The 57,671-nt window shown below is 54.1% G+C and carries 51 protein-coding genes and 1 rRNA gene (1 of these 52 running past the window's edge); 29 read left to right on the top strand and 23 right to left on the bottom strand.

Annotation, left to right across the window (positions count from 1 at the left end):
• The 3 genes from HZU72_RS19895 to HZU72_RS19885 form a co-directional block, all read right to left on the bottom strand.
• A protein-coding gene (locus tag HZU72_RS19895; protein WP_180095189.1) for a MetQ/NlpA family ABC transporter substrate-binding protein crosses the window boundary here: on the bottom strand, positions 1–230 show its beginning. 562 nt of this gene lie to the left of the window's left edge; the window shows 230 of its 792 coding nt (coding positions 1–230); its start codon is at positions 228–230; the stop codon falls past the left edge of the window.
• Between the two features lie 103 nt (positions 231–333).
• On the bottom strand, positions 334–987 hold the full coding sequence (locus HZU72_RS19890) for a methionine ABC transporter permease (RefSeq protein WP_180095188.1): 654 nt from the start codon (positions 985–987) through the stop codon (positions 334–336).
• Positions 968–2,026, bottom strand: a complete 1,059-nt coding sequence (locus HZU72_RS19885) for a methionine ABC transporter ATP-binding protein (RefSeq protein WP_180095187.1) — start codon at positions 2,024–2,026, stop codon at positions 968–970. The genes HZU72_RS19890 and HZU72_RS19885 overlap by 20 nt, the downstream gene beginning before the upstream one ends.
• A 565-nt stretch (positions 2,027–2,591) precedes the next feature.
• Here HZU72_RS19885 and HZU72_RS19880 point away from each other — a divergent pair.
• The 10 genes from HZU72_RS19880 to moaE all read left to right on the top strand — a co-directional run bounded on the left by HZU72_RS19880 (position 2,592) and on the right by moaE (position 10,521).
• Positions 2,592–3,221, top strand: coding sequence for a riboflavin synthase subunit alpha (locus HZU72_RS19880; protein WP_180095186.1), 630 nt, complete (start codon positions 2,592–2,594; stop codon positions 3,219–3,221).
• 228 nt (positions 3,222–3,449) lie between these two features.
• Positions 3,450–4,748, top strand: a complete 1,299-nt coding sequence (locus HZU72_RS19875; protein WP_180095185.1) for an NCS2 family permease — start codon at positions 3,450–3,452, stop codon at positions 4,746–4,748.
• Between the two features lie 39 nt (positions 4,749–4,787).
• A complete protein-coding gene (locus HZU72_RS19870) occupies positions 4,788–5,333 on the top strand; it encodes an adenine phosphoribosyltransferase (protein ID WP_180095184.1) in 546 nt (181 codons plus the stop codon).
• A 6-nt stretch (positions 5,334–5,339) separates the two neighbouring features.
• Positions 5,340–5,819, top strand: coding sequence for a xanthine phosphoribosyltransferase (gene gpt / locus HZU72_RS19865; RefSeq protein WP_180095183.1), 480 nt, complete (start codon positions 5,340–5,342; stop codon positions 5,817–5,819).
• A gap of 2 nt (positions 5,820–5,821) precedes the next feature.
• The gene (gene ung / locus HZU72_RS19860; RefSeq protein ID WP_180095182.1) at positions 5,822–6,505 is read left to right on the top strand and encodes a uracil-DNA glycosylase; all 684 of its coding nucleotides are present in this window, start codon (positions 5,822–5,824) and stop codon (positions 6,503–6,505) included.
• Between the two features lie 95 nt (positions 6,506–6,600).
• Positions 6,601–7,230 carry a uracil phosphoribosyltransferase gene (upp, locus tag HZU72_RS19855; RefSeq protein ID WP_009286930.1) on the top strand — a complete coding sequence of 210 codons (630 nt, stop codon included), beginning with the start codon at positions 6,601–6,603 and terminating at the stop codon, positions 7,228–7,230.
• A 91-nt stretch (positions 7,231–7,321) separates the two neighbouring features.
• On the top strand, positions 7,322–8,554 hold the full coding sequence (locus HZU72_RS19850; RefSeq protein ID WP_180095181.1) for a uracil-xanthine permease family protein: 1,233 nt from the start codon (positions 7,322–7,324) through the stop codon (positions 8,552–8,554).
• Between the two features lie 71 nt (positions 8,555–8,625).
• Positions 8,626–9,249 (top strand): molybdopterin-guanine dinucleotide biosynthesis protein B, encoded by a 624-nt coding sequence (gene mobB, locus HZU72_RS19845; RefSeq protein WP_180095179.1) that lies wholly within the window; start codon positions 8,626–8,628, stop codon positions 9,247–9,249.
• A gap of 4 nt (positions 9,250–9,253) precedes the next feature.
• On the top strand, positions 9,254–10,051 hold the full coding sequence (gene moaC, locus HZU72_RS19840; protein WP_180095177.1) for a cyclic pyranopterin monophosphate synthase MoaC: 798 nt from the start codon (positions 9,254–9,256) through the stop codon (positions 10,049–10,051).
• A 2-nt stretch (positions 10,052–10,053) separates the two neighbouring features.
• Positions 10,054–10,521 carry a molybdopterin synthase catalytic subunit MoaE gene (gene moaE / locus HZU72_RS19835; protein ID WP_286902953.1) on the top strand — a complete coding sequence of 156 codons (468 nt, stop codon included), beginning with the start codon at positions 10,054–10,056 and terminating at the stop codon, positions 10,519–10,521.
• Between the two features lie 40 nt (positions 10,522–10,561).
• On the opposite strand, the gene HZU72_RS19830 is transcribed toward moaE, so the two are convergent.
• On the bottom strand, positions 10,562–12,172 hold the full coding sequence (locus tag HZU72_RS19830; protein ID WP_180095273.1) for a ribonuclease J: 1,611 nt from the start codon (positions 12,170–12,172) through the stop codon (positions 10,562–10,564).
• A 230-nt stretch (positions 12,173–12,402) separates the two neighbouring features.
• Here HZU72_RS19830 and purU point away from each other — a divergent pair, with 230 nt between their 5' ends.
• Both purU and HZU72_RS19820 read left to right on the top strand, forming a co-directional pair.
• Positions 12,403–13,257 (top strand): formyltetrahydrofolate deformylase, encoded by an 855-nt coding sequence (gene purU / locus HZU72_RS19825; RefSeq protein ID WP_180095175.1) that lies wholly within the window; start codon positions 12,403–12,405, stop codon positions 13,255–13,257.
• A gap of 35 nt (positions 13,258–13,292) precedes the next feature.
• Complete coding sequence (locus tag HZU72_RS19820) at positions 13,293–13,964, top strand: energy-coupling factor ABC transporter permease (protein WP_180095173.1); 672 nt, start codon at positions 13,293–13,295, stop codon at positions 13,962–13,964.
• Positions 13,965–13,972: 8 nt separating this feature from the next.
• Here HZU72_RS19820 and lexA read toward each other — a convergent pair whose 3' ends face one another.
• Positions 13,973–14,653, bottom strand: a complete 681-nt coding sequence (gene lexA, locus HZU72_RS19815) for a transcriptional repressor LexA (protein WP_180095171.1) — start codon at positions 14,651–14,653, stop codon at positions 13,973–13,975.
• A gap of 267 nt (positions 14,654–14,920) precedes the next feature.
• Here lexA and HZU72_RS19810 point away from each other — a divergent pair, with 267 nt between their 5' ends.
• From HZU72_RS19810 to HZU72_RS19795, 4 genes are all read left to right on the top strand, one after another.
• Positions 14,921–15,613 (top strand): TetR/AcrR family transcriptional regulator, encoded by a 693-nt coding sequence (locus HZU72_RS19810; RefSeq protein WP_022523252.1) that lies wholly within the window; start codon positions 14,921–14,923, stop codon positions 15,611–15,613.
• Complete coding sequence (locus tag HZU72_RS19805) at positions 15,591–16,127, top strand: L,D-transpeptidase (RefSeq protein WP_180095169.1); 537 nt, start codon at positions 15,591–15,593, stop codon at positions 16,125–16,127. Before HZU72_RS19810 ends, HZU72_RS19805 begins: the two co-directional genes overlap by 23 nt.
• 63 nt (positions 16,128–16,190) lie before the next feature.
• Entirely contained in the window at positions 16,191–17,222 is a 1,032-nt protein-coding gene (nagZ, locus tag HZU72_RS19800) for a beta-N-acetylhexosaminidase (RefSeq protein ID WP_180095167.1), read from the top strand.
• 49 nt (positions 17,223–17,271) lie between these two features.
• Entirely contained in the window at positions 17,272–17,850 is a 579-nt protein-coding gene (locus tag HZU72_RS19795; RefSeq protein ID WP_180095165.1) for a hypoxanthine-guanine phosphoribosyltransferase, read from the top strand.
• Between the two features lie 27 nt (positions 17,851–17,877).
• Here HZU72_RS19795 and ppsR read toward each other — a convergent pair whose 3' ends face one another.
• The gene (ppsR, locus tag HZU72_RS19790; protein ID WP_180095163.1) at positions 17,878–18,711 is read right to left on the bottom strand and encodes a posphoenolpyruvate synthetase regulatory kinase/phosphorylase PpsR; all 834 of its coding nucleotides are present in this window, start codon (positions 18,709–18,711) and stop codon (positions 17,878–17,880) included.
• Positions 18,712–18,967: 256 nt separating this feature from the next.
• On the opposite strand from ppsR, the gene ppsA reads away from it, so the two are divergent.
• Together ppsA and ggt are read left to right on the top strand one after the other, a co-directional pair.
• Positions 18,968–21,343, top strand: a complete 2,376-nt coding sequence (gene ppsA / locus HZU72_RS19785) for a phosphoenolpyruvate synthase (RefSeq protein WP_180095270.1) — start codon at positions 18,968–18,970, stop codon at positions 21,341–21,343.
• Positions 21,344–21,448: 105 nt separating this feature from the next.
• Positions 21,449–23,239 (top strand): gamma-glutamyltransferase, encoded by a 1,791-nt coding sequence (gene ggt / locus HZU72_RS19780; RefSeq protein ID WP_180095160.1) that lies wholly within the window; start codon positions 21,449–21,451, stop codon positions 23,237–23,239.
• 8 nt (positions 23,240–23,247) lie between these two features.
• Here the strand turns inward: ggt and HZU72_RS19775 are convergent, their stop codons facing one another.
• From HZU72_RS19775 to acnB, 3 genes are all read right to left on the bottom strand, one after another.
• Complete coding sequence (locus tag HZU72_RS19775; protein WP_180095158.1) at positions 23,248–25,191, bottom strand: glycerophosphodiester phosphodiesterase family protein; 1,944 nt, start codon at positions 25,189–25,191, stop codon at positions 23,248–23,250.
• Positions 25,192–25,233: 42 nt separating this feature from the next.
• The gene (rraA, locus tag HZU72_RS19770) at positions 25,234–25,728 is read right to left on the bottom strand and encodes a ribonuclease E activity regulator RraA (RefSeq protein WP_180095156.1); all 495 of its coding nucleotides are present in this window, start codon (positions 25,726–25,728) and stop codon (positions 25,234–25,236) included.
• A 192-nt stretch (positions 25,729–25,920) separates the two neighbouring features.
• A complete protein-coding gene (acnB, locus tag HZU72_RS19765; protein WP_180095154.1) occupies positions 25,921–28,524 on the bottom strand; it encodes a bifunctional aconitate hydratase 2/2-methylisocitrate dehydratase in 2,604 nt (867 codons plus the stop codon).
• 545 nt (positions 28,525–29,069) lie between these two features.
• On the opposite strand from acnB, the gene HZU72_RS19760 reads away from it, so the two are divergent.
• Both HZU72_RS19760 and HZU72_RS19755 read left to right on the top strand, forming a co-directional pair.
• Positions 29,070–29,753: a MiaE family protein gene (locus HZU72_RS19760; RefSeq protein WP_180095152.1), complete on the top strand. Its 684-nt coding sequence runs from the start codon at positions 29,070–29,072 to the stop codon at positions 29,751–29,753.
• A 27-nt stretch (positions 29,754–29,780) separates the two neighbouring features.
• Positions 29,781–33,680 carry an ATP-binding protein gene (locus HZU72_RS19755; RefSeq protein WP_180095150.1) on the top strand — a complete coding sequence of 1,300 codons (3,900 nt, stop codon included), beginning with the start codon at positions 29,781–29,783 and terminating at the stop codon, positions 33,678–33,680.
• A 23-nt stretch (positions 33,681–33,703) separates the two neighbouring features.
• Here the strand turns inward: HZU72_RS19755 and HZU72_RS19750 are convergent, their stop codons facing one another.
• Genes HZU72_RS19750 through queC form a run of 4 tightly spaced genes read right to left on the bottom strand, consistent with a single transcriptional unit; the run spans position 33,704 to position 36,177 of the window.
• Positions 33,704–33,961, bottom strand: a complete 258-nt coding sequence (locus tag HZU72_RS19750) for a YkgJ family cysteine cluster protein (RefSeq protein ID WP_180095148.1) — start codon at positions 33,959–33,961, stop codon at positions 33,704–33,706.
• Positions 33,954–34,808: a 6-carboxytetrahydropterin synthase gene (locus tag HZU72_RS19745; RefSeq protein WP_180095146.1), complete on the bottom strand. Its 855-nt coding sequence runs from the start codon at positions 34,806–34,808 to the stop codon at positions 33,954–33,956. Before HZU72_RS19745 ends, HZU72_RS19750 begins: the two co-directional genes overlap by 8 nt.
• Positions 34,808–35,464: a 7-carboxy-7-deazaguanine synthase gene (gene queE / locus HZU72_RS19740; protein ID WP_180095145.1), complete on the bottom strand. Its 657-nt coding sequence runs from the start codon at positions 35,462–35,464 to the stop codon at positions 34,808–34,810. Before queE ends, HZU72_RS19745 begins: the two co-directional genes overlap by 1 nt.
• Positions 35,464–36,177 carry a 7-cyano-7-deazaguanine synthase QueC gene (gene queC / locus HZU72_RS19735; protein ID WP_180095143.1) on the bottom strand — a complete coding sequence of 238 codons (714 nt, stop codon included), beginning with the start codon at positions 36,175–36,177 and terminating at the stop codon, positions 35,464–35,466. The genes queE and queC overlap by 1 nt, the downstream gene beginning before the upstream one ends.
• Positions 36,178–36,398: 221 nt before the next feature.
• Between queC and HZU72_RS19730 the strand changes: the two genes are divergently transcribed.
• On the top strand, positions 36,399–36,824 hold the full coding sequence (locus tag HZU72_RS19730; RefSeq protein WP_180095141.1) for an SRPBCC family protein: 426 nt from the start codon (positions 36,399–36,401) through the stop codon (positions 36,822–36,824).
• Positions 36,825–37,490 (top strand): TVP38/TMEM64 family protein, encoded by a 666-nt coding sequence (locus tag HZU72_RS19725; protein WP_180095139.1) that lies wholly within the window; start codon positions 36,825–36,827, stop codon positions 37,488–37,490.
• Positions 37,491–37,500: 10 nt separating this feature from the next.
• On the opposite strand, the gene HZU72_RS19720 is transcribed toward HZU72_RS19725, so the two are convergent.
• The 9 genes from HZU72_RS19720 to HZU72_RS19680 all read right to left on the bottom strand — a co-directional run bounded on the left by HZU72_RS19720 (position 37,501) and on the right by HZU72_RS19680 (position 46,484).
• Positions 37,501–37,740, bottom strand: a complete 240-nt coding sequence (locus HZU72_RS19720) for a DUF2789 domain-containing protein (RefSeq protein ID WP_180095137.1) — start codon at positions 37,738–37,740, stop codon at positions 37,501–37,503.
• A gap of 78 nt (positions 37,741–37,818) precedes the next feature.
• Positions 37,819–38,895 carry an asparaginase gene (locus HZU72_RS19715; protein ID WP_180095134.1) on the bottom strand — a complete coding sequence of 359 codons (1,077 nt, stop codon included), beginning with the start codon at positions 38,893–38,895 and terminating at the stop codon, positions 37,819–37,821.
• 25 nt (positions 38,896–38,920) lie between these two features.
• Positions 38,921–40,129: a CynX/NimT family MFS transporter gene (locus HZU72_RS19710; RefSeq protein ID WP_180095132.1), complete on the bottom strand. Its 1,209-nt coding sequence runs from the start codon at positions 40,127–40,129 to the stop codon at positions 38,921–38,923.
• 8 nt (positions 40,130–40,137) lie between these two features.
• Positions 40,138–40,641 carry a hypothetical protein gene (locus HZU72_RS19705; RefSeq protein WP_027957443.1) on the bottom strand — a complete coding sequence of 168 codons (504 nt, stop codon included), beginning with the start codon at positions 40,639–40,641 and terminating at the stop codon, positions 40,138–40,140.
• Between the two features lie 95 nt (positions 40,642–40,736).
• Positions 40,737–41,993 (bottom strand): DEAD/DEAH box helicase, encoded by a 1,257-nt coding sequence (locus HZU72_RS19700; RefSeq protein WP_009286911.1) that lies wholly within the window; start codon positions 41,991–41,993, stop codon positions 40,737–40,739.
• Positions 41,994–42,265: 272 nt separating this feature from the next.
• Positions 42,266–42,772 (bottom strand): helix-hairpin-helix domain-containing protein, encoded by a 507-nt coding sequence (locus tag HZU72_RS19695; protein WP_180095130.1) that lies wholly within the window; start codon positions 42,770–42,772, stop codon positions 42,266–42,268.
• Between the two features lie 65 nt (positions 42,773–42,837).
• Positions 42,838–43,422, bottom strand: coding sequence for a PqiC family protein (locus HZU72_RS19690; RefSeq protein WP_180095128.1), 585 nt, complete (start codon positions 43,420–43,422; stop codon positions 42,838–42,840).
• 10 nt (positions 43,423–43,432) lie between these two features.
• Positions 43,433–45,118 (bottom strand): intermembrane transport protein PqiB, encoded by a 1,686-nt coding sequence (gene pqiB / locus HZU72_RS19685; protein WP_180095126.1) that lies wholly within the window; start codon positions 45,116–45,118, stop codon positions 43,433–43,435.
• Complete coding sequence (locus HZU72_RS19680) at positions 45,111–46,484, bottom strand: paraquat-inducible protein A (RefSeq protein WP_208458165.1); 1,374 nt, start codon at positions 46,482–46,484, stop codon at positions 45,111–45,113. The genes pqiB and HZU72_RS19680 overlap by 8 nt, the downstream gene beginning before the upstream one ends.
• Before the next feature lie 344 nt (positions 46,485–46,828).
• Here HZU72_RS19680 and HZU72_RS19675 point away from each other — a divergent pair, with 344 nt between their 5' ends.
• The 6 genes from HZU72_RS19675 to HZU72_RS19650 all read left to right on the top strand — a co-directional run bounded on the left by HZU72_RS19675 (position 46,829) and on the right by HZU72_RS19650 (position 54,937).
• A complete protein-coding gene (locus HZU72_RS19675) occupies positions 46,829–47,806 on the top strand; it encodes a calcium/sodium antiporter (protein ID WP_180095124.1) in 978 nt (325 codons plus the stop codon).
• Positions 47,807–48,095: 289 nt separating this feature from the next.
• A complete protein-coding gene (locus tag HZU72_RS19670; RefSeq protein WP_180095121.1) occupies positions 48,096–49,511 on the top strand; it encodes a cytochrome ubiquinol oxidase subunit I in 1,416 nt (471 codons plus the stop codon).
• Positions 49,512–49,513: 2 nt separating this feature from the next.
• Entirely contained in the window at positions 49,514–50,515 is a 1,002-nt protein-coding gene (gene cydB, locus HZU72_RS19665) for a cytochrome d ubiquinol oxidase subunit II (RefSeq protein ID WP_180095119.1), read from the top strand.
• A 3-nt stretch (positions 50,516–50,518) separates the two neighbouring features.
• A complete protein-coding gene (gene cydD, locus HZU72_RS19660; RefSeq protein WP_180095117.1) occupies positions 50,519–52,192 on the top strand; it encodes a thiol reductant ABC exporter subunit CydD in 1,674 nt (557 codons plus the stop codon).
• A complete protein-coding gene (cydC, locus tag HZU72_RS19655) occupies positions 52,189–53,895 on the top strand; it encodes a thiol reductant ABC exporter subunit CydC (protein ID WP_180095115.1) in 1,707 nt (568 codons plus the stop codon). Before cydD ends, cydC begins: the two co-directional genes overlap by 4 nt.
• A gap of 49 nt (positions 53,896–53,944) precedes the next feature.
• Complete coding sequence (locus tag HZU72_RS19650; RefSeq protein WP_180095113.1) at positions 53,945–54,937, top strand: adenosine deaminase; 993 nt, start codon at positions 53,945–53,947, stop codon at positions 54,935–54,937.
• An 80-nt stretch (positions 54,938–55,017) separates the two neighbouring features.
• Here HZU72_RS19650 and HZU72_RS19645 read toward each other — a convergent pair whose 3' ends face one another.
• Positions 55,018–56,004: a cytochrome-c peroxidase gene (locus HZU72_RS19645; RefSeq protein WP_180095111.1), complete on the bottom strand. Its 987-nt coding sequence runs from the start codon at positions 56,002–56,004 to the stop codon at positions 55,018–55,020.
• Between the two features lie 460 nt (positions 56,005–56,464).
• Here HZU72_RS19645 and HZU72_RS19640 point away from each other — a divergent pair.
• Positions 56,465–57,671: ribosomal RNA gene (locus HZU72_RS19640) — 16S ribosomal RNA — on the top strand; the annotation flags it as partial.

Genomic DNA, 57,671 nt, shown 5'->3' with positions numbered 1-57,671 from the left:
TTGGCGTCTAGGCTGCCGTCTGCCAGGGCTGCATTCGGGGTAACGTAATCAGTGAACTCGATGATTTCTACATCAAGGTCGTACTCTTCTTTGGCAATGCGCGCCGCGACTTCCATCACTTCTGTTTCAGGACCCGCAACGGTGCCCATTTTGATGCTGCGCGTTTCAGCATTGGCGACGTTAACGGCAAGCGCCAGGGCGGTAAGGCTGCCAATAATCAGTTTTTGCATGAATCTCTCCAATGGCATTTTGATAGATGGTGCAATGATGCGGCAATAAAAAACCGTTGTCTAATGCATTTTAGTTATAAAGGGATGGCAAATAAACGCGTGGCTATTTGCGATCGCTTTTGCGTACCAAGTAGTCACCCAGGCTCTGAAACCCCTGCACCATGATGACCAAAATCACCACAGTAATCAGCATGATGGTTGGGTTGAAGCGGTTATAGCCGTAGCGGATACCTAAGTCGCCGAGACCGCCGCCGCCCACTGCGCCGGCCATGGCGGAGTAACTTATCAGCGTGACCACGGTAATGGTTAAGCCCGTCATGATCCCGCCGCGAGCTTCCGGAATCAGCACTTTGCGAATAATTTGCCAAGGCGTTGCGCCCATGGCTTGGGCGGCTTCAATTAATCCTGGCGAGATTTCATTAAGCGCCGCCTCGACAAGCCGAGCGACAAACGGAATAGCGGCAATCGTGAGCGGTACCGACGCGGCATTAATGCCAATCGAGGTGCCCACCAACATGCGCGTAAAAGGAATGATCGACACCATCAAAATAATAAACGGTATGGAGCGACCAACGTTGGTAATAATGCTCAGTACTTGATTAAGTACGGGCTTCGCCAATATTTGTCGTGGGCGTGTAACGTACAGCATTACCCCAAGGGGCAAGCCGACGAGGGTAGAGATAAGTCCTGATACGGCCACCATATAAAGGGTATCCAGCGTGGCCTGTAAAATAAGATCAATCATTGCGCTGGACATGGCCGAGTACCTCCACTTGCAGTTGATGAGATTCGAGATAGTGCATGGCTTGCTGGGTTTGCGTCGGAGAACCGAGCAGTTCCGCAATCATCAGGCCCAGGGTGCGCTCCTGAATCGACTCTACTTTTGCTTGTAAAATGCTGACATCGACTCCGCACTCCCGAGCAAGGCGGGAAATCAACGGCGTCGAGACCGCATCGCCTGAGAAAGTTAGGCGTACCACTGGGTGGGTGTTTTCGCCTGAGGCATCAAGGAGCCTCTCAATCAGTTCTTTGGGCGGTGTTAGCTGGAGGAAGTCGTTAAGAAACTCACGACCAAGCTGGGTGCGAGGGGCGGTAAAGAAGTCGCCGACTTCAGCGTCTTCCACCAGTTCGCCGTCCGAGATCAAGCTCACCCGGTGGCAAATCGATTTAACCACTTCCATCTCATGGGTGATCAGCAGGATGGTAATGCCCAGTTGATGGTTAATATCGCGCAGCAGTTCCAGTATTGAGCTGGTGGTTTGTGGGTCTAGCGCAGAGGTTGCCTCATCACAGAGCAGTACCTGTGGCTTGCTGGCTAGCGCCCGGGCAATCGCCACCCGCTGTTTTTGACCGCCGGAAAGCTGAGCAGGGTACTGGTTGGCTTTATCTGCTAGGCCTACCATCTCCAGGAGGGGAATAACGCGATCGCGGACGGTGTGGCGTTTTTGCCCCATTAGTTCTAGAGGCAGGGCAACGTTGTCGAACACCGTGCGTGTGGTCAATAGATTAAAGTGTTGAAAAATCATGCCAATACGGTGACGCGCACGGTTAAGCGCTGCGTTACTCAGTTGCGTCATTTCCTGACCATCGACCGTGACGCTGCCGCTCGTGGGGCGCTCTAAGAGATTAACGCAGCGAATTAGCGTTGATTTACCTGCCCCAGAGAGGCCGATGACACCGTGAATAGTGCCTTTGGGCACAGTGAGAGTGGCATTTTTGAGTGCATGGACGGCATTAGTGCCGCGGCCCTTGTTGTTACTGAAATAGGTTTTACTGATGTTGCTAAGTTCAATCATAGCGTCTGCCTTAACGGTAGGCCGGAGACGGAGTGCGGGATGCAAGCTGGGGGAGGGCCAGTATCGAATAGAAAATAAAAAAGGCCACCCCAATGGGTGGCCATCAACGCTGGACACACCCGTTTAGCTGCACTTCACTCAATCAATAGGCTAAATACTAAGCCATAGACTAGGTGGACGCCCGCAATCTGGGTACAAATCGGCGTCATTACATTTGCGAAAAATTTTAGAGATAGGTCGCTATCTTGTCAATTTTATCCATCTGATTTTATGATTTAAGTCGTCGAGTCAGCATTATTTTCTGTTTTTTATAAATAATTAAGTTTTTAATTCTGCGCGTGCGTTTTTTAAAGATGTGCAGCTAGATGAAGTTACCTTGAGTTGAAAGCAGCCATAGAAAAGTCAAAGGCGTAGAATGGTGGGATCAAAAAAAACCTCAAGGCAAAATGCACAACGGTGAGGGAGTAGTAGCAAGGTTGCGCCATTCATTGGGCGCTTTTGCTACTTGCTCTTTACGACTTATTTGAGTCAAACGGCTTTTTATTAGATGAGGAGAAAGCGCCTTATGTTTACTGGCATTGTGCAAGGGGTAGCCAGGGTTGTGGCGGTACGTGAGCTGGATGATTTTCGCGTGCATGTGTTGGAAATGCCCCCCGCGATGCGCGAAGGGCTTGAGGTCGGCGCGTCTGTTGCTCATAACGGCGTTTGCTTGACGGTAACGGCCATAGAGGGGGATAGCGTTAGTTTTGATTTGATGCGTGAAACGCTGCGATTGACTAATCTTGGTGCAATCACCCCTGGACAATGCGTCAATATAGAGCGCGCGGCGCGCTTTGGTGATGAGATAGGCGGGCACTCCATGTCAGGCCACATCATTTCCATGGCAGAAGTGGTGGCCATCGAAGAGGCGCCTAACAACCGTCGGCTATGGTTTTCGCTGCCGGAACGACTGGGCCGATTCGTGTTTGAAAAGGGCTATATCGGAGTGGATGGTATTAGCTTGACCATTGGCGATGTACGCCCTGCTGAAAGCGGGGATGTGGAGTTCAGCGTCAATTTAATTCCTGAGACACTGTCGCGTACCACGCTTCAGGATCGAGCCCCCGGGGATCAGGTCAATATTGAAATTGACCCGCAAACCCAGGTTATCGTTGAAACCGTTGAGCGCGTGCTTTCCCAAAAAAGCGGCGTTTAGTAAGTGACGCGGCAACGGCTATAATCAGCTTTTTTGGTTAATGGGCTGACCGATCGGTTAATTTATGGCCTAAAGATTGCTAGACATTAGGCGGCGGGCGATTTCCGCTAACATTGGTCGCTACGCTGAGGCGCTCGCATCACGGCGAGCGTTTCGGTAGTATGTGCGGCTTTTCTCAGCACCAGAACGCATACTCATGCGGCGTTAGCGCTAAGGATTAAAAGATTCATGAAACTTCTGGATAACTATTTCAAGCTCTCCGAGCACAAAACCAACGTGAAGACAGAAGTTATCGCCGGGATCACCACTTTCCTGACGATGGCCTATATCATCTTTGTAAACCCGAGCATTTTGTCTGAAGCGGGGATGGACTACGGCGCGGTGTTCGTCGCCACTTGCCTAGCGGCAGCGATTGGCTGTTTCGTCATGGGGATGTGGGCTAACTACCCGATAGCTCAGGCGCCAGGCATGGGTTTGAATGCCTTTTTCACCTACGGCGTGGTGCTGGGGATGGGCTATACCTGGGAAGCCGCGCTGGGGGCGGTGTTCTTCTCAGGTCTAACGTTCTTCTTGTTGAGTATTTTTAAAATTCGCGAGTGGATCATTAACTCCATTCCCATGACGTTACGGCTGGGGATCGCCGCTGGTATTGGCCTTTTCCTGGCAATGATAGCGCTTAAGAACGCCGGTATTGTGGTTGCCAACCCCGCGACCTTTGTTTCCTTAGGTGATCTTTCCCAACCCGCGGCTATTTATGCACTGCTAGGCTTCTTTGTGATTACCGCACTCTCTTACTTGCGAGTGACCGGTGCCGTCATGATCGGGATTTTGGGAATTACTATTGTTGCAATGGTACTCGGTCATAATGAGTACGGGGGGCTTATGTCGATGCCACCCTCTATTGCGCCTACCTTTATGGCGATGGATTTGATGGGCGCGCTGGATGTGGCGATGCTTAGCGTGATTTTTGCCTTCCTGTTTGTGGATCTATTTGATACCTCCGGCACCCTGGTAGGCGTTGCCCACCGTGGCAAGCTGCTGGACAAGGATGGCAAGTTACCGCGCATTGGCCGCGCCATGATGGCCGACAGCACCGCGTCAATGGCGGGGGCCGCCTTGGGTACTTCCACCACGACGAGCTACATTGAATCTACTGCGGGTATCGCGTCGGGTGGCCGTACTGGCTTAACGGCGGTAGTGGTTGGCGTTCTGTTCCTGATCAGTTTGTTCTTCGCACCGCTGGCGGGTTCTATTCCGGCCTACGCTACTGCAGGTGCGCTGCTGTATGTAGCAGTACTGATGGCAGGAAGTTTGGCCCACGCGAATTGGGAAGACCCCACCGACGCCGCGCCGGTACTGATTGCCGCTCTGGCGATGCCGCTGACGTTTTCGATTGCTGAAGGTATTGCGCTTGGTTTTATTAGCTATGTAGCGATCAAGACGTTGTCGGGCCGTTTTGCCGACCTGAATCCGGCGGTGATTATTTTGGCGTTGCTGTTTGCGACAAGATACCTTTTCTTGGTTTGATTGATCATTACCACTTTTTATCCCTCAATGAGAGACGCGATGAGCATCTACGGCGACTACATTAAGTCCGTCATTCGCACGGTTCCCGATTGGCCTGAACAGGGCGTGAATTTTCGCGACATCACCCCGTTGCTGCAAAATAGCGCAGCCTTTCGCAAGCTGATCGATAGCTTCGTTCACCGTTATCAGGAAATGAACCTGGATGCCATCGCGGCCATCGATGCGCGTGGCTTTATTATTGGTGCGCCGCTCGCTTATGAGTTGGGTTGCAGCTTTGTACCGGTGCGTAAGAAGGGCAAGCTGCCTTTCAAGACCATCAGCGAGACTTATAAGCTGGAGTACGGACATTCAGAAGTGGAGCTGCACTCCGATGCGTTCCAGAAAGATGACCGTATTCTACTGATGGATGACCTGATCGCCACTGGTGGCACCATGCTGGCCGCGGCCAACCTCATTCAGCGCAGCGGTGGTCAGGTGGTTGAGACTGCCACCATTATTGATCTGCCTGAGCTGGGCGGATCGCAGAAAATTCGCGATGCTGGTTACAGTGTATTCGCAGTTTGTTCTTTCAACGAAGACGAGTAATGCCCCATGAGCAGCGATCGCTACCACCAACACTTCTTTGTCTCCTGGGATCAGTTGCACCGTGATGTGCGCACCTTATGCCATCAAATGATCGAGCGTGATTTTAAAGGCATCGTAGCGATTACCCGCGGCGGTTTAATTCCCGCCGCGCTGATTGCTCGGGAGCTTAATATCCGGCTGATCGATACCGTGTGTATTAAAAGCTACGACCATATGGATCAGGGCGGCCTGGATATCATGAAGGGCGTCGATCATGACGGTGAGGGTTGGTTGCTGGTCGATGACTTGGTGGATACTGGCAAAACAGCGCGGGCAGTACGTAAAATGCTGCCTAACGCTCACTTTGTGACTATCTACGCCAAGCCGGATGGTCGCCCCATGGTGGATCAATATCTGACCGAAGTTGCCCAGCAGTGTTGGATTCAGTTCCCCTGGGATATGGGCGTTGCGTATGTTGAGCCGCTTGTTGATCAAATGAAGAGGTAATAATGGCCAATCCACTTCCCGACGATTGGAGTCAGTGGCTGGGTAATGAGTTTCAGGCTGACTATATGTTGGCGCTAAAAGATTTTTTGGCGCAGCAAAAAGCCGCGAAGAAGATCATATATCCCCATTCAACGCAGTGGTTTCGAGCCTTTGAACTGACTCCGTTGAACGAAGTGAAGGTGGTTATTTTAGGCCAGGATCCCTATCACGGGCCCAATCAGGCTCACGGTTTATGCTTTTCCGTGCAGCCCGGTGTACCCGTGCCGCCGTCGCTGGTCAATATCTATAAGGAGTTGGCCACCGATGTTGGTTTTACCCCCGTGCGCCACGGCCATCTGGAAGCATGGGCCAAGCAGGGCGTGTTGTTATTAAACACTTCGCTGACCGTGGAGCAGGGCAATGCGGCATCTCATCGCGGTAAGGGATGGGAGCCCTTCACTGACCGCGCGATTGCAACCGTCAGCCTGCACGCGCCGCCGTGTGTGTTTCTGCTTTGGGGCAGTCATGCGCGCCAGAAGAAGGCGTTAATCGACCAAGGGCGCCATTTAATACTGGAAGCCCCGCACCCATCACCTCTCTCTGCGCATCGGGGCTTTTTTGGTACCCGGCATTTTTCCCAAGCCAATCAATTTCTTCAGGCGCAAGGGCGAGCGCCTATCGAATGGCAATTGCCTGAAACCCCTTAACCTAGTAAGTGGTTGCGGGTAGAATACGCGCAATTTTGAGCCTAGCTAATGCAACCTTGGTTGCCATTCTGAACCCCCTGCAGTGAGGAAGTCCCATGAGTGTTTACGCCATTAACCATCCGCTTGTACAACATAAGCTGGGTCTGATGCGCGAAGTTGACCTGAGCACTAAGAGCTTTCGTGAACTGGCAGGTGAAGTCGCCAAGCTGTTGACCTATGAAGCAACTAAAGGTCTTGAGCTGGAAGATCATGAAATCCAGGGATGGAACGGTGAGCCGATTGCCACGCGCCGATTAAAAGGTAAAAAAGTCACCGTTGTACCTATTCTGCGTGCCGGGCTCGGCATGCTGGAAGGCGTGACGGATCTAATTCCGAGTGCGCGGGTAAGCGTTGTAGGTCTTTATCGCGATGAAGAGACGCTGCAACCGGTACCTTACTTTGCCAAGTTTGCCAACGATATCGAAGAGCGCATGGCGATCGTGATTGATCCCATGTTGGCCACCGGCGGCTCGATGGTGGCTACACTAGACATGCTGCGTGAGCGTGGCTGTGAACATATGAAGGTGATCGTTCTCGTCGCCGCCCCTGAAGGTATCAAACGGGTGCAGGACGCTTACCCCGATATCGAAATTTACACCGCCTCAATCGATGACCGCCTCGATGAAAATGGCTACATCGTCCCTGGGCTAGGTGACGCTGGCGATAAGATTTTCGGAACGCGCTAAGCATCGTTACTGACATTGCCCCTTACGCCCAGCGTCAGGGGCATTTTTTTGTATACCTGCTATCAAATCAATAATCACTAGGAATTCACTTATGCGTGAAGCTGCCAGTCAGGCTGAGTCGTGGCCAAAAGTCATTTTAACCGGCGCACAAATGCTGTTTGTGGCGTTTGGGGCCTTGGTGTTAGTACCGCTTTTGACAGGACTCGACCCAAGCGTTGCGCTGTTCACGGCTGGGGTGGGAACCTTGGTATTTCATGGGGTCACCAGGCAGAGCGTGCCAGTGTTTTTAGCCTCATCGTTTGCTTTTATAGCGCCTATTCAAGGCTCTGTGGCGAGCTTTGGCGTTTCGGCAACCATGGGCGGACTAATGGCAGCGGGGCTGGTCTATGTGGCGATCTCCCAGGCTGTACGCTTAAAAGGCACCGCTTGGCTACATCGCTTGCTGCCCGCTGTGGTGGTGGGGCCGGTGATTATGGTGATTGGCCTGGCGCTGGCGCCGGTGGCAGTAAGCATGGCGACCGGTGAAACCAGCGACAATATCGGCTATGGCGCGGCGATTTTCTTATCAATGACCAGCTTGCTAGTCACACTTGTGTTGGCCGTTTTTGGTCGCGGGCTACTTCGCTTAGTGCCGATCATGGGGGGCATTGTCACCGGTTATTTTTTAGCGTTGTTGATGGGTGTGGTCGACTTTACACCGGTGCATGAGGCGGCGTGGTTATCGATACCCAGTTTTACCGCACCCAGTTTTCACTGGGCTGCCATTCTGTTTATGATTCCGGTCGCGATTGCCCCAGCGGTAGAACACATTGGTGATATGGTGGCCATTGGTTCGGTGACCCGCAAAAACTACCTGGAAAAGCCTGGTCTGCATCGCACTCTGCTAGGCGATGGGCTGGCGACGAGCGTAGCAGCACTGTTCGGCGGGCCGCCGAATACTACTTATTCGGAAGTCACCGGGGCGGTAACGCTCACTCGGGCATTTAATCCCAAGTATATGATTGTTGCCGCGATTATTGCCATTGTGCTGGCGTTTTTGTCCAAGCTGGGTGCGTTGCTGCAGACCATTCCTGGCCCGGTAATGGGCGGTATAATGACGCTGTTGTTTGGCTCCATTGCGGTGGTCGGTATGAACACACTGGTACGTGCAGGGCAGTCGCTGACGGCGCCGCGCAACTTGGTCGTGGTTTCGCTGATACTGGTGTTTGGGATTGGCGGCATGCAGTTTGGCGGTGGCCAGTTTACGCTGCAGGGCGTTAGCCTGGCCGCTTTGGTGGGTATTGCGTTGAACTGGCTATTACCCCGCGAGCAAGAGGGCGAGTAGAGTCATTCTCTAAAACGCTGTGTGAATCGTTAGAATGATAGCGTTTAGTGATCATCAGGAGTTTCGGCGGCATGGAAAACGAACTAACTGCGCCCTTTCCCATACTGGGGATTGCTGCCTGGAGCGGTACCGGAAAAACGACGCTGCTAGAGAAGCTGTTGCCACGATTAGGGGAGCATGGCTTGAGCGTCGCTGTCATCAAGCATGCGCACCACTCGTTTGATGTCGACCAGCCGGGCAAGGATAGCTATAAGCTGCGTAGCGCAGGTGCCGCACCGATACTGGTGGCTTCCCGTCAGCGCTTTGCGCTGATGCAGGAAACTCCTGACCAGGAAGAGCCTGATTTAGCCCAGCTAATTGCCATGATGTTGCCGCACGATCCCGATTTGGTGATTGTCGAAGGCTTCAAAGCTTGGCCGATTCCCAAGCTGGTGCTATACCGCGATGGGATTGGCGATGCGGCTATTTTAACCGGTCGATGGGTTGAGGCAGTCGCGCTCAGTGCACCACCGCCTATCGACCTGGCGGCTTCGGTGGCTCAGTTAGATCTAGACGATAATGAAGCGATTGCACAGTGGGTAGTGACCTGGTTAAGCGCTAAAAACGATACTATGTCTTCAAAATGTATGTCTTCAAAATGTATGTCTTCAAAATGTATGTCTTCAAAACGTATGTCCTCAAAACAGCAATGGTGACAACATGCATCTGACCCACCTCAATACCCGTGGTGAAGCCAATATGGTGGACGTCGGCGATAAGCAGGAAACCCACCGCGAAGCAGTCGCCTCCGGGCGCATTATAATGCAGCCTGAAACGCTGAAATTACTTAGCGATGGTGAACTGCCCAAGGGCGATGTGTTGGCCACCGCGCGTATCGCTGGTATCCAGGCGGCCAAACGTACTCATGAGCTGATTCCTCTCTGTCACTCACTGGCGCTCTCCAAGGTTTCTGTTGAGTTCGATATTGATGTGGCCGAATCCTGCGTTCATGTAACCTCGCTGTGTCGCTTGAATGGACGCACTGGGGTCGAAATGGAAGCCCTTACCGCCGTCTCGGTAGCCTGTTTGACGCTTTACGATATGTGCAAAGCGGTCGATAAAGGTATGCGTATCGAAGCTATACAACTCGACAGCAAGCAAGGTGGTCAGCGTGGTGACTACCAGCGTATGAGCGCCCAGGCGCCGATTGTTACCGGTGACGGCGTAGCCGGAGAAGTCAGCTTGGGCGAGCGCTGCCCTTCACCCTGCGTGCGGGTTAAGTTTTTAGCCGAACTGCGCGAGCGGGTAGGCGAAAGTGAGACCGTCGTGAGTCTCGATCAACTGGCTAGCCGCGACATTGGCGGGTTAAAAGCCGCGTTGGCCGAGCAGGATAGTCGCTTTAAACAACTCACCGACCAGCGTACGCTGTGTGCTATTAATCAGGTCATGGCCAATGACGATGCGTTAGTGACTGATGATGACGAAGTGGCATTTTTCCCGCCAGTAACAGGGGGGTGAGGGTGAATAATAAGCTGGATATTAAAGTAGCGATTCAAGCCGCCCCGTTTTCAATGGACTATGGCTATGACGATGCCTTGGCGGGGCGTAGTGATATTGGCGCGGTGGTGAGTTTTACCGGCTTAGTGCGTGATTTTAATGAATCGCCTGACGTCACGGGGTTAACGCTGGAACACTATCCAGGAATGACCGAGCGTACGCTGACGGAGATTGGTGAACAGGCTTGGCAGCGTTGGTCGCTCCAAGCGGTACGGATTATTCATCGCGTCGGTTACCTGGAGCCAGGTGATCCGATTGTGCGCGTTCTCGTAGCCAGCGCACACCGGCGTGAGGCGTTCGAAGCCTGCGATTTTATTATGGATTACCTGAAAACCCAGGCGCCTTTCTGGAAGAAAGAGCACTCTAGCCAGGGCGAGTATTGGGTCAAAGAGCGTCACTCTGATCAACAAGATGCAGCGCGCTGGGAGTGAGACTGCTGCATTGCTGCGCTTTTCACAATAATGCACAGCTCTAACGATTGACGGCGTTCTCCAGGGGGATGACCTCTGGCATTTCGGCGGCCATAATCTGTAGATGCACATCGGGCAGATGCTGCATATGCTCCGCCAGCCACTGTACCATGCGAGGCTGTAATGCTTGGCGCAAGTCGGCAAGCGTCTCTGCTGCAATCTCCTCAAGCTGATCATCCAGCCAATCATTAAAACTATCTTCATCCAGCGGGCTGGCCCCCGTGGCATCCAGCATCAAACGGCCAATACGCGCCCATCCAGTGTCAGTAGCAGTCACCGGCAGCGCTAAGTATAAGCTGCCGCGACGGGCCTTGTTGGCGTCGTGCACCTCAAGACCAGGGTGGGGTACCACGCTGTTTTGACTGACTATGCAGGGCGGCTGCGGATAGCGCGATTCACAGCGCAGCCCGTGACTGTCAAAGCAGATTAGATCGCCGTTCACCGGCGCCAATGGAGCGCTAATGCCTAGCTGTTTGGCAATAGTCTGATGAGCCTGTTGGTGGCGGGCTTCGCCATGCACCGGTATGAGATGTTTTGGCCTGACCCACTGATACAGCTTGATCAGTTCATCCTGAGCGGGGTGCCCGGTAGCGTGCAGCTCAGGGTGGTTGAACTCGTCGTAGAGGTTGACGCCTAAGTGCGCCAAACGCTTTTTAAGTTGTTCAATGGGGCGTTCATTGCCAGGAATGGCTTTAGCCGAAAAAATAACGTTATCGCCCGGCTGAAGATCCACAAAAGGGTGGCGACCCTGGGCGAGGCGCTGTAGCGCAGCTCGGGGCTCACCCTGGCTGCCGGTGGCGATAATCACCACTTCATCCGGGGGAAGATAGCCTAAGTCATGATTGGGCACCAAAGGCGGTAAATCATCCATATAGCCGAGCCCCCGGGCAACGCTGACCATGCGCTCCATTGAACGGCCCATCAAGCTAATGCGGCGGCCACACTTCTGAGCGGCGCGTCCTATTGCTAACACTCGGGCAAGGTTACTGGCAAAGCAGGAGACCACCACCCGGCCCTGGCATTTGGCGAGGGTTTTTGTCAGGGCGCGGGCGACGTCCCCTTCGCTGCCTGAGTGCCCTGGCATGGGGGCGTTAGTGGAATCGCCCACTACCAAGTCAACCGGGGCAAGGGCCTTGAAGAGGGCTGCACTGATCGGCGTGCCGATAATCGGTTCAGGGTCGAGTTTCCAGTCGCCGGTATGTAAAACGCGATAGCCACCGGCCATCATTATTAGCGCACAGCTTTCGGGAATGGAGTGAGTTAAAAGTAAATAACGCAGCGTGAATGGCCCGCTCTCTAGGGCCTCGCCAGGTTCAATGACATGGATAGCCGCACTGCTAAGCTGATGCTCGGCAAATTTTAGCCGCAACAGGCCTGCCGCTAGCGGGGTGGCGTAAATGGGGCAGTTCCACATCGGCCATAGCCAGGCTACGGCACCAATGTGGTCTTCGTGGCCATGGGTGATAAATAGCGCTTTGGGCACGATCCCTAGTGCTTTCGGCGTATCAAGATTGGGTACCTGCAGCGGCGAGTTAGGAAGATCCTGGCGGATCATCATGCCGCAGTCCACGGCTATCCAGTGATCGTCATAGCCGTATAGCGTTAGATTCATTCCAATCTCACCGCATCCCCCCAGCGGCAACATGCGCAGCGGTGGACGACGACGGGGACGAATTTGAACGCGTGGTGAATGCATCTGTTATGAAAAACCTAAAAAGTAGTGACTTAACTATACGGGAAGGCAGGGGCAGCTAACAATCATCCATGGCCTTCCGATACACTATGCGACCTAAGCCGCTGGTTTGTCATAATTAACTTAGCAATAGGTCAAGAGTAGCTCACATGTCTCATTATTATCGTTTAGTGGTTTCCTGTCCTGACCGGGTGGGTATTGTTGCACGGGTATCGAGCTTTATTGCCCAGCAGGGCGGATCCATTACCGAAGCCAGCCAGCACTCCGATTTAGAAACCGGCTGCTTTTTTATGCGCTACGAAATTCTGGCGGATTCGGTAGGTATGTCGGCGGAAGCGCTGCGCGCGGCGTTTGAACCGGTGGCCAGCGAATTCAATATGCAGTGGTCACTGGTGGATACCCAGCAGCGTAGGCGAGTAGTGCTGATGGTGTCGCGGGAGTCACACTGCTTGGTAGATCTACTTTACCGCTGGCAGGCGGGGGAGCTGGATTGCGATATTGTCGGGGTTATCTCCAACCATGATGATATGCGTTCGCTGACGGAGTGGTACGGCATTCCTTATCACCATGTAGCGGTCGACCCCGACAATAAGCAAGCATCGTTTGCCAAAGTTCAGGCCGAAATCGACAGTGCCCGTGCCGACTGCGTGGTGCTGGCGCGCTATATGCAAATACTGCCCCCTGAGCTGTGCGCGCGCTATGCGGGGCGAGTGATTAACATTCACCACAGCTTTTTGCCCTCTTTTGCCGGGGCTAAGCCCTACCACCAGGCCTACCAGCGGGGCGTTAAGCTGATTGGCGCTACCTGCCACTATGTGACCGAGGAACTCGATGCAGGCCCCATCATCGAACAGGATATCCATCGCGTTAGCCACTGTCATACGCCCACTGACTTAGTACGTTTTGGTCGTGACGTTGAGAAAGCAGTGTTGGCGAGAGGTTTACGTTGGCACTTAGAGGATCGCGTGTTGGTGCACGGCAACAAGACAGTGGTATTTAGCTAAGTACTCTATAACGCCCATCAACCTGAGAGGCCGCCATGTCATTCGCGCAAAGTGTATTAGCGCCCTGGGCGCTGCTGCTCACCTGGCTACTCTCGTTAGCAGTGATCGCATGGGCGCTTTGGGGGCGGCCCTGGCGGGTGTTGATAAGGGATTCAGCGCTTCAGCACCGCTGGCTGGGTGCTACGCTGGCGGTGATGCTGATGTGGCAGCTTCGTGCCCAGACGGTTGATTGGCTAACGCTGCACCTTGTCTTTACGGTATTGATGACACTCGTTTTTAAAGCGCCATTAGCGCTGATTAGCAACGTGCTGATCAATATCGCCATGGTGATGATTGGCCATAATGAGTGGATGTTGCTGGGGGCAAATGTGCTGGTTACCGGGATAGTCCCGGCGGCCGTTATTGGCACGGTATGGCGGCTGGTAGATCGCTGCCTGCCGGATAACTTGATGGTCTTTCTGTTTGCCTGCGGTTTTTTTGGCGCGGCACTGGCAACGCTGGGAGGAGGGCTGGCGGCGGTAGTGCTGATTATCGTCGCAGGGACTGATCCTGAGGCGATCTATCTCGCCCAGGAGTATGCGCGTTTCTTACCTCTGCTAATGCCTTCAGAGGCATTTATTACTGGCATGCTGCTGAGCATCCTGTTGGTCTATCACCCAAATTGGGTGGCCACCTTCAATGACCACCGCTATATCGACCTGCAGTAGCGGATTTATTAGCCGAGTGCCTGGCCGTTGCCGCCACGAATTACGCCGACTCCAACGCCTTCGATATCGAGCGCTTGAGAGCGCAGGTCGATTTCAATGGGCGCAAAATCAGGGTTCTCTGCAAACAGCGTCACTTGGTGCCCCTGGCGTTTGAAGCGTTTTACCGTTACTTCATCGTCCAGGCGGGCAACCACGATCTGACCATCGCGAACCCGGTCGGTGCGATGAACCGCCAGTAAATCACCTTCCAAAATGCCAATATCCTTCATGGAAAGGCCGCGTACGCGCAGCAGATAGTCAGCTTTGGGAGTGAAGTACTCGGCTGGTAGCGGGCAGTAGCGATCAATATGTTCGGCGGCCAAAATGGGGCTGCCAGCGGCTACTTCCCCGATCACGGGCAGGCCAGTGGGTGGGGCTTCCACGTTGGCTGTGGGTAAGGCGGTGACTGCGCTATCCAGGATTTCTTGAGGTTCCTGGTTGGGCAGGCGGATGCCGCGAGAGGTGTTGCGGATAATGCGAATAACGCCTTTGCGTTCCAGCGCGCGCAGATGCTCTTCAGCCGCATTGGGTGAGCGGAAGCCAAGTGCTTTGGCAATCTCGGCGCGGGTAGGAGGGTAGCCAAATTCGCCCATGGTCTTAACGATAAAATCGAACACGTGCTGTTGGCGAGCGGTTAGCGGACGCGACATCCCAGACTCCATAAATAGTGGATAGATAGTAACAAGTTAAATGTCGACTTAATCAATAAGTGTTTAAGTATACAGTATGTTCCTCTGTCCAGTATATGGCTTGTTAGTGCCTATCGACTATGTCTATGCAATTTTCCTAATCGTTTGAAACTAAGTTTCTTCTTATTTAATACGTCACATTTTGTCAATAAATCAAGCGTTGAGCCCGCCTACGTTATGGCATAGTATTTTGCTATGTTTTAAACACCTGTTTCCCTGGAGAGCGACATGGCTCAATCTGATACGGTGACCCGTATACTCGACACCGCCGAGGTGCTGTTTGCAGAGCGGGGTTTTGCTGAAACTTCGCTGCGCAACATCACTAGCAAAGCGCGGGTTAACTTAGCCGCTGTTAATTACCATTTTGGTTCCAAAAAAGCCTTGATTCAGGCCGTTTTTGCCCGCTACCTGGATCCGTTTAGCCAGCGCTTTCATACTGCGCTAGATGAGCTCGAGGGCCAACACGCTGGGCGCGTTATCCCCTTGGAAACACTGCTCGAGACCATGGCAACTACCGTTCTTGCGGTGCCCGCCGAGCGCAATAGTTTGAAAGTGTTTATGCGCCTGCTGGGCCTTGCCTACAGTCAGGCACAGGGACATCTAAGACGTTATATCCAGGAAGAGTATGGCGATGTGTTTACACGCTTCACCGAGCTTGTGCGCAAAGCAACGCCGGATCTACCTGACGCCGAGCGTTTTTGGCGGCTACACTTTGTGCTCGGCACGGTAATATTTACCCTGTCTGGCCTCGATGCGCTTCGCGATATCGCGGAGAAGGATTACCACGAACAGGTCTCTGTGCGTGATTTGGTCAGGCGATTGCTCCCGGTAGTGGTGGCTGCTATGAATGCGCCGTTACCCATAGCCCTTGACGGTGCCAAGCCAGAAGAAGGAAAACATGCGAACTCCTACGCTAGCTGAGCTACCTCCAACGGAACATATTTGGCTGGAGATAGATACTACCGAACAGTTGCTGCGCTGTTGGCGAGGGCCAAAAGTGCTCCATGAGTGTTCTATTTCATCCGGTGCCGCCGGAAGCGGGGAACGCAATGGCAGTGGTAAAACCCCCCGCGGGTGGCACTATGTGCGCGCGGCCATTGGTGGTGATATGCCCGAAAATGCGGTGTTTCGAGGTCGCCGCTGGACGGGCGAGACATTTTCGCCCGAACTCGCCGAAGATCATCCAGAGCGTGACTGGATTCTGACCCGCATACTGTGGCTGTGTGGCTTGGAAAAGGGCGTAAACCGCGGTGGTCAGGTGGACTCGCAACGGCGCTATATTTACCTGCACGGGACGCCGCCTGACGAGCCCATAGGCGTTGCTGCGTCCCACGGCTGTATTCGTTTACGCAATAGTGATTTGCTCTATATCTTTTCGTTAGCGTTGCCGGGTACCCCTGTTTGGTTGCACGGTGGCCGCCAATCCTTTGATTGATCAGATTTTGACACCGCTAGACGATCGTCTAGAATCATCGCCCCTTTTCATGGACCTATCACGATGACTCAACCGTTAGGCCCGGTCATGCTTGACCTTGAAGGCCCAAAATTGACGGCTGCAGAAAAACGCTTGCTGCTAGAACCGACGGTAGGGGGCGTAATTTTGTTTGCCCGCAACGTTGAAAATGGCTATCAGGTTCGCAAGCTCTGCAGCGATATTCGCCGTGTGCGTGCTGATTTACTGCTTGCCGTGGATCAAGAAGGTGGCCGCGTTCAGCGCATAAAAGAGGGGTTAACACGCCTGCCTGCCATGGCGCGTATCGGCGATTGTTACCACGCTACCCTAGGAGAGGGGCTGGCGTTAGCCAAAGATGCCGGCTGGCTATTGGGGATGGAGATGGCTGCCTGCGGTCTGGATCTGAGCTTCGCCCCTGTATTAGATGTTGAGAGCGGCCTATCCAGCGTTATTGGCGATCGTAGTTTTAGCAGTGACCCACAGCACGTAGCCCAGCTAGGCAATGCATTTATTCAGGGGCTTCACGATGCAGGCATGGCCGCTGTGGGTAAGCACTTCCCAGGCCACGGTGGGGTCGCAGCGGACTCGCACGTTGCGTTACCGATAGACGATCGCCCACTAGAAGTGATTAAGCAGCACGATCTTGTGCCCTTTACCCAGTTAGCTTCACAGTTAGATGGGATTATGCCTGCACACGTTATTTATAGTGCTTTTGATACGCGCCCAGCAGGCTTTTCACCCAACTGGTTGGGCATGCTGCGGGAGTCGCTAGGCTTCAAAGGCTGCATTTTTTCAGATGACCTGAGTATGGCAGGCGCCCACGAGGCGGGTGACCCCAAAGCGCGTGCCCAGGCAGCGCTGGCAGCAGGCTGCGATATGCTGCTGGTATGTAATGACCGAGCTTCCGCGCTTGAAGTGATGGAGGCATGCCAAGGAATCAATTCTAAGCGCCCCGCTAAACTGCGCTATAGCCGTGCGCGACCTGATCTTGACGCGCTGAGCGCATTGGGTCGATGGCGTCGTACCCACGCTAAATTGGAAGCGCTAGCGGATAAGCCGAAACCCAGCGCTGAATAAATCTCTTATTTAAATAAATCAAGTCTTTAACCCGCCGTGGAGTTGGTAGATGTCAAAGTTGGATAAAGAAGCATTAGAGTCGTTGGACTCAATGCGCGAGTTGATGGATAACGCCGACTGCCTAATTTCTCAACCAGAGGTAGAGCGGGCGCTAGATCGTATGGCGGAAGAGATTACTCGGGATTTAGGCGATAAACTGCCAGTTTTTTACTGTGTGATGAATGGGGGGTTGATTACCACCGGGCATCTGCTTACCCGCTTGGGCTTTCCGTTGGAAGTGGATTATCTGCATGCCACTCGCTACCGCAACGAGCTGCGCGGCGGCGAACTGTTTTGGCGCGTTTCGCCCGAAGTGCCCATGGCGGGCCGTCACGTAGTGATTGTTGACGATATCCTGGATGAGGGTGCGACGCTGGCGGCCATTTTGGCATACTGCGAAGAGGCCCAGGCCGCCAGCGTTACCACAGCGGTGCTGGTCGATAAACAGCACAACCGCAAAGCAGTGCCTGGGTTGAAAGCCGACTATTGTAGCCTGGAAGTCGCCGACCGCTATGTGTTTGGCTTTGGTATGGATTACAAAGGCTACTGGCGCAACGCGCCGGGAATTTTTGCCCCCAAAGGCATGTAATTCACTGGGGGCTTGCGTAGTTTTGCATTAGCGGGGCGAGAAACGCCTCGCTAAGCCAGTTTCGGCAATCATCCGCGTCGAAATCTCCTCCACCGAGAAGCGCGTCGCATCGATGAAGGGAATGTGCATGGTGCGGTAGAGCGACTCGGCCTGTTCCACTTCTTGTAGGCACTGATCCATCGAGCTATAGCGGCTATTGGGGCGTCTCTCGTTGCGAATCGCCGACAAGCGTCGCGCATCGATGGTTAACCCAAACAGCTTTTGCCGATGGGGCGCGAGCGCTTTGGGTAGCTTCAGAATGCCATCTTCGTCTAAATCGTCTTCCGTCAGCGGATAGTTAGCCGCCCGAATGCCAAACTGCAGCGCCAGATAAAGCGAGGTAGGTGTTTTGCCGCAGCGCGAGACGCCAACCAGAATGATATCCGCTTTATCGTATTGGTGGGTGCGTGCACCGTCATCATTATCCAGCGCGAAGTGGACGGAGTGGATACGATCCATATAGACATCATCGCTGCCTATCGAGTGAGTGCGCCCAACGCTGTAGGAGGAGTGGGTCTCTAGTTCTTGCTCCAAGGGCTCCAGAAAGGTTGAAAAAATATCGACCTTAAAGCCGGACGCCTTACGAATAACGTCGCGTATTTGTTGATCCACAATAGTGTCAATGATAATGGGGCGATGACCATCCCGGTTGGCTGTCGACTCAATAATCGCTGCTAACGCCTGCGCTTTTTCCAACGTATCGATATAGGGCTTGGTCTGCATATCGATCTCAACATCGCTGAACTGGGCCAGCAAGCTACGCCCTAAACTCTCTGCCGTGATCCCCGTTCCATCTGAAATAAAAAAAGCCGTACGTTTCATAACGAAATCCACTGATGAGTGATGCGTCTATTGTGTGCCGAGCCGTTTGCCAGCACAACGTGTCAGCATTGGGTGTTTTGGCGGGCTCAAATGTATCTGACTACATAAATAGCCTAAAAAGCTCTGCTGTTGTAAAAATCCTCCACTCTCTTCGCTATTAGACCAATGGCGAATATATTGGCGCGGTGCTAGGGTGTCTCAATCAATTATCCATGATCGTCAAGGTCATGCAGATATCTATGAGCGAGGGGGTTACGTGGAAGAGTACATTCTGTGGTTCGATCAGCTGGGTATGGCGGACGTCGAACGCGTAGGTGGTAAAAACGCCTCGCTGGGTGAAATGATTTCTAACCTGTCTGGTGCTGGCGTGACGGTTCCTGGCGGTTTTGCTACCACCGCCCACGCTTATCGTGAATTTCTCTCCCACGAAGGATTAAACGAGCGCATTAATGCCACTCTGGCTCGTCTGGACGTCGATGACGTTAAAGCGCTGGCTGAGGCGGGTCGCAATATACGCCAATGGATCATCGATACGCCGCTACCACCTACCTTTGAAGCGGCCTTGCGCGATGCCTACGGCCAGCTGCAGCAACAGCATCCGCAACTGAAAGTAGCCGTACGCAGCTCAGCTACCGCCGAAGACTTACCCGATGCCTCCTTTGCGGGTCAGCAGGAAACCTTCCTGAATATCGAAGGCTTCGACAATATCAAGCGTGCAGTGCACGAGGTTTTTGCTTCGCTGTTTAACGATCGTGCGATCTCCTACCGAGTGCACCGCGGTTACGCCCACGAAAATGTCGCCTTGTCGGCAGGCGTACAGAAAATGGTGCGCTCAGAGACCGGTGCGGCAGGCGTTATGTTCACCCTAGACACCGAATCCGGCTTTAAAGACGCCGTTTTTGTCACTGGCTCCTGGGGCTTGGGCGAAACCGTGGTGCAGGGTGCAGTCAATCCCGACGAGTTCTATGTGCACAAGCCGACCCTGGCGGCGGGCCGCCCGGCGGTGCTGCGCCGTAATTTAGGTTCCAAGCTGATCAAGATGGTTTATGGGCAGGATGCCAGTGCCGGTAAATCGGTTGAAACCGTCGATGTGCCCCATAACGACCGCAGTCGCTTCTGTATCAACGATCAGCAAGTGATGGATCTAGCCTGTCAGGCGATGACTATCGAGCAGCACTACCAGCGGCCCATGGATATAGAGTGGGCGTTGGATGGCGATGATGGTCAACTTTACATCGTCCAGGCGCGTCCTGAAACGGTGGTCTCCCAGCAAGAGGGTGGCAAACTCGAGCGCTTCCAGCTACGTGAAATGGGCCGTATGCTAATAACCGGCCGAGCGATTGGTCAACGCATAGGCCGGGGCACCGTCAAGGTCGTGCTAAGCCCTGATGACATGGACAAGATCCATGATGGCGATATCCTGGTCACCGATATGACCGACCCGGATTGGGAGCCGATCATGAAACGTGCTTCTGCGATCGTCACCAATCGCGGTGGGCGTACCTGTCATGCGGCGATTATCGCCCGTGAGTTGGGTATTCCCGCTGTCGTTGGCTGTGGTGATGCGACTACCCAGTTAAAAGAGGGTATCGACGTCACGGTTTCTTGTGCGGAAGGCGACACCGGCAATGTGTATGAAGGTTTGTTGGAGTTTGACTGCAAAGTCTCCAGCGTCGATGCGATGCCGGAAATACCCTTTAAAATTATGATGAATGTGGGCAACCCTGATCGCGCCTTTGGTTTTGCCAGTCTGCCTCACGCAGGCGTGGGTTTAGCGCGTTTGGAATTTATCATTAACCGCATGATCGGCGTCCACCCTAAAGCGCTGTTGGAGTACGACACGCTGCCGGTTGATTTACAGCAGGTGATCGATTTACGTACTGCGGGTTACACCGACCCGGTCAGCTTCTATGTCGATAAACTAGTTGAAGGTATCTCCACGCTAGCGGCAGCGTTCCATCCCCAGCGCGTTATCGTGCGGCTGTCCGACTTTAAATCCAACGAATACGAAAACCTGATTGGCGGCAAACTCTATGAGCCGGGTGAAGAGAACCCCATGCTCGGTTTCCGGGGCGCATCGCGCTACATTTCAGAGGCGTTCAGGCCCTGTTTTGAACTCGAGTGCCGAGCGCTCAAGCGAGTGCGTGAAGAGATGGGGTTCGAGAATGTCGAAATCATGGTGCCCTTTGTGCGTACCACCGACGAAGCACGTGAGGTGGTAGAGCTATTGGCGGCTAATGGCCTCGAACGTGGCGGCCCCACAGGGCTTAAAGTGATTATGATGTGCGAGCTTCCAGCGAACGCACTGCTGGCCGATGAGTTCCTTGAGTATTTTGATGGTTTCTCGATTGGCTCAAACGACCTGACCCAGTTAACGTTAGGTTTGGATCGTGATTCCGGCATCGTGGCGCATCTGTTTGACGAGCGTAATGGGGCGGTTAAAAAGCTCCTGGCCATGTCCATTCAAGCCTGTAAGGCGAAGGGTAAATATGTCGGTATCTGCGGGCAGGGACCGTCAGACCATCCCGATCTGGCTAAATGGTTGATGGAGCAGGGTATCGATTCTGTATCACTCAACCCTGATGCGGTGCTGGAAACATGGTTTATGCTGGCAGGGCAGAAAATCGAGTAGTTACATTTATTTTAACTAATTTATGCCCGGCCATTGTGCCGGGCGTTGTTGTTTTTATAGGCTACCCTTTTGGAGTGGTTTTTATTTGTCGCGGAGAGCGCTGAGATGTCACCAAAATCAGTTAAGTTTGCGCTACCTGTTCTGCTGGTAGCGCCGTTATATAGCTGGGGGTTTAGCTATGAGACACCCTCCATTTCTCCTGAGAGCGAATCGGGCTATGAAGAGAAGCCCGGCTGGGAAGCTGAGTCGTTTGCGGTGGCTGCAGCTAACCCGCTCGCCACCGATGCCGGTTACCAAGTACTTAAAGCCGGTGGTAACGCCATTGATGCGGCCATTGCGGTGCAGATGGTGTTGAACCTGGTTGAGCCTCAATCCAGTGGTATTGGTGGCGGTGCTTTTTTGATGCACTTCGATGGCGATGAAGTGCGTGCCTACGATGGTCGTGAAACCGCTCCCCAAGGCGTTAATGGTGAGCTGTTTATGCAGGATGGCGAGCCACTGGCGTTTAATGAAGCAGTGGTTAGCGGCCTCTCAGTGGGAGTGCCAGGCACGCTGCGTATGCTTGAGAAAGCCCACGCTGAGCACGGTGAGCTGGCCTGGGAAGAGCTGTTTATCCCGGCAATCACTTTGGCCGAGGAGGGCTTTGAGGTTAGCAATCGGTTGCATACCAGCTTGGCTGGTGATGAGTTCCTACGCCAAGACCCGCTAGCGAGCCAGTTTTATTATGATTCAGAAGGTCAGCCAATTGCGGTTGGTGAAACGCTCAAAAACCCAGCCTTGGCAGCCGTTCTTCGCCGCGTCGCTGAGCAAGGCAGCGCCGCCTTGCACGAAGGAGCCGTGGCACAAGACATCGTTGAGCGCGTTCAGAACCACCCTGAGCGCCCTGGTGGTTTGACGATTGAGGACATGAACGGCTATGAAGCGCTTACTCGTAAGCCGCTGTGTACGCCTTGGCAACAGTGGGAAGTATGCGGTTTCCCACCACCCTCATCGGGTCATCTGACCGTGATGCAGATTTTAGGCATGCTTGATCAGCAGCCACTGCTTGAAGCCCCGTTAGACAGTGGTGCTGCAAGCAGTGGATGGCTGCATCAATTCTTGGAAGCCTCACGCCTGGCCTTTGCGGACCGTGGCCGTTACATCGCCGATCCTGACTTTGTCGAGGCGCCGGGAGGCGACTGGTCACTGATGCTAGCCCCGGAATACTTGGAGCAGCGCAGTGCACTTATCGAAGATATGAGCATGGGCGACAGCGCTGAACCGGGTAACCCAGGAGAGCTTGACGTGAGCTGGGCTAGCCAGCCCGAACAGCCCGAGTACGGTACTAGCCATATCAGTATTGTCGATGAGGAGGGCAACGCAGTGGCTATAACCACCACCATTGAGCAGGCGTTTGGTTCGCGGATTATGTCCGATGGTGGCACGGGCTTAGCGGGTGGTTTCCTGCTCAATAACGAGCTCACCGATTTTTCATTTACACCTGAAGTGGATGGCGAGCCCGTAGCTAACCGGGTAGAGCCCGGTAAGCGTCCTCGCTCCAGCATGAGCCCGACCCTGGTATTTGATCAAGAAACTGGCGAGCTAGTAGCCAGCTTGGGCTCACCAGGTGGCGCCGCCATTATTCATTACACCGCCCGCACATTAGTCGCACTGCGCGACTGGGGGTTAAGCGCTCAAGAGGCGCTCAACCTTCCCCATGCTATTACTTTGGGTGGGGATGTTTATGTGGAAGAGGGGCGTTTTCCTGAGGCAACCATCGAATCACTGCGTGAGCGTGGTCATACGGTCAGCGAGCGGGAGCTAACCAGCGGCCTTCAGGCCATTATGCGCCTTGAAGATGGCACTCTGTTTGGTGGCGCTGACCCTCGGCGCGAAGGGGTGGTAATGGGCGATTAGACCAACCTCTATTGGCGAAGCCAGTTGCGCAGCTTCACTAGCATTAGCGCACCGTCGCTTAAGTCGCGGCGGACTTGAATAAGCTCGGTTAAACGATCTGGGTAGTCGGTGATAATCGCATCGACCCCCAGATCAATCAGTGTTGACATGCGAGCTCGGTCATTGACGGTCCAGGCGTGTATTTCGTAACCATATAGTCGCGCTAAGCGAATTTCCCCTTCCGTGATGCGATTATGGCGTAGCCCAAGGGCATCAAAGTCACGCCGGTTTAGCGTGCCGGGCAGAATAAGCTGAGCCAATAAAGTAACGCGCAGTGCTGGCGCCCGCTGATCCAAATATTTTAGTAATGATGGTGACATGGTAGCCATGCGCATATCCATTAGCGCATTGGGAAAACCGCACGCTGTATAGCCGTCGAAGGCGCTTTGTTGGGTCGCCCAGCAGCGATAGCGCACGTCACTCTCTGCATTCAAAGCCTCGATAACGGCATCGGCTAACGCCTGTTCTTGCCCCGGCAGAGGCTTGATGTCGATCATTAAGCCGGCTTTTCCGCGCACTCTTTGTAGCGCTTCATCCAAGCCTGGAATGTTCTCACCTTGATAAGCATCACCAAACCAGCTTCCTACATCGAATTGGCTGAGTTGTTCTCTGGTTAGCTCGCCAAACTCACGGTTGTCGCCAGTTAGCCGCGCCATGCTGCGATCGTGGTAAAGCATAACCTGTTGGTCACGGCTCAAACGTACGTCTATTTCGATATAGTCGGCGCCATCAAGCAGTGACTGCTCTAGCGCGGCAAGGGTATTTTCGGGTGCCACCATGGAGCTTCCACGGTGGGCAATCACCGCGACGTTGTCACGTATCTCAAAGCTATTGAGTATCCACCATGCTTGAAGGCCGGCAAAGATGAGTACGCTAAGCTCTACCGCCCAGGCCAGTTTGCCTGCATTAATATCCTCAGGTGGCGGTGCGGGGCGAGCTTCTCGGTGGGCCAGCTGCATATAGAGGCAGGCGGAAAGCAGCGCATTGGTGGCAATACCGATGAAGGTAATGGCTAGGGTGATCAGCACATAGCCGAGTAAGTAGGCCAGCATGGCTGGGATGAGCACGGCATTATGCTCAGGCAGCCACCACAGAAGTGGCGTGAATAGGCGGTCAAAGAGCAGTGTCACCAGTAGCGGCAGGCTAACAATGACGACCAATAGCAGAAGTACCGCAGCGCCAATGGACCGGCGCCAGCCGCGGGTTAAGCTAACGCTTCGTTTAAGTGCCTGCCAGGGGTTACAGCTTTCCAACGCAACGAGGGGGAGCGCCAATAGCCAGCGCAGATAGAGCCATGACGCTGCCCATACCCAGGCAATAATCAGCGGCAGCGCGCACGCTATGAAATACCACAGTGCAGGGGGACGCACGCGCTGAAGATAGTAAGGGTCTATACCACTCAGCCAGACATCGTAAAGCCACGCGAGCCCAGCCATAAAGGGCGCGAGCAGTAGTAAGTGGGTGCCTACCTGGAGTATGACAAGACCCGCCAGGGCAGGTAGCCGACGGGTGCTTAGCCAGAGCGCTTCCAGGGCCAGCCGATAGTGGTTATCACGGGGCCTGACGGCGACCTGCAGCATGCCAGCCTGCTGCCAGTAAATAATCAAAAAAGCGAACCCAAGCCCTACCAACATGCCTACCAAACCTAGCGGGCTAAACAGTAGCGCGATCAACTCATCGTTGGTGACTACAGTACGGTTGAGTTGGGCAAGCAGCCAGCGTGTCATCCAGGTGATCGCAGGCAGCAGCAAGGCTGAGGCAAGCAGGGTGAAGAACAGGTGATAAGCGATCAGTGGGCGAAGATGATCGCGCAACGTGCGTAGTAAGGCAGAGCCAAGGTAGGTCAAAGGCTGCATCGTCATTAAACGGTAAGAATGAGCCACCAGGGTGGCAGTAACCGCCACACCTGGCAAGGGGCTCTTTTAAGACAAATTTAATGACTTCGGAGGTCGTTGTTAGGAAAGTGGCAGCTCTTGCTCGGCAACAATAATGCCGTTGTTATCTGCATACAGCCACTGGCCGGGCTGAAGAGTAACACCGGCAAAGGTGACGTCAATATCGCGCTGTCCTTCGCCGCGTTTTTCGCTTTTGCGCGGATGGCTGCCTAGCGCCTGAACGCCAATCGGCAGGGCGGCGAGTATATCCACATCGCGCACGCAGCCGTACATAACGACCCCCGCCCAGCCATTGGCGACGGCCTGCTCGGCGAGCATATCCCCCAGCATGGCGCAGCGGTGCGAACCACCCGCATCCACCACCAGCACCGCGCCGTTACCCGGCTCGGTAACGGCCTGTTTTACCATGGAGTTATCTTCAAAGCATTTGATTGTACGAATAGGGCCATAGAAAGCTTCAAGCCCGCCAAAATTGGCAAACAGCGGGTCAAGCACCGCAATCTCTGGGTGCGCATCGCAGAGATCGGGCGTCACTATATCAATCGAATTCGTCATCACAAGCTCCTATAGGGTAAACACTGTTGGATTACCGATCAGTTTTGAAAGGTAGAGCATAAAAAAACGCCCCGCCCTGTAAAACAGTGGCGGGACGTTCGGTCATCGACTCAGAAAATGCAACAGGTTACATTTTCTGCGATGGTGCGAGCATCGGCGATGGGGCGGTCTATCTCAAGTACTTAACAAGCGTTAGGCTTCTTGAGCGACCGGAATCACGTTTGAGGCTATCTTTTGATACTCCTCAATCTCGTGAAAGTTCATATAACGATAAATCTCGCCCGCCATAGCGTCAAACTCACTCATATAGCGTTGATACTCTTCAACGCTGGGTAGGCGTCCTTCTACTGCGGCAACGGCCGCCAGTTCCGCAGAGGCGAGGTACACATTGGCACCGTCACCCAAACGGTTCGGGAAGTTACGTGTAGACGTAGACACCACGGTGCTCTTAGCGGCAACGCGGGCCTGGTTACCCATACACAATGAACAACCCGGCATTTCCATGCGGGCACCAGCACGGCCGTAAATACCGTAGTAGCCCTCTTCGGTCAGCTGATGCTGATCCATTTTCGTCGGTGGTGCCAGCCACAGCCGGGTTTTTAAACTACCGGCAGGCTGCTTTTCAAGCAGTTTGCCAGCGGCCCGAAAGTGGCCGATGTTGGTCATGCATGAACCGATAAAGACTTCGTCGATTTTCTGGCCCGCGACTTCAGATAGTAGGCGCGCATCGTCCGGGTCATTCGGCGCACAGAGAACTGGTTCTTTAATTTCAGCCAGATCAATTTCGATAACTTCAGTGTACTCGGCATCCTGGTCGGCACGCATCAAGCTGGGGTTGGCCAGCCATGCTTCCATGCCTTCAATGCGACGGCTGATGGTGCGCTCGTCGCCGTAACCGTTGCCCATCATCCACTTCAACAGGGTGATGTTGGACTTGAGGTACTCAGTAACGCTCTCTTCTGACAGGGTAATGGTACAGCCAGCGGCAGAGCGCTCGGCGGACGCATCAGAAAGCTCGAAGGCTTGCTCTACGGTCAGATCTTCCAGACCTTCAATTTCCAACACCCGCCCAGAGAAGGCGTTTTTCTTGTTGGATTTATCAACGGTCAGCAAGCCTTGCTTGATGGCGTAGAGCGGAATAGCGTGAACCAAATCGCGTAGCGTAACGCCAGGCTGGCGCTTGCCCTTGAAGCGAACCAGTACCGACTCCGGCATGTCCAGCGGCATAACGCCGGTGGCAGCGGCAAACGCTACCAGGCCTGAACCGGCCGGGAATGAGATGCCAAGCGGGAAACGGGTGTGCGAGTCACCGCCGGTACCCACGGTATCAGGCAGCAGCATGCGGTTGAGCCAGCTGTGAATGATGCCGTCACCGGGGCGCAGCGAAACGCCGCCACGGTTCATAATGAAGTCGGGTAGGGTGTGGTGAGTGTCCACATCTACGGGCTTCGGGTAAGCCGCGGTGTGGCAGAACGACTGCATGACCAGGTCGGCTTGGAAGCCCAAGCAGGCAAGGTCTTTCAGCTCATCACGGGTCATCGGGCCGGTGGTGTCTTGTGAGCCAACGGTGGTCATCTTGGGCTCGCAGTACATGCCGGGGCGAACGCCCTCCAGACCACACGCTTTACCGACCATTTTCTGCGCTAAAGTGAAGCCTTTAGCGGTATCTTTAGGCTGATCGGGTAGGCGGAAAACTTCAGAGGTGGGAAGGCCTAGCGACTCACGTGCCTTACCAGTCAAACCACGGCCAATGATCAGGGGAATACGGCCGCCAGCGCGTACTTCATCCAGAATCAGCTGCGTTTTAAGCTCGAAGGTGGTGATAACGTCATCGCTATCGTGTTTGCACACTTTACCTGCGTAGGGGTAAACATCGATGACATCGCCCATGTTCAGGTTGGTGACGTCCATTTCAACCGGCAAGGCGCCCGAATCTTCCATGGTGTTAAAGAAGATAGGCGCGATTTTGCTACCAAAGCAGAAACCTCCAGCGCGCTTATTGGGTGCGTAGGGGATGTCGTCGCCGAAGAACCACAGTACCGAGTTAGTGGCTGACTTACGCGATGAACCGGTGCCGACCACGTCGCCTACATAAACGACCGGAAAGCCTTTGGCTTTAACGTCTTCGATCTGTTTGAGCGGGCCAGTGGTACCTGGAACCACTGGCTCAATGCCGTCGCGCTCGTTTTTGAGCATGGCGTTGGCATGGAGCGGAATATCCGGGCGTGACCAGGCATCCGGCGCGGGAGACAGGTCATCGGTATTGGTTTCGCCCGGGACTTTAAACACGCTCAAGGTGATTTTTTCAGCTAGTGCCGACTTAGACAGGAACCACTCGGCGTCTGCCCAGGACTGAATAACCTCTTTAGCGACGCTGTTGCCGTTCTTGGCGCGGCTTTCCACATCATGGAAGGCGTCGAACATCAACAGTGTGTGCTTGAGCTGCTCGCCTGCTTCGCGGGCAAGCTCCTCGTTATCGAGTAGTTCTACCATTGAAACTATGTTATAGCCACCCTGCATGGTACCCAGTAGCTTGACGGCGTGAATCTTGTCGATCAGCGGAGAGCTTGCTTGACCTTTCGCAATGGCGGTGAGAAAGCCTGCTTTTACATAAGCTGCCTCGTCAACGCCCGGCGGAACGCGGTTGGTGATTAAGTCGAGGATAAACTCCTCTTCACCGGCCGGTGGCGTCTTCAGTAGCTCAACCAGTGAAGCTACTTGTTCGGCGTTTAGGGGTTTGGGCGGGACGCCCTCAGCTGCACGTTCCTCGACATGTTGGCGGTAAGCTTCAAGCACGTTGGGGCCCTCTCATTCACGTTTCATTTACTTTATGGTGATGGCCTGCACGGTGCACGGTGGTGGCCGCGCAGTGGTGTAGAGTGGGGCCGATCACATATGACATACGCTCGACAAACAGCGTGTGGTTGGATGGCTGAGATTCTACGGCAAACTGTCGACAATGTTAAGCTGGCAAGCAAAGACCGCTCTTGTACTTTATGTTGATACCTTGATCTAAACGGATCAAAAAAACGCTTTTTATTAGCCTATTGGCGTAAAAGCAGGAAAGTTTTCCCCATTTACGGGCTAACCACAGGTTGTGCAGGTGTGATTGTCGTTACAGCGCGTTACCATAGTCCCCACTTTATAACCTGAGCGCTATCTAACTACTGTGGTACTTACGTAAGCGAGCTGATTAAAAGTGTGTGGAGCATTTTTAAGCGCGCAACTACATTAGTAATAAGCGATTCAGGGTATGAAGAACGCAATTCAACAGGGAACTGTAAGCGCCTTGGGCGCTTATATGTTGTACAATAGTGAGATATAAGCTCGGTAATGGTGTTATGTTGATACAACCCGGTACACTTCCGCCCTCTAAACAAAAGAATGCCTTACAAACGGCTGATCATGCGGTGAAAGCGGATGATCAGCTGCCGGAAAGTTTGCACCAGTTTTTGGCCTGTGCAACGCCCGATGCGTGGCTGGAATGGGCGTTAGAGAATCCTGAAACGCTGTTGGTCGACCACGCTCAGTGTGAAAAAAAAGCCGCTTCCACCGCCATGAGTTTGCTCTATCGCTACGTCGATCAGCCACTTCTGCTAAGCAAAATGTCGCAATTGGCTCGCGAAGAGTTGCTGCATTTCGAGCAAGTGGTTGCGCTCATGGAGGCGCGTGGGGTGACCTACCAGCACTTGACCGCTTCACGCTACGCGGAAGGCCTTAGGCGACACCTGCGCAGCAATGATCCCGAACGGTTAATTGATGTGCTCATCATTGGCGCTCTTATCGAAGCGCGTAGCTGCGAACGATTTGCTGGCTTGATTCCGTATTTAGACGAAGAGCTCGCCAAGTTTTATCGCACCCTGGTGAAGTCAGAAGGTCGTCACTTTGAGGACTACCTATTACTGGCTCGCCAGCAGACATCGGGCTCTATTGATGAGCGGATCGCTTTTTTTGTAGCGCGTGAAGCGGAGCTGATTACTACGCCCGATACGGCTTTTCGTTTCCATAGCGGTGTGCCAGCTTAACCCGCTTAGCCCGGCAGGATGTTTATCATGCGCGATGCTCGTGAGACAGACCAGTTAACTCTCTTTGGTCACTTTTCGCTTACCCAGGGCGAAGACGTATTAACCCACTTTAGCTACGACAAAGTGAAGGCGCTGCTTGTTTATTTGCTGCTGCACCGTCAGCCGGTTAACCGCGCCGCGCTGGCCGAACTGCTCTGGCCTGACCAAGGGTTATCCTCAGGAAGAACTAACCTGCGTCACGCGCTGCACTGCTTACGCCAATCGTTGGGAGAGAGCGCCGACCAAGTATTAAGCGTCTCCCGGCAAACGATTGCCTTCCAGCTCCCGGCCAATTGGAAAGTCGATCTGCATACACTGCAGCAACTGCTTGAAGGGCCGCGCGACTTGGATACCCTGGAAGCACTGATGACCTGTTACCAAGGTGACCTGATTGAAGAGCTTCAATTGGCCACCTGTAGTGAGTTTCAGCGCTGGTTAGTCCAGGTGCGGAATGAGTGGCGTCAGCGCGTCATTCGTTTTGCTGAACAAGTACTCGAAGCCCATACCGATGTGCCTGATTTGATCCTGGAAACACTGGTGAGTCGCTTTTCCGGCTATGGCCCGTTTCATGAGCGCTTGGTTCGCCAACTGGCCGAACAGAATCAAATGGCCGCCGCGCACGAGCAGTATAATAGCTACTTGCAGCTACTGGCGTTGTCAGGCCAGCAGCCTGAACCTAGCTTCTTACAGCTGGCAAGCTACTGGTCTGACGGTCACCACGACCCGCGCATGATGAGTCCTCAAGGCGCGTTTTCCCGCGCGCTGGCGGCAGACAGTAAACCTCTGCGTGAAGATGAGATTGAGCTGCGCCAGCTTTCCGTGATGGCTATCCGGCTGCGCCTAAAAGGGGAGTGGCAAGACCGAGCCGCGACCCGACACTGCCTCACTCTGCAGTTAGAGCTACTGCGTTGGCTAGAGCAGCAGTGCCATCACTTGGGCGGCTTCTGGTTGCCTGGCGCCACTGGAGGCTTGGGATTGGCGTGTTTCGGCACCCATGGGCCTGCTCACCAACTGGCTGAGTTAGTGGCGCTCTATGAGCATTGCCGTCAGGCGCTTCCCCAGGAGAGTGCTCGCCACTGGTCTGGCGAAGGCGAAGTGCCGCAATTTGAGTTGGCCGCTGGTTTGCACAGTGGGCAGGTTGTTTACCTGCCCGAGCGGCAATTGGCGGATCCGCTGGGGCAAGTCACCCAAACCTCGCTGGAGCTAATGAGCGCAGCTGAAGGCAGTGAGCTGGTGATCTCGCAAGAAGCCAGCCAGCACATGCCGCCCGCGCTTGATCTACAGCCACGCTTGGTATCGCGTTTGGTGGCTAGCGACGGTCGCGTTCGACTGCGCGCTTTAGTGCTGGGCTTAAACGAGGGCGGTCGCGATGCGCTGCCGCCTAGCCTGGTCGGGCGTGAAACCTCGCTGCGTACGCTGCGCGATGCGTTGGCGCGGGCAGGTATAGGTTTGCGTCAAAGCGTGTTAGTTCGTGGGGCATCTGGCATGGGCAAATCGGCGCTGATGGTCGGTTTCCGTCAGTTAGAGCTTAGTCGCGATGCGGCAATTTGCTGGCAGCCCACCACGCGGCTGTCTGTGCTAGATCCCTACGGCGTTGCCCGGACTCTGGTGGGCTGGTATCTCAAACAATCGCTGACTGTCGAGGCGATTCACGAGCTACAGTCAACGCTTGAGTTTGACCAGCTTACGCCCGAGCGTCAGCACCTGTTGGAAGAGGCGCTTGGGGTGCACGAAGTTCAGGAGGTCACCCAGCTTGCCCAAAGCGGTGAAGCCGTCGAATTGGTGGTGATGTTGCTGCACCGCTTAATCGAGCGCCAGGCGACCACTCATACCCTGGTGCTAATGGTCGATGATTTACAGTGGCTTGATGAGCCTTCGTTTAAAGTGCTCGCTGGGTTGCAGGCACGTTTACCTATTAATACTGCCTTTATGTTGGTGGCTAGCCACCACGGACGAGAACTGCTGCCGGTGAAGCTGCATTGGGATCAGCAGATTAGTTTGGGGAATCTGGATCCGCAGCAGTCTTCACGGCTATTGTCACAGCTGTCACGGCGCTACCGCATTCATTTGAGCCCGCGGCTACGTAACCAGATTATTGAGCGCTGCGATGGCGTGCCACTCTATATGCAGGAAATTTGCCGGCGACTGGATATGGATCGTCGCGAAGGGCGTAGCGTCCAGTTCGATGAGCTACCCAAAGGGTTGTTAGGACTGCTGGCAAGCCGTATTGATCAGCTTGAGGGTGACCGCGAAATTGCCCACGTAGCGGCAGTGCTGGGTAAGCGCTTCCGGTTGGATTTCCTATTGGAGTGTAGCGGCTGGGAAAAAGGGCGACTTAACCAAGCGCTCGAACATATGCGGACGCTGGAGATTGTCGAGCCGGTCGATAAAGAGAGCGGCGAGCACGAATACCAGTTTAGCCACCAGTTGCTGCAAGAAGCTGCCTACCTTTCTTGCCCGCGGGATGTGCGGGTCAAGCTGCACCAACAGGTAGTGACTCTAATAGAGGAGCGCTTCCCTGTATGGATTAGTCGTCACCCCGGCGATTTTGCCACTCACCTGCGCCGGAGCGGTCATTATGCACGTGGTGCGCGCTATTTCGAATTGGCTGCCCGGGAAGCGCTCAAGGTGAGCGCCAACCGAACGGCGCTACGCATGGCCGATTTCGGTTTAGCGAGCTTGCGCCACGTCGAGCATGAAATTGAACGTGAAGTGAGTCTGCTCACCGTGCGCGGTCAGGCGGCGTTCTCGCTTGAAGGCCACGGCTCGCCTACCGCTCACGAAAGCTTTGTGCGTGCGAGGGAACTGCTGCGCGAATCGGGTACCGATAGATTGGAGGATCCAGAAGATCTTGAGCAGATATTCCTAGTCAAATGGGGGCTTTGGGTGGGGCGTAGCCAGCGCTATGCTCATGCCGATGCCTTTGCACTGGCGTCGACGCTCGCTGATCTCGCTGCACGCCTTGAAGACCCTCGCTATCGTCGTTTGGCCGATTATGCCCGCGCCAACTGTGAGTACTGGGCGGGTCGCATTCAGCAGGCTCACGACCATTTAGATGAAATCGATCCGCTCAATGCGCAAATGATGATCGAATGGCTGCCGTTCTCCGATCATCCGCAAGTTTCGGCCGCATGCTTTCAGGGCTGGGCACTCTGCCTGCGTGGTGATTATCAGCGTGCCGAACGGCAGGTGTCGGCGGCGATTCGGCTGGCGGAGAAGATTGCTCACCCCGGTACTTTGGCGTTGGCGCTGCTATTTGCCGCTGCGCTCTATCGCCAGCTAGGCCACGTCCACTTGGCCGCACGGCATGCAGAGCGGGCGGCGGCAATGACCGGAACGCCCGATTTACAGCTGTGGCAAATTTCCAGCCAGTGTATTCTCGGTTGGCAACGAGCCCTGGCAGGCGATGCTACCGGGTTGACTCAGTTACGCGATAGCCTGGATCAGATGGCGGAGTTGAACGGTCGTGACCGCTACCAGCGGCCGGTGCTGTGGTACTCGGATGCCTGCATTGAACTAGGCGAGTTAAATGCCGCAGAGGAGTATCTCGATCAGTGCTTGGTGATTGCCCGTGAGCGTACCACGCTATTTTTGCCTGAATTAGCCACCCAACTGGCCAAAGTGCGTGATCTGCTTGGACACCCCGCCAATGAAGTCAAGGCATTGGCTGAGATGGCGATAAACCAGTCCCGCGAGCACGGCAATCGCCATCAGGAGCTAGCGGCCCTTGAGCTATGGCTGACGCGTATTGAGCCCAACGACCAGAAAGCGAAAGAGAGTTTTAGGCAGCTATTGAGCAAAGTCAGCCACAGCGATGCGCCGGTGCTAACCCGTTGGGTCAGCTTGTTGGATCGCCGTTTGCCTCGGCCAGTAGGCGCTGAAGGTTGATCAGCTAAAGCAGGGGGTGCTCTTTAACGGGTGTCCTGCTCCAGCCACGTCAAAGTGGTGAGCGCCTCTTCCCGGTGCTCGCCGCACACACTAATGTCAAAGTTAAACCGCTCGCAGACCCTGGGGCGGCTCGGGTCCCCGAACAAACGGCACAGGTTATCCTCGTCTAACTGCACGCAGCGAACACCCGCCGGTTTGCCCTCAGGCATGCCGGGGATAGCTGAACTGATGGAGGGCGCGATGCAGCAGGCGCCACACCCCGCACGACACCCTTCACTCATAGCCTACACTTGGGCTAGGTGAACATATGGCAATCGCGCCCTTATTGATACCCTCAAAGGCCTGGACGCGCGTGGTTGCGCCGCTTTGTGTGGCAACCTCTTTTGCCAGCCAAGCAGCGATATTTTCTACCGTGGTGGGGCCGGGGAGTACTGCACATAGCGACTGTGGCAGCGTAATGGAGAAATCACCTTGGGCGGCGCGATAGCCGCAGGTAAGGAAGTCGTTATCCCGTGAGGTGATATCCGCCTCTTCAAGCAGGTAGCGATTTTCCAGCCATGCGGCCCACTGTTGTTCGAGCTTAGGTTGACGCAGCTCTTGCTGAAAGATGTGTAGCCGCGAACGGTGGCCGTGAGCAATACGCTGGCAGTTGCCTAAATGGCGCTTCAGGCCGTGCGAGTAGCCATAGGCAGCGCCATCGATGGTCTCGTTGCTAAGCGTAAGGGTGACCTGATGGACATTCTCAGGCCGTTCTTCAGTCAGTTGCTGACTTAAGTGCTCAGCGACCATGTCAAGCTCAATGGCTTGCCATGGCAGCAGGCTAAACGCCTCTTTGGGGCCGCGCACTTCCATCCGGTAGGGCGTAGTGGTTCGCACGCACACACCTTCGGGGCACTCCGTCACCGTTACCCCAGGCGCCTGAGTGGGTACTAGCAGAGTATGATCGAGGCCGCTGTCTAGCGTGCGTTTGATCCACGGTTTGACTTCACCAAAATCGAACAGCATGCCATCTTCGCCCAGCTCGCCATCCAGCACCGCGTCTACCTGCCAGCTACAGCCCACTAAGCCGCGCTCGGAACACCAAAGGGAAACGTCGATATGGGTCAGTTGGTTTACGAATAGGGACATTAATCAAAACCTGCTAATTTGTGCATTTGTAGCGATAGACGCCACTGGGGGTTAGCCATGCAGTAGGCGGTCGCTTCAGCAACGGTGGTCTTATCCTGATTGAGAGGGGCAAGATCCATCGGCTGCAGAAAGAAGTGGCGAAACCCTAGGCTTGAAAACTGCTCCGGGGGAGCGTCTACCTGAGGGTAAACAAGCTTTAACTCGTCGCCTTGGGTAATGGCTAGCGGATTGCTACCCTTAGGGCTGACACATAGCCAGTCAATACCTGGTGGCGGAGCCAGTGTACCATTGGTCTCGACGGCCACCTCAAACCCATGGCTATGCAGCGTGGCAATCAGCGCTGCGTCAAGCTGCAGCAACGGCTCACCGCCGGTAAACACCACATAGGGCGTTGCATGAGACTGAGTGTCACCGAGTTGGCTGGGCCAGAGCCCGGCAATGTGTTCAGCAAGGGCGGTAGCAGTAGCAAACTTGCCGCCATTGATACCGTTAGTGCCAATAAAGTCAGTATCGCAAAAGGTGCATTTAGCCGTCGCCCGATCAATTTCACGGCCTGACCACAGATTGCAGCCACTGAAACGACAGAAAACGCTCGCTCTGCCCGCTTGGGCACCTTCCCCCTGGAGGGTGTAAAAGGCTTCTTTGACCTGATACATCAGCGCTGACCTACTGCGCTGTCTACGCTGTAAGCCAATGGATCGGTAACACCGTTGGCGGCAAAGGCGTCCAGCCGCTCGCGGCAGCTGCCGCATACGCCGCAGGCAATTTCACGGCCTTCATAGCAGGTCCAGGTATGGCGGTAATCCAATCCCATCGCCAGGCCTTCACGCAGTATGTCGGCCTTGCTTACTTTGAGATAAGGGGCGTGTAGCTTCACTGGTTCGAAGTTGGCGATGCCCGCGACATGGTTCATTGCCTCGACGAACTCGGGGCGGCAATCGGGGTATAGAATGTGGTCGCCGCCATGGGCACCGTAGTCGACTCGTTCTGCGCCAATGTTGACGGCCTTGGCAATCGCCAGGGAGAGCAAGATCATATTGCGATTGGGTACGACGGTAGCGCGCAGGTTGTCCCCATCATAGTCGCCCTGGGGCATTGTCTGGTCAGGGTTGGTGAGCGCCGAATTGTCAATCAGGCCGTGTATGGCGCGAATATCGACTATTTGATGGGGTAGCCCCAGCGAGGTGCACACTTGGCGTGCAGTGTCGAGTTCGCGAGCATGCCGCTGACCATAGTCAAACGAAAGCGCGTGTACGCTAAGCCCTTCTCGCAGCGCGCGATGAAGCACGGTAAAAGAGTCCATTCCACCGGAATAGATAACGACGGTTGTGGTGGCTGTATCAGCCGCCACTGGGGGTATTGATGACATGAGAAAACACTCTTTGTCGGAGAATTTATTAATCGCGAGCAGCGTTTAGCTGGCGCGGCGTTCCGGGGTCCGGTCCGGAAGGGCGGCAGTTTACGCAATAGTCGTTAGTCTGGCCAGTTCTAGCGCTTATCATGTACCTGATTGAAGTAAAAAAGTGCGTAGGCGGGCAGCATGAATATCAACATGCTACGCTATCCATCCATGTCGTTAGAGGCGAATCAATGGCAACGATTGAACATAGTGAAATCATTAACGCTCCGCCCGAACGAGTGTTTGAACTATTGCGTCGCGTCGAGGATTTTGCCGATTACTCGGATCTGATTCGCTCAATAGAAACGCTGGGCGAAAACCGTTACCGCTGGCACGTCCGTGCCGTGGGCATGGACTGGGCGTTCGATGTCATGGTTACCGAGATCCAGCCGCCTTGTGTGCTTGCCTGGGAGTCCTTGGATGGAGTGAAGAACCAGGGGCGTTATCGCCTTCGTGAGGTGCCAGAAGGTACCGAAGTGGCATTAACGTTGAGCTATGAAATTCGCAACCGCTTAATGGAGAAAGCCGTCAACAAAGCGGCCAAGCCGCTAGTCGGCAAAGTCAGTCGACAAATTCTTGAACGCGTTGAGGCGCGTTTGCATGATAAGCAGGTTTGAATGAATAGCCCACCAAAATATCCTTGGCGTTGGGCGTTAGGGTTTACATGTTTTGCCATGCTGGCTTATGTGTGGCTTTGGTATTCGCCAGATTTGATGGCGGTCAAGCAGTGGGCTTCCCAGGCATCGCATCATCCTGTCGTTATTATAGGGGTGATGGTGATTATGGCTGTTACGTTAGCCATTGGATTGCCCGGCAGTATTGGGCTGTGGTTAATTGCACCCTTTTACCCACCGATAATTGCCACAGTGATGCTGACACTAAGCAGTGTAGTAGGAGCGTTGGGAGCGTATCAAATAGCCGCTCGCGCTGGAAAAAACTGGAACCCAAGCGGTTTGACGTTGAAGGTTATGAAGATGCTGGAGCAGCGTAGCGACTTAATGACCCAGTGTGCCTTGCGGATATTGCCTGGATTCCCTCACTCGGTTATCAATTTTGCGGCAGGTCTGCGCAGTATTTCCCTTAAGACTTATGTGTTGGCAGCAACGCTTGGTTTGGCGGTGAAATGGGGCGTTTATAGTAGTGCGATTTATGGCGCTTTGGAGGCAATTGAGGAGGATGTGCTGCCATTCGATGTGGTGCTGCCATTAATAGCGCTGGCGATACTGTTATTGATTGGAGCTTGGTTCAGGCGCCGCGTAGAGGCGGCGCGCAACGTTTATTAAGTCGGCGGCCTTATTGGGATTTATGCATTGAGGCGTCAAGGTGGTCAACGACCTCTGCCCAGTCGGCATCCTCATAGACGGCTTCTTTTAGAAAATCTGCCTGGCCCTCGTTCCAACAGGGGGCTTCAGCCAATGGCATTGTTTCTGGGAGCGGAGCATTGCGCTGGATAAAGCGCTCAATTGACTCAGCGTCAGATGCCAAACCCAACTGCTCGAATAGTTCGCTGAAATGGTGTACCGGCTTTTCCATAATCTGTTGCTCCTAGAATACTCCCTATAACATAGCTTGATTCTCAGCCTACGCCAGCACACAAAAGCCTTTGTTTGATCAACGTTCACCAACCAGTGGTGTTAAAAAGCGCTGTCGTTGATCTTCTAACGCGAGTGGCTGGGCCAGTAAGTGGGTTAGCTTGGTGAACGCCGCCTCCGGCGTCATATCATCGCCTGCCACAACCCCTGCATCGCTCAGGCCGTGGCCTGCCGCATAAGCACCCAGGTGGACACTGCCCTGCGGGCACTGGCTAATGGCGGCAAGCAGTTTGCCTTCGCCGGTGGCTCTGGCAAGTACGTTAAGCAAGTGTGGATCGTCGGGGAGGTTACCCGCGCCCCAGAGCTGAAGTAACGCCCCTTTAACCCGTGAATCACTCAACCAAGCTTCCAACTGCCAGGCTGCTACGCCCGGCCAAAGAGCGATGCGCACGATCTCTCCCTGATTGACCAGGCGGTAGTCAGGGAGCTCGAAACGCGGCGCGCCACGCTGCTGCAGGCCAAGCCCACGGCTGGGGTAGTAAACGAAATCGTCGCCTACCCGCTCACCGAGCAGTGGGTAGTTGGGGCTTGCGAAGGCGTTGGCTGCTTCGCTGTGCTGTTTAATGGCACGGGCACCCCGCAGCAATTGCCCTGCAAAGTAAATCGCCACTTCTTGGAGCTCAGGCTTGTCAGCGAACTGCAGCGCGCCGTGCAAATTGTGCAAGGCATCGCTGTCGGGCGATTCTAGTGGCAACATCGAGCCCGTGACGACCACTGGCCGATCTAGCCCCTGGAGTTGATAGGCAAGGCTGGCAGCGGTCCAACTGAGTGTGTCTGTGCCGTGAATAATCACGAAACCGGCGAAGGCTGTTAGCTGGTCGTCGATATCCTGGGCGAGCTGTTGCCAAGTGAGCGGGGTGGCCGCACTTGAGTCAATCAACGTGGTGTAGCTGATGACTTTATAAGGTGGAAGGGATTGCTGTTGGGCAAGCGGTAGCTGGCTCAGGGCCTTTGCCATGCGAGTGACAAAGTCACCGCTAGGCACAAGCCCTTCAGCATGTTGTTGCATGCCGATGGTGCCGCCGGTGTAAATGACTAATATTCGCTCTTGGGCGGGAACGCTGCTGGCAAGAGGGGAGTGAGGGATCATCGCCATCTCCTGGGGCTTTGTGCGAAACCTGCTAAGTGGGTCTTACGCGCTGTATCGAAAGTTCGCCGCTCTGGTCATCTAGACGCTGATTACGGCCCGCCAGTAGCGCAAAGCCACAACAAACCGTGATCAGAATAATCAATAACCAAGCGATTTGTGATGTGTTGGCGCCTGTTTGCAGCATAACTCCCACACCAAAAGGCCCAAGTGCTGCCAGTGTATAACCACCGCCCTGAACCAGCCCAGAAAGCTGACCGGCAAGGCGGGAGTTGGCCGTGCGTAAGACGAGCAGGCTCAGTGCTAGGCTAAAGCTGCCGCCTTGACCGATACCCAGTAAAGCGGCACCTGGCCATTGCCACACTAATGGCGCAATAAGTAGCATCCATAGGCCAATGGCGGTGCTTAGCAGTACAGCCAATAGCGCGGGACGCTGGTCACGCCCCATGCGTGCAAGCCAGGGCGCGCCTAGGGCGGAGGCTAGCTGGCACATAATCGAAACCGCCATTGTCCAGCCCGCATCGGCCTCGTTATAACCGCGATCAACTAACAGAGTAGGCAGCCAGCCAAATACGATGTACGCCATGGACGACTGAATGCCCATGAACAGCATGACGTGCCAGGTAAGCGGTTGCTTAAGAAGCCGTAAAATACCGCTTTTGGGCGCTGTCGGCGTGTTGGCCATTGTGGTGCGGGGCATTTGGAAGTGCCAAAGCACCAGTGCGAACAGCGCCAGCAGTGACCAGCTCATCAAACTCGCCTGCCAACTGCCGAGCAGTTGCGTTAATGGGACGCTAAACCCAGCCCCTAAGGCGCCACCTAAGCAGAGCGCCATGGTGTATAAGCCGGTAAGCAGGTCGGCACTATCGGGAAGTTCACGCTTAACCAGGGCCGGTAGCAGGGTGCCGCCAATGCCGATCGCGCAGCCTGCCATCGCCGAGCCGATAAAGAGCCCGCCTGGGAAAGGTAAACCACGTAAAATCAACCCAGCAGCCAGTAGTGTCAGTGCCGAACTTAGCGCCCGTTCACTGCCTATACGTCTAGCCAGGGCAGGGGCAAGCGGGGCGGAGAGGCCTAAGAACAGCACGGGCAGCGTGGTGAGTAGCCCCGCAGCGGTAGCGGAAAGGCCCGCACTTTCTTGCAGGCGAGTAAGCAGTGGGGCAACCGAAGACATGGCGGGGCGTAAATTAAGTCCCACCACGACCATCAGCAAAATAAACGTAATCGAGCGACGCGTTGCCATGCTAGTGCTTACTTAAGGTGGGGACGCAAGTCTCCGCGAACGGCATCGAGTAGCGTAATAAAGTGGTAATCCTGGGGAGTATCCAGACAGTCGACCCTGACGTTCGTGCGCATGCCTTTATCCATATTCAACTGGTCAAATATTTCTAAAGTAAGCTTGCGAGCAGGTTTATCACCCGGCGCCATGATGCCATCTTCAAGGGTAAAAGTTTCAAGCAGGGTGACACGTACGCGGGTGCTATTGCCTTCGCTCAGTACTCGGCGTACAAAAAGCCAGCCTTCGCAGGGGAGGGCGTGGTTGTCATCCCGTTGGCGCAAGAAAATCGTGCGATAGCAGGCCCCTTCGATCGAGGCCTTTTCAGCCATACTGCGGTAGGCTTGCAGCACCTGATTAGCTGACGCACGGGCGTCCTCTAAACGCTGCACGATCCCTTGATGTTCGCGGCTGAGCTGCTCTTGACGTTGGAACGTCAGCCATTGGCGATACTCGGCCATCAGTTGAGAAGACGCCATAATCACTCCGTGAAAAGTATTGGCTAAAATAGCTGCTGGAAACAGCGGCTTGGAATATGCAAAGGCGACACCTTCGCATATTCCTGTGCTCTGAGCTAGCGCCGCGCGCGGCGTTTACGCTCGCCGCCGGTATTGGCACTCTGGCCTTCGGGCTTGCGTTTGGCGCGAGGCTGACGTTGGTTGCGTCGACCATTCTCGATGGGCTCAGGTTTGATGCTGGGGTCGGGCTCAAAGCCAGGTTCAATGTGCTTTGTCAGCTTCTGCTTGATTAGCCGCTCAATATTGCCCAGCAGGGCATCTTCATCGACACACACCAACGAAACGGCTTCGCCATTGCTGCCAGCCCGACCGGTGCGGCCAATGCGGTGGACATAATCTTCCGCCACGTTGGGTAGGTCAAAATTGACGACATGGGGCAACTCATTGATATCCAGGCCGCGAGCAGCGATATCGGTGGCCACGAGTACCTGCAGGTCGCCGCTCTTGAATGCCGTTAGCGCGCGAGTGCGCGCTCCCTGGCTTTTATTGCCATGGATCGCCATGGAAGGGATGTCCTGCTTGGAGAGCTGCTCTGCAAGGCGGTTAGCACCATGTTTGGTGCGCGTGAATACCAGCACCTGGAACCAGCCATTTTGCTGAATCAAGTGAGCCAGCAGCTCGCGCTTCTTCTCGCGGTCAACGCGGTAAATGGCCTGCTCAATTTTATCGGCAGTAGCATTACGCGGTGCTACTTCAATCATCGCCGGGTTATCCAGCAGCTGTTGCGCCAGGGTTTGAATCTCATTAGAGAATGTCGCTGAGAACAGCAGGTTTTGGCGTTTTTTGGGCACCAGGCGCAGCAAGCGCTTAATGTCATGAATGAAGCCCATATCCAGCATGCGATCAGCTTCATCAAGCACTAAAATCTCAACGCAGGAGAGATCCACATGCCCTTGCTGGTGAAGATCCAGCAGGCGGCCAGGGGTGGCCACAAGTACGTCCAAACCGGCTTTTAGGGCATCAATTTGAGGCTGCTGGCCAACGCCTCCAAAAATAATATGGGAGCGCAGTGCCAGATGTTGACCATAGGTCGACACGCTTTCGCCTACCTGGGCGGCAAGCTCACGAGTAGGGGTTAGCACCAGTGCACGTACCTGACGCTTGGTAGGTCGTTTGCCGGTATTTAGACGTTGCAGCATTGGCAGCGTAAAGCCAGCGGTTTTGCCCGTGCCGGTTTGAGCGCTGGCCAGCATATCACGACCTTCTAGTACGACGGGGATAGCCTGTCGTTGTATCGGCGTAGGCTCGGTGTAACCTTGCGCTGTAACAGCGCGTAATAAATCGGCGTGCAGGCCAAGTTCAGAAAAGCTCATGCGTTCTCCGCAGTCACCTAGTGAGTTAATACCGGTAAGTGGCTGTTATCACTAGGTGTAATGTTCAAAAAGCGAGGTTGATTCACCTTCGCGGCAGCGAAGTGTGCCAGATAATTCAGCGTGCCGCGATGGTCGTTGGGTAGCCGTGGATGACCGTGACAGGAGACGTGAAGGTTATAGCGCCAAGCAGCACTATCTTCCTGGTGTGCACGGACACACCAGAAAACTACGTGTCAGTAATAAGCCGAGTAGTGTAACACGGTTATGGGGCCTCAGCTTGTTTCGCTGAATCGTGCCAACGATGAGGCCTGGGCATGCAGTGGGATTAACCGCGCTAAAGTAGCCGCAGGCAAGTCAAGCCGGGCCACTTCCTTGGGAGTTAATGTAAAAAAGTGCTCAGGGGTGAAAACACCAAGTTGAAACAGTTGGCGGGCCGTAGCTGGTCCTATGCCGTCTAGCGCCAGTAGTTGTCGCGCAAAGAAGGTGATAAAACGACTATTTTGCTGTTCATCAAAATCGACGCTAGCCATTTGATAATAGTGCCCAGCTTGACTAGTAATAAACTGCTCAATGCGCTGAAGCGCGGCTAGCGTTGTGGCATCGTGAGCCTGGGCTGCTAACTGATCGCACAGGGCATCGTGGCTATTTAAAGCCGTTTCGAGTACACCTTGAGTCGATTCGCCTTCAAGCAGTGCCGTTACGGTATGCATTAGGGCGTTAATAGCATCGCGTAGTTGTTCAGCGGGCAGACCCGTAGTCTGGCTTGGTTCAGCTGTCATATTGACATCCCTGAGAGGGTTAGCATTAAGCGTAGTGCAGCAAACTCAGTTTAGAAAAGTGCTGATTAATCAAAATAATCACCCTGACGTATTTTAGTGGCGATAAGTTCGGCGGCTTGATCCCAACTATCACTTAATGCACGCACCAGGGCGGGATAGCCATCTTCTGCAAGAGGCGTTTCTGCATAGAAATTTTCCATCTCTAACAGCTCGCCGGCATCGTTTAGCAATTGCCATTGGCCGCTAGCCACGGCGATACCATCAAAGCGGCCCTGGAATTGATCTACGTTCAGGCGCAGGGTGAGGGCGTTGGATTGATCAACTTCACCACGCATAACCCTGAGCGTTGGCAACGCTTTGGATAAATTGGCGCGCACTCTCCGCTCTAATTGTCTGCCTAAGCCTTCTGCCCACTGATGTTCCCGAGCGGCATTCAGCGTAATGTCGTCTAGCTGCATCACAATACCGTCGACATCCAGGTAGTGGGCTAGACGTGGTGCGCTCACTATAAGCGTACCCTCGGGCTGGCGGGGTGTGCTAGCCAATGGTTCGCTTGGCAGCATATAGCGAGCGGGGGGCGTTACACTGCTGGCGCAGGCGGATAGCAACAAGCAGATCAGCAGCAGTGAACACCTCATCCATGTAAACATCGTTAGCTCCTTAATCACGTGGCGCACGCGGTATGGGGTCTTGAGCATCCAGATTATCAAACAATAGTGCTCTGGGATTGTCGTTGAGGGTGCGAGTCAAAGGCTGCAAGTCACGCATCAAGCGGTCCAATCGCTCAATGGCGGTTGTCAGCTCTTGATAGGCAGGCGATGACGGGGATAGTCCCTGTAGCGTACTGCGCAATTCCTCCAGCGTTGCGTTGAGGTTGCCACCCACCGCTTGGGTTTCAGGATCATTGAGCAATTGATTAAGAGAGGTGCTCACTTCGCGGACTTCATTCAGTACGCTTTCAGAGGCCTGCAGGTTACGATCCAGCCCAGTGAGCAGTGGTTCTACCTCCAGGGCGTTTAGTTTCTCGAGTAGATCAGTTACCTGGGCCTGTATCTGAGCAAAGCCACCTGCTACGGTGGGGAAGACATCGCGATCAGAGAAGCGCTCGGCGACATACTCATCGGCAAGGTCGCGGTGGAAGTTCAAGTCTACAAACAGAGCGCCCGTTAGCAGGCTGCCACTTTTTAGCGAGGCGCGTAGTCCGAGGCCGAACATGCGCTGGAATCTCGCCTTCCACTCTTCCAGGTCAATATCGCTATTTTCGATCCCTAGGCGCTGAGGTTCGACTCTGATCAGTACGGGGATGGCAAAGCGTGCCCGTGAGTCGGGCTGCGGCGCGGTAAAGTTCCAGGGTACGGCGGCAACGGTGCCCATGCGTACCCCGCGAAACTCTACAGGTGCGCCTTTGGAGAGTCCGCGTACCGTTTCATCGACCAGCAGTACATACTCCAAATAGCGATTAAAAGTTCCTTCCCGAGCGGCATCTTCATCAGCGTAGAGAGTGAACCGCGTGTTGGCTTCAACCGGCTGTCCCATGGGCAGATCTTCGGGCACGCCGAAGGTAACACCGCCACCCAGTAGTGCTTCCAATGACTCAACGTTAACCCGAACGCCGTCGGCGTCTAAGCGGAAATCGACACCGCTAGAGGTCCAGAAACGAGTGCTGTCGGTGACTAAGTCTGTATATGGCTCCTCAATAAATAGCTGATGCTGCATGGTGCGTGACTCAGGCTCGAAACTATTTTCTTCGATGCGTCCCACGGTGTAGCCCTGATAGGAGACCGGGTCACCGACGCGCAGTGAGTTACCTAACTGGCTCGTCAAGCTAAGACGCAGCCCTGCTTGGCCTGAGGGCGCAACGGGAGGAGTGTCGCTAACGGGAAATTCTCGCCGCGGTGCGGCTTCCGTTCCGGGCTCAAGCTGAATATAAGCGCCAGAGAGCACGGTACCCAACCCACTAATACCTTCACGGCCAATGCGCGGTTTAACGACCCAAAAGCGGGTATCTTCGCGCAGAAGATCCTCCACTTCCGGCTGAATACGAGCGGTCAGCACTGCATGGGAAAGGTCGTCAGACAGGCGCACACTCTGTACGCGACCTACTTCAACATTACGGCTGCGAATCAGCGTATTGCCCGCCTCAATGCCCTCAGCACTTTCCATGGTCAGCGTCACTTGGGTTCCACGACTAGCGTAATTGTCATAAACCAGCCATAGCCCAATAGCAATCGCGACGATCGGTACCACCCAAATGGGCGATAACCTGGTCTGGCGCGATGTTTTTGCCTTATTTAGCTCCTGATCATTAGTCGGGTCAGTGTTTGACGATGCTGTTTCGTTAGCCATCAACAGGTTCCTTGGTGGCCGCTTTACGGCGAAGAAGAGGGTGACGATGTGGAAGAGGGGTATCCCAAATTAAGCGCGGGTCAAAAGTCATTGCTGCAAGCATGGTTAACACAACCACGGCGCCAAAGGCGAGCGATGCCGGGCCTGGCGTAATCGACATCAGGGAGCCTGCGCGAATCAGAGCCACTAAGATAGCCACCACGAATACATCGACCATTGACCAACGACCAATAAATTCTGTTAGGCGATACAGCCGCGTGCGGCTTTGAGCATTGAGCGCACTGCTGCGTTTAACCACTAAGCAAAGCCAGGTTAGCGCTACCAGTTTGCCCACCGGTACGATAACACTAGCAATAAAGATAACCGCAGCGATCGGCCAGGAGCCCATCTGGATCAGTTGCACAACGCCGCCAATAATCGTCGAAGGCGAGGAGTTGCCTAGGCTAGTAGTGGTCATAATGGGGTAGACATTGGCTGGAATATACATAATGGCAGAGGCGCCCAGCAGTGCCCAAGTGCGCTGCAAGCTGTTAGGAAGACGCTGATGAAGCTTTTCATGGCAGCGAATGCAATGCCCACGGCCCCGGGGCGATAGGCGGTTAATCAGTCCGCAGGTTGGGCAGCCGGTTAGCCCTTGTTCTCCAGCGGGTAGGCCTGTCCGGGTACCTTCGGGAGCCAGTGGTTCTCCCTCAAGCGAGAACCACATCCAATCGGCATCCAGGGACTGGCTTGTCATCAGCAGCAGCAGCGCAAATGCACAAAACGCCCAGAAGGAAATACCTATTTCCACATCGGCGAGGCCCGCTATTTTTATCAGGCTGACCAAGGCGCCAATAATAAAGACATCGGCCATCATCCACGGTGTTAAATGCGCCAGTGAGCGTGCGATATCCCGACTAAACGGCAGGGGGCGATCGCGAAGTAGTCCAAATTGAAGCCAAAGAACGCCAAGCAAATACACGGCTGGCAGCACCAGTATGGTCATAATGACGGCGATAGCCACCACGGGTTGGTGAAAGCCAATCAGTGTGGTGGCGGTCTGGGTCAGCTCGATGCGGTTGCTTACTCCGCTGACCGTAAAGCTAATAAACGGAAACGATACTGCCAGCATTAGTGCGACAAGCGAGGCGATAGCCAGGGCCATACTGCGCTGAGCGGGGTAGCGGTGGCGCTTAACCAAAACGTGTGAGCAGCGTGGGCAGCTTGCTTTCTCGCCAGAATTTAACGGTGGCAGCGCGGATACCCAGTCGCATTCATGGCAGGCACGCAAACGCCGTCGCTGAGTTCTGGCCTCAGGCGGCAAACTGTCAACAAGGGGGGCGTTGACCGGCAGTGTACGGCGTTTAATCAATTTTTGTGAGGGCAAAAACCAAAACTCTCAGTGCGAACCCCTAGCAAAACTACTAGGATGTGGCGAATTAGGCATGTCAAACACGCACTTTAGCAAGTCTATGTCACTGAAATAATGTTTAAAAACATAGTCTAGCCGCTTGACCAATGGGTTAGTTTAGACAACGATGCTGCAGCGCAATGGCGAACAGTGAGATTCGACCTCATTGGCCGCGTGCTTCCGCGTCAGGTTGACGTGCTAGTGTCGCCATATAGTGGCAGGCATTGCTAGTAATAGCATCTTACTGCCGTTGCTATGAAGTATTGCTCAGAAGCACAACCTATAAACAGTACCGATCATTATGTCATGAAGGAAATGAAATGTTGCTTCCCACATTAGCAGTTGTAGTTGGATTGATCTTACTGGTTTGGAGCGCCGAGAAATTTATCGACGGCGCAGCGGCAACCTCACGTTGGCTTGGCTTGTCACCTCTGTTGATCGGTATGCTGGTGATTGGGTTTGGTACTTCGGCGCCGGAAATGATGGTATCCGTGCTGGCGGCGATGGATGGAAATCCAGGTTTGGCGGTGGGGAATGCCTACGGCTCAAATATCGCCAATATCGGTTTAATTCTCGGCTTGGTAGCCCTTGTTGCACCACTGTCTGTGCACTCTAGCGTTATCCGTAAAGAGATGCCGATATTGATGCTGGTCATGTTAGCAACGGGACTAATGCTGCTGGATGGATTCGTCGCGCGTTGGGAGGCCGTTGGCCTGTTGCTGGCATTGGTTGTCTTTATTGTTGTGAGCATTCTGCGTTCTCGCAATCAGTCCGACGATGCGCTGGTGTCTGAGGTCGCTGAAACCCTGGATAGCAAGCCGATGTCCCGCGGTAAAGCCATCATGTGGACGCTGGTGGGGTTGGTGCTGCTCATCGCTAGTTCGCGGCTTCTGGTGTGGGGAGCAGTTGAAATTGCACTGCGCTTTGGTGTGAGCGATTTGATTATTGGTTTGACCGTAGTCGCCATCGGGACGTCGCTTCCTGAGCTTGCTTCCTCGATTACTGCCTTGCGTCGAAAAGAACACGATATGGTGCTAGGCAACGTGGTCGGGTCTAACCTGTTTAACAGCTTGGCGGTGGTCGGCCTAGCCGGTGTCATTGCGCCGATTGAAGCGGGGCGAGAGGTGCTCGTGCGCGACTGGAGCGTGATGACCGGTATGACGCTGCTGATGATCCTGTTTGCGTTTTCTTGGCGTGGTCGCCCACGGCGCATTAATCGCTTGGAAGGGGGAATTCTGCTGGCGCTGTTTATCGCGTACACCGGCTATATGGTCAGCATCGTTATAATGTCGCGATAGCGCCTACTTTGCCATACCGCACCGCAAGGGTGATTGGTGCGTCAATGCGACTCATCTTGGACATCCGGTGACTATAATACAATGGTTGTCCAAGAGGAGAACTAGTGGCGGAAGCTAAGCTGCGTGAAGCAAAGTAACGCAGGAAAAGTAACGCAGGAAAAGTTGTGTAAAAAACTAGCGTAAAGAAATAAGCTTAGTGCTTATAACTAAAAGTGTCGTGCCATGAAGGCTCAACTAAGCTTGTGTTAACCCATCCATGGGATACCGATTCAGGTCTTAGGAGAGTGAAATGGAACTTGATCCGCTGGTGTTATCGCGACTGCAATTTGCATTCGTTGTGTCGTTTCACGCTATCTTCCCCGTATTTACGATTGGCCTAGCGTCCTATATTGCGCTGCTCCATGGTCTGTTCTTCAAAACGAAGAACCCTGCATGGGATCGCCTCTCGCTATTCTGGACAAAGGTGTTTGCCGTTGTCTTTGGGATGGGGGTGGTGTCAGGCATCGTTATGTCATTCCAGTTTGGCACTAACTGGAGCAACTTTTCCCAGGCCTCTTCGAATTTCCTCGGCCCCATGCTCAGCTATGAAGTCGTTACCGCGTTCTTCTTAGAGGCTGCTTTCTTAGGCGTTCTGCTATTTGGGCGCGGTAAGGTGCCTCAAGGTGTTCATTTATTTGCAGCCATTATGGTGGCGGTAGGCACCTTTATTTCTTCTTTCTGGATTCTATCCGCTAACAGCTGGTTGCATACTCCAGCAGGCGTAGAGTTAGTTGACTTCCGCTTCCACGTGACCTCCTGGAGCGAGGCGATCTTTAATCCGTCGTTTCCCTATCGCTTTATGCATATGGCTGTTGCCTCCTTCCTGACAGGTGGCTTTGTGGTCGCAGGGGTGAGCGCATGGTTTCTGTTGCGCGACCGGGACCCAGAAGCCAACCGCCGTGCGCTCTCAATGTGTCTTTGGTTGCTGCTGTTTTTGGCGCCTACCCAGGCCGTTATCGGCGATTTCCATGGCATCAATACGTTAGAGCATCAGCCGACTAAAGTGGCTGCCATGGAAGGGCACTGGGAAACCTCTGGCAATGTGCCGTTGCTGCTGTTTGCCATTCCTGACCAGGAAGCACAAACCAACCACTTTGAGCTGGGTATTCCGAACTTGGCTAGCATTATCTTGACCCACTCTATTGATGGGGAAGTGCCGGGGGTTAGTGAAGCGGCGCCTGAAGAGCAGCCGCCAGTGCTGATCGTGTTCTGGGGCTTCCGCGTCATGGTTGGGATTGGTCTGCTAATGATTGCGGTGGCGCTGACGGGGCTGGTGTTGCGCCGCAAAGGGCGCATCTATGACAAGCGTCTATTCTTAAAAGGCCTGACGGCAATGATACCCATGCCGTTTATTGCTGTTTTGGCGGGCTGGATCGTCACTGAGTCAGGTCGCTCTCCTTGGTTGGTTTACGGCATGATGACCCATGCCGAGGGCTTAACGCCTTCACTAACGGGTCCTATGGCACTATTTACTCTGATTGGCTATGTCTTGGTTTACGGCGTGGTGTTTTACGCTGGCATTTATTACCTCACGCGCGTGGTGCGCAACGGAATGCTGCCAGAAGAAGAGCGCGATACAACCGATGAGAACTTCAAGCGCCCAATGCGGCCTATGTCAGCAGCGCATACCCCTTTTGATGATGACGTTGACCCGGTGAGGAGCTAGACATGGAAATGTTTGATCTAACGTTAGTTTGGGCCTTCATCATCGGTTTTGGCATCATGATGTATGTGCTGATGGATGGTTTTGATTTGGGGTTGGGGATTCTCTACCCCTTTGCTCCCGATGAAGATGCCCGGGATGTGATGATGAACTCGGTGGCACCGATATGGGATGGCAATGAAACATGGCTGGTGCTAGGCGGCGCTGGGCTGTTAGGCGCCTTCCCATTGGTTTATTCGGTGTTCTTGCCTGCGCTTTACATCGGCGTTTTCTTGATGTTGGCAGGCTTGATCTTCCGTGGCGTGGCATTTGAGTTTCGCTTTAAATCCCGCCGTAACCGCCGCTGGTGGAACCGCGCTTTCTGCTGGGGGTCGGCGGTTGCCGCCTTTGCGCAAGGTGCCGTGGTAGGGGCCTATATCCAGGGCTTTCCAGTTGAGGATTTTGCCTATGTGGGCGGTGCCTTTGACTGGTTAACGCCTTTCTCAGTACTAACGGGGCTTGGCTTGATGTCGGGCTACGCGCTGTTAGGGGCGACTTGGCTAATATTGAAATCAGAGGGGCATGTGCAGGATTGGGCCTATAAAATCACTCCGCTACTGCTGGCGCTAGTGCTGTTTGTTTTTGCCGTGATTAGCCTCTGGACACCGTTTGTGAACCCTCTGGTCTGGGAACGCTGGTTCGGCAATATTCAACTGATTTGGGTTTTTCCATTTGCTGCCTTGGCCTGTGCTTTTGTGGTTTTCCGTTCGGTACAAAAACGTCGTGAAGGGGTGCCTTTCCTGGCCACTATCGGCATTTATGTCTTCACCTATTTAGGCCTGATCGTCAGTAAATGGCCGGTGATCGTGCCGCCGGATTATACGCTGTGGGATGCGGCTTCCTCGCCGGAGTCACAGCTGTTCCTGCTGGTAGGTATGGTATTCGTTATCCCGATTATATTGACCTATACCGCCTGGACCTATTGGGTGTTCCGCGGCAAGGTACGTGTAGGCGAGGGATACCACTGATCCATGGTAACTGAAGACACGCTTTCTCTTACGCCGCGCAGTTGGCTGCAAGCGTTGGCTAAGGGAGAGCGTAAACGCCTGCTTGGTTCAGCGCTTTGTGGCGTGTTGGCAGGTAGTCAAACGATAGTCGTGGTGGTTGGGCTTGCGTGGCTTATTGATCAGCTTGTTGTGGATCATCGATCACCCATTTCTCTATTATCGATATTTTCCCTTCTGTTGGGTAGTGTGCTGTTACGCGCTGCCTTTCAGTGGGGGCATGAAACATTAAGCCTGGAGGCGAGTCTACGAATTCGACAGCGAGCCAGAGCTCAGCTGTTGGATAAACTGTCTGCCTTGGGCCCGGTTTGGCTTACCAGTCAACATAGCGGCTCACTGGCTAATCAGGCGGTTGAGCACATTGATGTGCTGGAAGGCTATTTCGCGCGCTTTTACCCTCAACTGCGTATTACTTTCTGTTTACCACTGTTGATCTTGGCGGTGGCGGGTTGGCTCGATTACTTGGTGGCACTGTTCCTGCTACTTTCTGCACCGCTTATTCCACTTTTTATGGCATTAGTCGGCATGGGGGCTGAGCGCCTTAATCACGACCAGTTCGTTGCGGTATCGCGATTGTCAGCGCATTTTATTGACCGTGTGCGCGGTATGACCACACTGCAGCTTTTTGGCTGTACGTCAGCCGCACAGCAGGATGTTTGGTATGCCACGGATGGTTATCGGCGTCTTAGCATGCGTACCCTTCGGTTGGCTTTTCTCTCATCAGCGGTGCTGGAGTTTTTTTCCTCGGTCGCGATTGCGGTTGTGGCTATGTATGTCGGTTTCGGTCTGCTGGGCTACATCGAGTACGGGCCGTCAACAGCGTTGACGCTTTTTTCGGGCTTAGCGGTGTTACTGCTCGCGCCTGAATTTTTCCAACCGCTGCGCACGCTTTCTCAGCATTACCATGATCGCGCGGCGGCACTGGGTGCCGCCGAGAGCGTGGTGAATATCCTCAATCAGCCAAGTTTGGTGAGTCGGCATCACTATATGGCTCCGCGGTCAGATAGGTCGGCCATTGAATTAAAGGCTGCTTGCGTTGCTTATCCTAGCCGTGGACAAGTGATAGGCCCTATCGATCTCACTATTCAGCAGGGTGAGGTAGTGGTGCTTAGCGGTGCCTCCGGTAGCGGTAAGTCAACTCTTTTGGCGCTGCTCGCCGGCTTTATCGCCCCAAGCGCTGGCAAGTACCGTCGGCAAGAAAGTAGCCGCTATGCCTGGCTGGATCAGCAGCCCTGTCTCTTGCACGGCAGTTTGATCGATAATCTACGTTTGGCGGCACCCGAAGCTTCCTGTGAAGAAATGTTTGCCGCACTGCATCGCGCTGGTTTTGGGCCGCTGTTAACTCAGTTACCCGAGGGGCTGGATACGTTAATCGGTGAGCGTGGAGTAGGGCTATCAGGAGGCCAAGCCCAGCGCCTGGCACTTGCGCGAGTGTACCTTAGCAATGCACCGCTGGTGCTGTTAGATGAGCCGACGGCGGGTTTAGATCAAGAGACAGAGCAGTTCGTTATGACTGCTTTGCTTGAGCTCGCTCAAGAGGGACGTACCCTGGTCATAGCGACCCACCATCCGGCAGTGATTGCCGCTGCTCAACGCCATCTGGCTTTTGAGCAGGGTGAACTGGTAGAGGTGGCCTCATGATGGCTATTTACCGTGATTTCCGCCCTTGGCTGCTGCTCTTAGTGCGCCGCCGCAGACGCTTTTTGGTGGGTGCTTTGTTAGTTTGGGTCACCCTGATAGCAGGGCTTGCGCTGCTAGGGTTGTCGGGTTGGTTTATTACCGCTAGTGCCCTGACCGGTATCGCCTTAGCGCTGGGTATTCCAGCGCGGCTCGATGTTTATGTTCCCGGTGGCGGCATTCGTTTCTTCGCCTTGATGCGCACCGTGGCGCGCTATGTCGAGCGTCTGTACAACCATAATACGGTGTTAACGCTGCTTGCCGACTTGCGTTATCGGGTATTTGGTCATTTAACGCGCTTTGACGATGCTCGCTTGCACGGTGAGCGTGCCAGTGACTGGCTGAGCCGTTTAACGGCAGATATCGACACCCTGGATAATTTTTATCTGCGACTCTTGGTGCCACCATTGGTGGCGTTGCTTGGTGTAGTGGCTGTGTCGCTTTTTGTGGCTATTTGGTTGCCCGGTATTGCCTTGCTGATGGCGGTGACGCTGGGCTTGCTCTGGCTAGTGGCGACCCTTTTAGCTGCTGCCTGGGGATTTTCGCACAGCTATCAGCAGGTGGTTGACCAGCAGTCTCTGCGCCGCCTAGTGGTCGACCAAGTACAGGCCTCGGCCGAGTTGATGAGCTATCAAACGACCCAGTGGCATCGAACGATGATAGCGACTCAAGAGCAGCAAGCGTTCAACAATCAGCGCCGCTTGGGACGTAAAGCGGCGTTCATAAACTGCTTGGTGAGTGTCATAAGTGGATTAATGGTAGTGACAGTCGTGTGGTTCGCTAGCCTAGTATTTAACCAGCAGTTGGTCACGGGCCCTGTTTTAGTGATGGTTGCATTGATAGTGCTGGGGGTGAATGAGGCGTTTATCGCACTACCAGCTAGCTTTATCAAGCTGGGCGCTAGCTATGCAGCGGTGCGTCGGTTAAATGCGTTAACCATCGATTCATCGTCGGCTGCCCCTGTTGTTATGCTAACTGAAGATGTTGATCTAAGCATTCAGGTTAATCAGCTCTCTCTGCGCTATTCGCAAACATTAGAACCCGCATTAAGGTGTATTAATTTTCAGCTACCCGCTGGAAAGCGAGCGGTGATTACCGGCAGCTCCGGTGCTGGGAAATCATCTTTAGCCAGTGTGTTGATGGGGCGCTTAAAAGCGACTCAGGGCGAGGCGGTGGTGGGTGGTGTGCCCACGTGGCACCTCTCGGTCGAAAGCCGTGCTAATCACTTTGCGATGCTCACTCAGCAGGTGGATCTGTTTGATGCCTCTATTGCTGAGAACCTGCGTATTGCCAACCCCACCGCAAGCGACGAAAAGCTCTGGGAGGTATTGAAGGCCGTTGCCTTGGATGGATGGGTTGAGCAACTGCCGAAAGGCTTAACCACGGCGGTGGGCGAAAAAGGCCAGCAGCTATCGGGTGGCCAAGGTCGGCGTGTGGCATTAGCACGGCTAATGCTTTGTAGCCCTCAAGTGGTGATTCTTGACGAGCCATTTGCAGGCGTTGATGCGGCGACGGCAAACCACCTCGCGGCTTCCCTGGATCAATGGTTGCTTAATCGAACGGTTATATTCTTTGTCCATCAATTTAGTTCGCTGAACCCATTGCCTGGAGTTGAGTACCACTGGCATCTAGATGCCGGTAAACTTAGCCAGTGCGCGCTTAAGTAATCGGTAATGAGCGATATTAATTCATTGATAGGACAGCTAGGAGCCCTCCATGCACGAATTTTTACGCAATCTTCCTAAAGTAGAGCTCCATTTGCATATCGAAGGCTCGCTGGAACCAGAGTTAATGTTCGCGCTAGCACAGCGCAATGGGATTGAACTGCCCTATACGACAGTTCAGGAAGCCAAGGATGCTTATCACTTCAACGATCTGCAGGGGTTCCTGAATCTCTATTTTCAGGGTATGAGCGTGCTTCGTAAGGAGGAAGACTTTTACGACCTGGCGATGGATTATTTCAAGCGCGCGCGGGAGGAGGGCGTTGTGCATATTGACATGCACTTTGATCCTCAGGCACATCTACAGCGTGGTGTGCCGCTTGAAGTGGTAATGGCTGGGCTATTAAAAGCTAAGCAGGAAGCAGAGGATAACCTCGACCTCTCTATCGGCATGATTATGGCTTTTCTACGCGACCGACCCGCTGAGGAGGCGTTGCATGTACTCGAACAAGCCGCTCCCTATTGGAAAATGCTAGATTCCATCGGTCTGGATAGCGCTGAAAAAAACAACCCACCGGTCAAATTTGTTGAGGTGTTTAAGCGCGCTAAGCAGCTTGGGCTTGTGCGCGTGGCCCATGCCGGGGAGGAAGGCCCTGCAGACTATATTAAAGAAGCCCTGGATTTACTTGATGTTCAGCGCATTGATCACGGGGTGCGCTGTTTAGAAAGTGATGAGGTGGTTGAGCGTTTGCGCCGCGAGCAGATTGTTCTAACGGTCTGCCCGCTCTCCAACGTCAGCTTAAAAGTAGTAGAGGACCTGCGTGATCATCCGCTGCCCAAGCTTTTGGCTGAAGGGCTCAAAGTAACCATTAGCTCGGATGACCCCGCCTATTTTGGTGGCGGTATGTTGACTAATCACGTTGCTTGCGCCGAAGCGTTTGGTTGGGACGAAGCGGTATTTCGCCAGCTAACCCGCAATGCTATTGAAGAAGCTTTTGTGACCACGCAGCGTCGCGAAGAGCTGCTATCTCGCTTAGGCGCAGTATAACGTTACACCGCCTGGTCGCGCTGACCAGGCGGCTGCGCTTGCTAGAATAGCATTTTTAAGTGTTGGTTTAGAGTTGTCGTTCAGGGTAGTGCGGGTACGTCAAAGTCAGGCATTTTACCGGTTAGTGTATGTAAAAACGCGGTAATATTACTAATGGTGTCATCATCAAACTCCCTGCCAAGCATCTCTTGGCCCATTATCGCGACCGCCTCTTCCAGTGTTTCAGTCGCACCGTTATTCATATACGGGTAGGTCACTGCCACATTGCGCAGTGTGGGTGTTCTGAAACGATACTTGTCGCTCTCTTCTTCGGTCACGACGTAACGACCCAAATCGGTTGAGCCCGGTACCTGAATCGCGTGGAATTGGCTATCGGTTAAAGCAGGGCCGCGGTGGCAGGCAATACAGCCGTTATCAACAAATGCCACCATACCGTCTTTGGCTTGCTGGTTAATCGCCTCTAAATCGCCATGTAGGTAACGATCAAAAGGTGAATTGGGTGTATTGAGCGTACGTTGGAAAGCGGCCAGCGCATGAGCCAAATTATCATCGGTGATGGGTTCTTCTTGGTCAGGATAGGCAGTGCTGAATTTTTCCTGGTAGAGCTCGAACCCCACCAGTCGTTCTAGGGCCATTTCTAGATCCATCGCCATTTCCACAGGTGCTTCGATAGGGCCTAGTGCTTGGCCTTCTAAATCAGACTCTCGGCCATCCCAAAATTGTGATCCTAAAAAACCACTGTTCAGCACGGTGGGGGTATTGCGTTCGCCGACCTGCCCATCGTGGCCGACAGCGCGAGGAATTCGGTCAGCCCAGCCAAGTGCTGGATTGTGGCAGGTGGCGCAGCTAATAACGCCGCTAGAAGAGATGCGTGGCTCGAAGAACAGCATATTGCCAAGTTCGACCTTCTCCTCTGTTAATGAGTTGTTCGCGGGGATTGGTGGAAGGAAAGGTAGTGCCTCGAAGCGTTGGCGGTAATTCTCCAAGCCATCGTCAGCCATGGCTAAGCTTGTAGCGATAAAGCTGCAAGCTGCCAGTGCGGGTAGTAAAGTGGCTTTTATGGTCATGGTTATTCTCCCTTGCTTTTATAATCGGCGTTTCGGTTTTGAAAGGATGAACCTCAGCGTCCTCTATCTGTAAGCTTAGGGGAGGGGGCGGTAGTCGTTTTGTCCTGGATCAATACTTGGCTGCTTTGCGATGCGTTTCAGGTTAGCCCTAATCTTTAACGACTTTTAATGATAAATGTTGAAATCACTGTTGACCCTGATGGTAAATCGGGTAGTATACGCACACGTCAACGGGGCACGGCCTCATTGACTAGCTCTTTAACAATTTGATCAGGTAATTCATGTGGGCGCTTGCTGACGTTGGTGACAAATCACCGAATATCAAGGCAAGCGGTCATGAGAACGACTGTTTTTAAACGAAAGTTTTTAAACGACAGTTGAATGAATTCGTTTGAACCTTGAGCCAAGTTTGGTTCGCTTCTGTCACTTTCGAGTGGCGGGTAAGAACCGCATAGATCTTAAACTGAAGAGTTTGATCATGGCTCAGATTGAACGCTGGCGGCAGGCCTAACACATGCAAGTCGAGCGGTAACAGGGGTAGCTTGCTACCCGCTGACGAGCGGCGGACGGGTGAGTAATGCATAGGAATCTGCCCGATAGTGGGGGATAACCTGGGGAAACCCAGGCTAATACCGCATACGTCCTACGGGAGAAAGGGGGCTTTGGCTCCCGCTATTGGATGAGCCTATGTCGGATTAGCTAGTTGGTAAGGTAATGGCTTACCAAGGCAACGATCCGTAGCTGGTCTGAGAGGATGATCAGCCACATCGGGACTGAGACACGGCCCGAACTCCTACGGGAGGCAGCAGTGGGGAATATTGGACAATGGGGGCAACCCTGATCCAGCCATGCCGCGTGTGTGAAGAAGGCCCTCGGGTTGTAAAGCACTTTCAGCGAGGAAGAACGCCTGTCGGTTAATACCCGGTAGGAAAGACATCACTCGCAGAAGAAGCACCGGCTAACTCCGTGCCAGCAGCCGCGGTAATACGGAGGGTGCAAGCGTTAATCGGAATTACTGGGCGTAAAGCGCGCGTAGGTGGCTTGATAAGCCGGTTGTGAAAGCCCCGGGCTCAACCTGGGAACGGCATCCGGAACTGTCAGGCTAGAGTGCAGGAGAGGAAGGTAGAATTCCCGGTGTAGCGGTGAAATGCGTAGAGATCGGGAGGAATACCAGTGGCGAAGGCGGCCTTCTGGACTGACACTGACACTGAGGTGCGAAAGCGTGGGTAGCAAACAGGATTAGATACCCTGGTAGTCCACGCCGTAAACGATGTCGACCAGCCGTTGGGTGCCTAGAGCACTTTGTGGCGAAGTTAACGCGATAAGTCGACCGCCTGGGGAGTACGGCCGCAAGGTTAAAACTCAAATGAATTGACGGGGGCCCGCACAAGCGGTGGAGCATGTGGTTTAATTCGATGCAACGCGAAGAACCTTACCTACCCTTGACATCTACAGAAGCCGGAAGAGATTCGGGTGTGCCTTCGGGAACTGTAAGACAGGTGCTGCATGGCTGTCGTCAGCTCGTGTTGTGAAATGTTGGGTTAAGTCCCGTAACGAGCGCAACCCTTGTCCTTATTTGCCAGCACGTAATGGTGGGAACTCTAAGGAGACTGCCGGTGACAAACCGGAGGAAGGTGGGGACGACGTCAAGTCATCATGGCCCTTAC

The sequence above is a fragment of the Vreelandella sedimenti genome (genome assembly GCF_013416325.1).
GTDB lineage: Bacteria > Pseudomonadota > Gammaproteobacteria > Pseudomonadales > Halomonadaceae > Vreelandella > Vreelandella sedimenti.
Note: the sequence above shows the minus strand (reverse complement) of the source record. Positions and strands in the feature narration are given on the sequence as shown.

Bases quoted from the DNA above. Each gene is read 5' to 3' on its own strand.
- HZU72_RS19870 (WP_180095184.1), top strand. From the start codon at position 4,788: ATGAGCATCTACGGCGACTACATTAAGTCCGTCATTCGCACGGTTCCC.
- ung (WP_180095182.1), top strand. From the start codon at position 5,822: ATGGCCAATCCACTTCCCGACGATTGGAGTCAGTGGCTGGGTAATGAG.
- HZU72_RS19725 (WP_180095139.1), top strand. From the start codon at position 36,825: ATGAATAGCCCACCAAAATATCCTTGGCGTTGGGCGTTAGGGTTTACA.
- HZU72_RS19720 (WP_180095137.1), bottom strand. From the start codon at position 37,740: ATGGAAAAGCCGGTACACCATTTCAGCGAACTATTCGAGCAGTTGGGT.
- HZU72_RS19705 (WP_027957443.1), bottom strand. From the start codon at position 40,641: ATGGCGTCTTCTCAACTGATGGCCGAGTATCGCCAATGGCTGACGTTC.
- HZU72_RS19690 (WP_180095128.1), bottom strand. From the start codon at position 43,422: ATGTTTACATGGATGAGGTGTTCACTGCTGCTGATCTGCTTGTTGCTA.
- HZU72_RS19710 (WP_180095132.1), bottom strand. From the start codon at position 40,129: ATGGCAACGCGTCGCTCGATTACGTTTATTTTGCTGATGGTCGTGGTG.
- ggt (WP_180095160.1), top strand. From the start codon at position 21,449: ATGTCACCAAAATCAGTTAAGTTTGCGCTACCTGTTCTGCTGGTAGCG.
- gpt (WP_180095183.1), top strand. From the start codon at position 5,340: ATGAGCAGCGATCGCTACCACCAACACTTCTTTGTCTCCTGGGATCAG.
- moaC (WP_180095177.1), top strand. From the start codon at position 9,254: ATGCATCTGACCCACCTCAATACCCGTGGTGAAGCCAATATGGTGGAC.
- HZU72_RS19875 (WP_180095185.1), top strand. From the start codon at position 3,450: ATGAAACTTCTGGATAACTATTTCAAGCTCTCCGAGCACAAAACCAAC.
- upp (WP_009286930.1), top strand. From the start codon at position 6,601: ATGAGTGTTTACGCCATTAACCATCCGCTTGTACAACATAAGCTGGGT.
- HZU72_RS19715 (WP_180095134.1), bottom strand. From the start codon at position 38,895: ATGGCGATGATCCCTCACTCCCCTCTTGCCAGCAGCGTTCCCGCCCAA.
- queE (WP_180095145.1), bottom strand. From the start codon at position 35,464: ATGTATCAGGTCAAAGAAGCCTTTTACACCCTCCAGGGGGAAGGTGCC.
- lexA (WP_180095171.1), bottom strand. From the start codon at position 14,653: ATGTCGCGTCCGCTAACCGCTCGCCAACAGCACGTGTTCGATTTTATC.
- HZU72_RS19850 (WP_180095181.1), top strand. From the start codon at position 7,322: ATGCGTGAAGCTGCCAGTCAGGCTGAGTCGTGGCCAAAAGTCATTTTA.
- rraA (WP_180095156.1), bottom strand. From the start codon at position 25,728: ATGACGAATTCGATTGATATAGTGACGCCCGATCTCTGCGATGCGCAC.
- HZU72_RS19745 (WP_180095146.1), bottom strand. From the start codon at position 34,808: ATGTCCCTATTCGTAAACCAACTGACCCATATCGACGTTTCCCTTTGG.
- HZU72_RS19885 (WP_180095187.1), bottom strand. From the start codon at position 2,026: ATGATTGAACTTAGCAACATCAGTAAAACCTATTTCAGTAACAACAAG.
- cydD (WP_180095117.1), top strand. From the start codon at position 50,519: ATGGTAACTGAAGACACGCTTTCTCTTACGCCGCGCAGTTGGCTGCAA.
- HZU72_RS19675 (WP_180095124.1), top strand. From the start codon at position 46,829: ATGTTGCTTCCCACATTAGCAGTTGTAGTTGGATTGATCTTACTGGTT.
- HZU72_RS19750 (WP_180095148.1), bottom strand. From the start codon at position 33,961: ATGAGTGAAGGGTGTCGTGCGGGGTGTGGCGCCTGCTGCATCGCGCCC.
- HZU72_RS19880 (WP_180095186.1), top strand. From the start codon at position 2,592: ATGTTTACTGGCATTGTGCAAGGGGTAGCCAGGGTTGTGGCGGTACGT.
- ppsR (WP_180095163.1), bottom strand. From the start codon at position 18,711: ATGAAACGTACGGCTTTTTTTATTTCAGATGGAACGGGGATCACGGCA.
- HZU72_RS19810 (WP_022523252.1), top strand. From the start codon at position 14,921: ATGGCTCAATCTGATACGGTGACCCGTATACTCGACACCGCCGAGGTG.
- cydC (WP_180095115.1), top strand. From the start codon at position 52,189: ATGATGGCTATTTACCGTGATTTCCGCCCTTGGCTGCTGCTCTTAGTG.
- cydB (WP_180095119.1), top strand. From the start codon at position 49,514: ATGGAAATGTTTGATCTAACGTTAGTTTGGGCCTTCATCATCGGTTTT.
- nagZ (WP_180095167.1), top strand. From the start codon at position 16,191: ATGACTCAACCGTTAGGCCCGGTCATGCTTGACCTTGAAGGCCCAAAA.
- HZU72_RS19645 (WP_180095111.1), bottom strand. From the start codon at position 56,004: ATGACCATAAAAGCCACTTTACTACCCGCACTGGCAGCTTGCAGCTTT.
- pqiB (WP_180095126.1), bottom strand. From the start codon at position 45,118: ATGGCTAACGAAACAGCATCGTCAAACACTGACCCGACTAATGATCAG.
- HZU72_RS19755 (WP_180095150.1), top strand. From the start codon at position 29,781: ATGCGCGATGCTCGTGAGACAGACCAGTTAACTCTCTTTGGTCACTTT.
- HZU72_RS19760 (WP_180095152.1), top strand. From the start codon at position 29,070: ATGTTGATACAACCCGGTACACTTCCGCCCTCTAAACAAAAGAATGCC.
- purU (WP_180095175.1), top strand. From the start codon at position 12,403: ATGTCTCATTATTATCGTTTAGTGGTTTCCTGTCCTGACCGGGTGGGT.
- mobB (WP_180095179.1), top strand. From the start codon at position 8,626: ATGGAAAACGAACTAACTGCGCCCTTTCCCATACTGGGGATTGCTGCC.
- HZU72_RS19730 (WP_180095141.1), top strand. From the start codon at position 36,399: ATGGCAACGATTGAACATAGTGAAATCATTAACGCTCCGCCCGAACGA.
- HZU72_RS19820 (WP_180095173.1), top strand. From the start codon at position 13,293: ATGTCATTCGCGCAAAGTGTATTAGCGCCCTGGGCGCTGCTGCTCACC.
- HZU72_RS19890 (WP_180095188.1), bottom strand. From the start codon at position 987: ATGTCCAGCGCAATGATTGATCTTATTTTACAGGCCACGCTGGATACC.
- HZU72_RS19670 (WP_180095121.1), top strand. From the start codon at position 48,096: ATGGAACTTGATCCGCTGGTGTTATCGCGACTGCAATTTGCATTCGTT.
- HZU72_RS19700 (WP_009286911.1), bottom strand. From the start codon at position 41,993: ATGAGCTTTTCTGAACTTGGCCTGCACGCCGATTTATTACGCGCTGTT.
- HZU72_RS19650 (WP_180095113.1), top strand. From the start codon at position 53,945: ATGCACGAATTTTTACGCAATCTTCCTAAAGTAGAGCTCCATTTGCAT.
- HZU72_RS19805 (WP_180095169.1), top strand. From the start codon at position 15,591: ATGCGAACTCCTACGCTAGCTGAGCTACCTCCAACGGAACATATTTGG.
- HZU72_RS19795 (WP_180095165.1), top strand. From the start codon at position 17,272: ATGTCAAAGTTGGATAAAGAAGCATTAGAGTCGTTGGACTCAATGCGC.
- HZU72_RS19830 (WP_180095273.1), bottom strand. From the start codon at position 12,172: ATGAATCTAACGCTATACGGCTATGACGATCACTGGATAGCCGTGGAC.
- HZU72_RS19695 (WP_180095130.1), bottom strand. From the start codon at position 42,772: ATGACAGCTGAACCAAGCCAGACTACGGGTCTGCCCGCTGAACAACTA.
- queC (WP_180095143.1), bottom strand. From the start codon at position 36,177: ATGTCATCAATACCCCCAGTGGCGGCTGATACAGCCACCACAACCGTC.